The sequence below is a fragment of the Streptomyces sp. NPDC029956 genome, from assembly GCF_055574655.1.
Genome location: NZ_JBVHZJ010000040.1, coordinates 1 through 56,621, shown reverse-complemented (window position 1 = coordinate 56,621; position 56,621 = coordinate 1). Strand labels below are relative to the sequence as shown.

At 72.0% G+C, this 56,621-nt stretch carries 44 protein-coding genes, 4 pseudogenes and 1 riboswitch; of the genes and pseudogenes, 20 read left to right on the top strand and 28 right to left on the bottom strand.

Features of this window, described 5'->3' with window-relative positions; translation table 11 throughout:
- Positions 1–33 precede the first annotated feature (33 nt).
- The 5 genes from ACZ4XX_RS27600 to ACZ4XX_RS27580 all read left to right on the top strand — a co-directional run bounded on the left by ACZ4XX_RS27600 (position 34) and on the right by ACZ4XX_RS27580 (position 6,035).
- Complete coding sequence (locus tag ACZ4XX_RS27600) at positions 34–324, top strand: hypothetical protein (RefSeq protein WP_468510566.1); 291 nt, start codon at positions 34–36, stop codon at positions 322–324.
- Between the two features lie 246 nt (positions 325–570).
- The gene (locus tag ACZ4XX_RS27595) at positions 571–1,641 is read left to right on the top strand and encodes a phosphatase PAP2 family protein (RefSeq protein ID WP_468510565.1); all 1,071 of its coding nucleotides are present in this window, start codon (positions 571–573) and stop codon (positions 1,639–1,641) included.
- A 43-nt stretch (positions 1,642–1,684) separates the two neighbouring features.
- A complete protein-coding gene (locus tag ACZ4XX_RS27590; protein ID WP_468510564.1) occupies positions 1,685–3,904 on the top strand; it encodes an NADP-dependent isocitrate dehydrogenase in 2,220 nt (739 codons plus the stop codon).
- Positions 3,905–4,033: 129 nt separating this feature from the next.
- Positions 4,034–4,324 carry a hypothetical protein gene (locus ACZ4XX_RS27585; protein WP_468510563.1) on the top strand — a complete coding sequence of 97 codons (291 nt, stop codon included), beginning with the start codon at positions 4,034–4,036 and terminating at the stop codon, positions 4,322–4,324.
- Between the two features lie 97 nt (positions 4,325–4,421).
- Positions 4,422–6,035: a sigma-70 family RNA polymerase sigma factor gene (locus tag ACZ4XX_RS27580; protein WP_468510562.1), complete on the top strand. Its 1,614-nt coding sequence runs from the start codon at positions 4,422–4,424 to the stop codon at positions 6,033–6,035.
- 16 nt (positions 6,036–6,051) lie between these two features.
- Here the strand turns inward: ACZ4XX_RS27580 and ACZ4XX_RS27575 are convergent, their stop codons facing one another.
- The 4 genes from ACZ4XX_RS27575 to ACZ4XX_RS27560 all read right to left on the bottom strand — a co-directional run bounded on the left by ACZ4XX_RS27575 (position 6,052) and on the right by ACZ4XX_RS27560 (position 10,372).
- Positions 6,052–7,179: a CAP domain-containing protein gene (locus ACZ4XX_RS27575; protein WP_468510561.1), complete on the bottom strand. Its 1,128-nt coding sequence runs from the start codon at positions 7,177–7,179 to the stop codon at positions 6,052–6,054.
- Between the two features lie 149 nt (positions 7,180–7,328).
- Positions 7,329–8,201: a universal stress protein gene (locus tag ACZ4XX_RS27570; RefSeq protein WP_468510560.1), complete on the bottom strand. Its 873-nt coding sequence runs from the start codon at positions 8,199–8,201 to the stop codon at positions 7,329–7,331.
- Between the two features lie 180 nt (positions 8,202–8,381).
- A complete protein-coding gene (locus tag ACZ4XX_RS27565) occupies positions 8,382–9,758 on the bottom strand; it encodes an acyl-CoA dehydrogenase family protein (protein ID WP_468510559.1) in 1,377 nt (458 codons plus the stop codon).
- 158 nt (positions 9,759–9,916) lie between these two features.
- Positions 9,917–10,372: an RrF2 family transcriptional regulator gene (locus tag ACZ4XX_RS27560; RefSeq protein WP_468510558.1), complete on the bottom strand. Its 456-nt coding sequence runs from the start codon at positions 10,370–10,372 to the stop codon at positions 9,917–9,919.
- Positions 10,373–10,808: 436 nt separating this feature from the next.
- Between ACZ4XX_RS27560 and ACZ4XX_RS27555 the strand changes: the two genes are divergently transcribed.
- Positions 10,809–11,669 (top strand): glutathione S-transferase C-terminal domain-containing protein, encoded by an 861-nt coding sequence (locus ACZ4XX_RS27555; protein ID WP_468510557.1) that lies wholly within the window; start codon positions 10,809–10,811, stop codon positions 11,667–11,669.
- Positions 11,670–11,919: 250 nt separating this feature from the next.
- Here the strand turns inward: ACZ4XX_RS27555 and ACZ4XX_RS27550 are convergent, their stop codons facing one another.
- Complete coding sequence (locus ACZ4XX_RS27550; protein ID WP_468510556.1) at positions 11,920–12,957, bottom strand: NAD-dependent epimerase/dehydratase family protein; 1,038 nt, start codon at positions 12,955–12,957, stop codon at positions 11,920–11,922.
- 141 nt (positions 12,958–13,098) lie between these two features.
- On the opposite strand from ACZ4XX_RS27550, the gene ACZ4XX_RS27545 reads away from it, so the two are divergent.
- A complete protein-coding gene (locus ACZ4XX_RS27545) occupies positions 13,099–13,341 on the top strand; it encodes a DUF5133 domain-containing protein (RefSeq protein ID WP_468510555.1) in 243 nt (80 codons plus the stop codon).
- 141 nt (positions 13,342–13,482) lie between these two features.
- Complete coding sequence (locus tag ACZ4XX_RS27540; protein WP_468510554.1) at positions 13,483–15,861, top strand: ATP-binding cassette domain-containing protein; 2,379 nt, start codon at positions 13,483–13,485, stop codon at positions 15,859–15,861.
- A gap of 177 nt (positions 15,862–16,038) precedes the next feature.
- On the opposite strand, the gene ACZ4XX_RS27535 is transcribed toward ACZ4XX_RS27540, so the two are convergent.
- The gene (locus ACZ4XX_RS27535; RefSeq protein ID WP_468510553.1) at positions 16,039–17,427 is read right to left on the bottom strand and encodes a D-alanyl-D-alanine carboxypeptidase family protein; all 1,389 of its coding nucleotides are present in this window, start codon (positions 17,425–17,427) and stop codon (positions 16,039–16,041) included.
- A gap of 333 nt (positions 17,428–17,760) precedes the next feature.
- Between ACZ4XX_RS27535 and ACZ4XX_RS27530 the strand changes: the two genes are divergently transcribed.
- Positions 17,761–19,689 (top strand): NAD-binding protein, encoded by a 1,929-nt coding sequence (locus ACZ4XX_RS27530; RefSeq protein WP_468510582.1) that lies wholly within the window; start codon positions 17,761–17,763, stop codon positions 19,687–19,689.
- A gap of 202 nt (positions 19,690–19,891) precedes the next feature.
- Complete coding sequence (locus ACZ4XX_RS27525; protein WP_468510581.1) at positions 19,892–21,097, top strand: cytochrome P450 family protein; 1,206 nt, start codon at positions 19,892–19,894, stop codon at positions 21,095–21,097.
- Positions 21,098–21,211: 114 nt separating this feature from the next.
- On the opposite strand, the gene ACZ4XX_RS27520 is transcribed toward ACZ4XX_RS27525, so the two are convergent.
- From ACZ4XX_RS27520 to ACZ4XX_RS27500, 5 genes are all read right to left on the bottom strand, one after another.
- On the bottom strand, positions 21,212–21,463 hold the full coding sequence (locus ACZ4XX_RS27520; RefSeq protein ID WP_468510552.1) for a hypothetical protein: 252 nt from the start codon (positions 21,461–21,463) through the stop codon (positions 21,212–21,214).
- Positions 21,464–21,525: 62 nt separating this feature from the next.
- On the bottom strand, positions 21,526–22,002 hold the full coding sequence (locus ACZ4XX_RS27515; RefSeq protein WP_468510551.1) for an NUDIX hydrolase: 477 nt from the start codon (positions 22,000–22,002) through the stop codon (positions 21,526–21,528).
- Positions 22,003–22,126: 124 nt separating this feature from the next.
- Positions 22,127–23,374 (bottom strand): FAD-dependent oxidoreductase, encoded by a 1,248-nt coding sequence (locus tag ACZ4XX_RS27510; protein WP_468510550.1) that lies wholly within the window; start codon positions 23,372–23,374, stop codon positions 22,127–22,129.
- An 84-nt stretch (positions 23,375–23,458) separates the two neighbouring features.
- On the bottom strand, positions 23,459–24,886 hold the full coding sequence (locus tag ACZ4XX_RS27505; RefSeq protein ID WP_468510549.1) for an FAD-dependent oxidoreductase: 1,428 nt from the start codon (positions 24,884–24,886) through the stop codon (positions 23,459–23,461).
- A complete protein-coding gene (locus ACZ4XX_RS27500) occupies positions 24,883–26,406 on the bottom strand; it encodes an FGGY family carbohydrate kinase (RefSeq protein WP_468510548.1) in 1,524 nt (507 codons plus the stop codon). Before ACZ4XX_RS27500 ends, ACZ4XX_RS27505 begins: the two co-directional genes overlap by 4 nt.
- Positions 26,407–26,708: 302 nt before the next feature.
- Here ACZ4XX_RS27500 and ACZ4XX_RS27495 point away from each other — a divergent pair, with 302 nt between their 5' ends.
- Together ACZ4XX_RS27495 and ACZ4XX_RS27490 are read left to right on the top strand one after the other, a co-directional pair.
- The gene (locus tag ACZ4XX_RS27495) at positions 26,709–27,683 is read left to right on the top strand and encodes a hypothetical protein (protein ID WP_468510547.1); all 975 of its coding nucleotides are present in this window, start codon (positions 26,709–26,711) and stop codon (positions 27,681–27,683) included.
- Between the two features lie 93 nt (positions 27,684–27,776).
- Positions 27,777–29,312, top strand: coding sequence for an amino acid permease (locus ACZ4XX_RS27490; RefSeq protein ID WP_468510546.1), 1,536 nt, complete (start codon positions 27,777–27,779; stop codon positions 29,310–29,312).
- A gap of 692 nt (positions 29,313–30,004) precedes the next feature.
- Here ACZ4XX_RS27490 and ACZ4XX_RS27485 read toward each other — a convergent pair.
- Positions 30,005–30,166 (bottom strand): annotated as a pseudogene (locus ACZ4XX_RS27485) (GntR family transcriptional regulator); the annotation flags it as partial.
- A 184-nt stretch (positions 30,167–30,350) separates the two neighbouring features.
- On the opposite strand from ACZ4XX_RS27485, the gene ACZ4XX_RS27480 reads away from it, so the two are divergent.
- Positions 30,351–31,691 carry a DUF2252 domain-containing protein gene (locus ACZ4XX_RS27480; protein ID WP_468510545.1) on the top strand — a complete coding sequence of 447 codons (1,341 nt, stop codon included), beginning with the start codon at positions 30,351–30,353 and terminating at the stop codon, positions 31,689–31,691.
- An 88-nt stretch (positions 31,692–31,779) separates the two neighbouring features.
- Here ACZ4XX_RS27480 and ACZ4XX_RS27475 read toward each other — a convergent pair whose 3' ends face one another.
- Positions 31,780–33,168: an FAD-dependent oxidoreductase gene (locus ACZ4XX_RS27475; RefSeq protein ID WP_468510544.1), complete on the bottom strand. Its 1,389-nt coding sequence runs from the start codon at positions 33,166–33,168 to the stop codon at positions 31,780–31,782.
- A gap of 172 nt (positions 33,169–33,340) precedes the next feature.
- On the opposite strand from ACZ4XX_RS27475, the gene ACZ4XX_RS27470 reads away from it, so the two are divergent.
- Positions 33,341–33,598, top strand: coding sequence for a hypothetical protein (locus tag ACZ4XX_RS27470; RefSeq protein ID WP_468510543.1), 258 nt, complete (start codon positions 33,341–33,343; stop codon positions 33,596–33,598).
- A 175-nt stretch (positions 33,599–33,773) separates the two neighbouring features.
- Here the strand turns inward: ACZ4XX_RS27470 and ACZ4XX_RS27465 are convergent, their stop codons facing one another.
- The 10 genes from ACZ4XX_RS27465 to dhaK form a co-directional block, all read right to left on the bottom strand.
- Positions 33,774–34,310, bottom strand: coding sequence for a PadR family transcriptional regulator (locus ACZ4XX_RS27465; RefSeq protein WP_468510542.1), 537 nt, complete (start codon positions 34,308–34,310; stop codon positions 33,774–33,776).
- A gap of 32 nt (positions 34,311–34,342) precedes the next feature.
- Complete coding sequence (locus ACZ4XX_RS27460) at positions 34,343–36,358, bottom strand: FAD-dependent oxidoreductase (protein WP_468510541.1); 2,016 nt, start codon at positions 36,356–36,358, stop codon at positions 34,343–34,345.
- Between the two features lie 227 nt (positions 36,359–36,585).
- Complete coding sequence (locus tag ACZ4XX_RS27455) at positions 36,586–37,446, bottom strand: energy-coupling factor ABC transporter ATP-binding protein (protein WP_468510540.1); 861 nt, start codon at positions 37,444–37,446, stop codon at positions 36,586–36,588.
- The gene (cbiQ, locus tag ACZ4XX_RS27450; RefSeq protein WP_468510539.1) at positions 37,443–38,192 is read right to left on the bottom strand and encodes a cobalt ECF transporter T component CbiQ; all 750 of its coding nucleotides are present in this window, start codon (positions 38,190–38,192) and stop codon (positions 37,443–37,445) included. The genes ACZ4XX_RS27455 and cbiQ overlap by 4 nt, the downstream gene beginning before the upstream one ends.
- Before the next feature lie 6 nt (positions 38,193–38,198).
- Positions 38,199–38,657, bottom strand: a complete 459-nt coding sequence (locus ACZ4XX_RS27445) for an energy-coupling factor ABC transporter substrate-binding protein (RefSeq protein WP_468510538.1) — start codon at positions 38,655–38,657, stop codon at positions 38,199–38,201.
- Complete coding sequence (locus ACZ4XX_RS27440) at positions 38,654–39,352, bottom strand: energy-coupling factor ABC transporter permease (RefSeq protein ID WP_468510537.1); 699 nt, start codon at positions 39,350–39,352, stop codon at positions 38,654–38,656. The genes ACZ4XX_RS27445 and ACZ4XX_RS27440 overlap by 4 nt, the downstream gene beginning before the upstream one ends.
- A gap of 29 nt (positions 39,353–39,381) precedes the next feature.
- A riboswitch (cobalamin riboswitch) is annotated at positions 39,382–39,615 on the bottom strand.
- Between the two features lie 23 nt (positions 39,616–39,638).
- Positions 39,639–39,914 (bottom strand): hypothetical protein, encoded by a 276-nt coding sequence (locus ACZ4XX_RS27435; protein ID WP_468510536.1) that lies wholly within the window; start codon positions 39,912–39,914, stop codon positions 39,639–39,641.
- Between the two features lie 198 nt (positions 39,915–40,112).
- Positions 40,113–40,529 (bottom strand): PTS-dependent dihydroxyacetone kinase phosphotransferase subunit DhaM, encoded by a 417-nt coding sequence (locus tag ACZ4XX_RS27430; RefSeq protein WP_468510535.1) that lies wholly within the window; start codon positions 40,527–40,529, stop codon positions 40,113–40,115.
- A complete protein-coding gene (dhaL, locus tag ACZ4XX_RS27425; protein WP_468510534.1) occupies positions 40,526–41,179 on the bottom strand; it encodes a dihydroxyacetone kinase subunit DhaL in 654 nt (217 codons plus the stop codon). The genes ACZ4XX_RS27430 and dhaL overlap by 4 nt, the downstream gene beginning before the upstream one ends.
- Positions 41,180–41,203: 24 nt before the next feature.
- The gene (dhaK, locus tag ACZ4XX_RS27420; protein WP_468510533.1) at positions 41,204–42,196 is read right to left on the bottom strand and encodes a dihydroxyacetone kinase subunit DhaK; all 993 of its coding nucleotides are present in this window, start codon (positions 42,194–42,196) and stop codon (positions 41,204–41,206) included.
- A gap of 947 nt (positions 42,197–43,143) precedes the next feature.
- Between dhaK and ACZ4XX_RS27415 the strand changes: the two genes are divergently transcribed.
- Both ACZ4XX_RS27415 and ACZ4XX_RS27410 read left to right on the top strand, forming a co-directional pair.
- Positions 43,144–43,479, top strand: coding sequence for a hypothetical protein (locus ACZ4XX_RS27415; RefSeq protein ID WP_468510532.1), 336 nt, complete (start codon positions 43,144–43,146; stop codon positions 43,477–43,479).
- A gap of 63 nt (positions 43,480–43,542) precedes the next feature.
- Positions 43,543–44,370, top strand: coding sequence for a hypothetical protein (locus tag ACZ4XX_RS27410; RefSeq protein ID WP_468510531.1), 828 nt, complete (start codon positions 43,543–43,545; stop codon positions 44,368–44,370).
- 7 nt (positions 44,371–44,377) lie between these two features.
- Here ACZ4XX_RS27410 and ACZ4XX_RS27405 read toward each other — a convergent pair.
- From ACZ4XX_RS27405 to ACZ4XX_RS27390, 4 genes and pseudogenes are all read right to left on the bottom strand, one after another.
- Positions 44,378–44,851: pseudogene (locus ACZ4XX_RS27405) on the bottom strand (transposase family protein); the annotation flags it as partial.
- Positions 44,852–45,322: 471 nt separating this feature from the next.
- Complete coding sequence (locus ACZ4XX_RS27400) at positions 45,323–47,968, bottom strand: pPIWI_RE module domain-containing protein (protein WP_468510530.1); 2,646 nt, start codon at positions 47,966–47,968, stop codon at positions 45,323–45,325.
- Complete coding sequence (locus ACZ4XX_RS27395) at positions 47,968–51,243, bottom strand: pPIWI_RE_Z domain-containing protein (protein WP_468510529.1); 3,276 nt, start codon at positions 51,241–51,243, stop codon at positions 47,968–47,970. Before ACZ4XX_RS27395 ends, ACZ4XX_RS27400 begins: the two co-directional genes overlap by 1 nt.
- 29 nt (positions 51,244–51,272) lie before the next feature.
- Positions 51,273–52,409, bottom strand: coding sequence for a restriction endonuclease-related protein (locus tag ACZ4XX_RS27390; RefSeq protein ID WP_468510528.1), 1,137 nt, complete (start codon positions 52,407–52,409; stop codon positions 51,273–51,275).
- Positions 52,410–53,009: 600 nt separating this feature from the next.
- Between ACZ4XX_RS27390 and ACZ4XX_RS27385 the strand changes: the two are divergent.
- A pseudogene (locus ACZ4XX_RS27385) lies at positions 53,010–53,488 on the top strand (transposase family protein); the annotation flags it as partial.
- Between the two features lie 199 nt (positions 53,489–53,687).
- Here ACZ4XX_RS27385 and ACZ4XX_RS27380 read toward each other — a convergent pair.
- Positions 53,688–54,230, bottom strand: a complete 543-nt coding sequence (locus tag ACZ4XX_RS27380; RefSeq protein ID WP_468510527.1) for a hypothetical protein — start codon at positions 54,228–54,230, stop codon at positions 53,688–53,690.
- 1,030 nt (positions 54,231–55,260) lie between these two features.
- Between ACZ4XX_RS27380 and ACZ4XX_RS27375 the strand changes: the two are divergent.
- The 3 genes and pseudogenes from ACZ4XX_RS27375 to ACZ4XX_RS27365 all read left to right on the top strand — a co-directional run.
- Positions 55,261–55,439: pseudogene (locus ACZ4XX_RS27375) on the top strand (IS5/IS1182 family transposase); the annotation flags it as partial.
- Positions 55,440–55,952: 513 nt separating this feature from the next.
- Positions 55,953–56,111, top strand: a complete 159-nt coding sequence (locus ACZ4XX_RS27370) for a transposase (RefSeq protein ID WP_468510580.1) — start codon at positions 55,953–55,955, stop codon at positions 56,109–56,111.
- A complete protein-coding gene (locus ACZ4XX_RS27365; protein ID WP_468510526.1) occupies positions 56,054–56,515 on the top strand; it encodes an IS5 family transposase in 462 nt (153 codons plus the stop codon). The genes ACZ4XX_RS27370 and ACZ4XX_RS27365 overlap by 58 nt, the downstream gene beginning before the upstream one ends.
- The last annotated feature ends 106 nt before the right edge of the window (positions 56,516–56,621 follow it).

Sequence of the window (56,621 nt, the reverse complement as noted above, 5' to 3'; positions counted from 1 at the left end):
CGGGTGTCCAACGGGGGTCGAGGGGGGTGGACCATGTCGTGGTTCCTGGTCGTGCCGGGCGTGCTCGCGATGCTGCTCGTCGCCGGAGGCGTGGCGGCGATCCGGACCGGCTGGATCCTGCCGTTCCAACGGCGCCGCGTCCACCGGCCCCAGCTCTTCGGCTGGGCGCAGCTGGTGATGGCGGTGGGCTTCGGTACCCAGGTGGCCGGGCAGCTCCTCGACGAGGGCGACGCCCCGTACGTCCTCGGAGTCGTCGCGATGCTCGCCCTGCTCGGCGGACTCGTCCTCGCGACCGTCGCCCAGCGCCCGAGCCCGGACCGCTGAATCGAGCGGTCCCCGGGCCGCGGCCGCTGTGCCGCCCGGCGCCCGAGCCCCGATCGCCGAGCCGGCAGCCCCCGGCCCGGACCACTGAGCCGACCAGCCCCGGGCCCCGGTCGCCGGGCTGAGCGCCCCCGGGTCGGCCGACCGGTCGCGCCGCCGTCCGGGCCCGCCCCGGCGAGCCGTCCCCGACGCGTTTCGTTCGGCCGCGTCCAGCGGGCGGGGCCGCCGTGCGTGGGTTCGAATCGGGGCATGGCTTCCTACGACAGGCCCCGCGCGGGCGGCTCCCCGAGGCCGCTGGAGACCGGTGACAGCTGGTGGTACGCCGCCGTGGCAGGCGAGGCCGCCGGATCGTTCAGCACCCGAGTCCGCACCCGGACCCGGCGTGGCTGCCTCGCAGCCGTACTCCTGCTCACCGTCGTCTACGCGGGCCTCGTGCTCACCGCGACCGGCCGTCGCTGGGGCGACGGGGCCATGACCGGCCGGCGCGCCGACGACGCCGCCGTCACCCTGCTCCGCGATCACCCCTCGCTCGCCGGGCTCACCACCTTCTCCCTGGTCCTCGGCTGCGTCCTGCTGCTCGCCGCCGGCCTGATACGCAAGCGGTACGCCCTCACCGGCCTCGCCGCCGGAGCGGTCGTCACCGCCCTCGCCCTCACCGGACTCCTCCAGCGGTACGCACCGCGCCCCCGGCTCGCCGACGCCGGCGGCCTCATGTCCAGCGGGTTCCCCAGCGCCCAGACCACGCTCGCCCTCGGCATCGCCTTCGGTCTGGCCCTCGTCGTCCCCTACCGGCTGCGCAGCATCGTCGTGGGCGCCGCCACGCTCTGGGCCGTCGGCGTCGGCGCGTACACCATCGCCGCGGGCCAGCACCGGCCCGGTGACGTGATCGCGGCCGCCCTGCTCGTCCTCGCCGTCTTCTGCGGCCTCCTCGCCCTCCTCGCCCGCAAGGGCAAGGTGCGCCCCGGCGCCCGGCGGGGGCCCGCCCTCCCCGGCCTCCCGGTGACCGTGCCGCTCGTCCTGCTCGCCGTCGGCGGGCTCGGCGTGGGCCTCTGGCTCCTCGGGGACGCCCTCGCCCTGCCGAGCACCGCTCCCTACGACCCGGCCGAGCTCCGGCTCGCCCACCGCTGCGGCCAGGCCCTCGCCGCGGGCGTGGTCGCCGCCGCCGGCCTGGTCCTGCTCGGGCTGCTCCGCCGCGTCGACGTCGAGGGCGCCCCGACCCCGTACCGGCTCGGCGGACCCTTCGTCGAGGCCGCCGGAGTGCCCCGGGACGCCGAGCTCGTGGGGCCCTTTACCGAGGACCTCGATCACGAGATATCTTGATGTCGAGCAATCTCGCATACGCAGACGTGGAGCGGAGCACCCGGTGACTGACTCGACCATCATCTACACCCACACTGACGAGGCGCCTGCCCTGGCGACGTACTCGTTCCTGCCCGTGATCCAGGCGTACGCCTCGCAGGCCGGAGTCACGGTCGAGACGCGGGACATCTCCCTCGCGGGCCGCATCATCGCCGCCTTCCCCGAGTTCCTCGAGGAGGGCCAGCGCATCGCCGACGCCCTCGCCGAGCTCGGCGACCTGGCCAAGACGCCGGGCGCCAACATCATCAAGCTGCCGAACGTCTCGGCGTCCATCCCGCAGCTGAAGGCCGCGGTCGCCGAGCTCCAGGCGCAGGGCTACGCCCTCCCGGACTACCCGGACGACCCGAAGACGGACCAGGACAAGGACGTCCGCGCCCGTTACGACAAGATCAAGGGCTCGGCCGTCAACCCGGTCCTGCGCGAGGGCAACTCCGACCGCCGCGCGCCCGGCTCCGTCAAGAACTACGCCAAGAACCACCCCCACCGCATGGGCGCCTGGACCTCCGAGTCCAAGACCAATGTCGCCACCATGGGTGAGAACGACTTCGCCTCCACGGAGAAGTCCGTCGTCGTCACCGCGGACGACACCCTCCGCTTCGAGTTCACCGCCGCCGACGGCACCACCAGCGAGCTCCGCGAGCCGCTGAAGGTCATCGCCGGCGAGGTCGTCGACGCCGCCGTCATGCGCGCCGCCGCCCTGCGCACCTTCCTCGGCGAGCAGGTCGCCCGCGCCAAGGCCGAGAACGTGCTCTTCTCCGTGCACCTCAAGGCCACGATGATGAAGGTCTCCGACCCGATCGTCTTCGGCCACGTCGTCCGCGCCTTCTTCCCCGCGACCTTCGCCGAGTACGGCGAGGTGCTCGCCGGTGCCGGCCTCTCCCCGAACGACGGCCTCGGCGGCGTCCTGAAGGGTCTGGAGTCCCTCCCGCAGGGCGACGAGATCAAAGCCTCCTTCGAGGCCGAGCTCGCCGCGGGCCCCGCCCTGGCGATGGTCGACTCCGACAAGGGCATCACCAACCTGCACGTGCCGTCCGACGTCATCGTCGACGCCTCGATGCCGGCCATGATCCGCACCTCCGGCCACATGTGGGGCCCGGACGGCCAGGAGGCCGACACCCTCGCGGTCCTCCCGGACCACAGCTACTCCGGCGTGTACCAGGCCGTCATCGAGGACTGCCGCGCCAACGGCGCCTTCGACCCGTCGACGATGGGCTCCGTCCCGAACGTCGGCCTCATGGCGCAGAAGGCCGAGGAGTACGGCTCCCACGACAAGACCTTCGAGATGGCGCAGGCCGGCACCGTCCGCCTCGTCGACTCCCAGGGCAACGTCGTGCTGGAGCAGGAGGTCGCCGTGGGCGACATCTTCCGCGCCTGCCAGACCAAGGACCTGCCCATCCAGGACTGGGTCAAGCTCGCCGTCACCCGCGCCCGCGCCACCGGCGCCCCGGCCGTCTTCTGGCTGGACGAGAACCGCGCCCACGACGCCCAGCTGATCGCCAAGGTCGAGCAGTACCTGCCGGAGCACGACACCGAGGGCCTGGACATCAAGATCCTTTCCCCGGTCGACGCGACGACGTTCTCCCTGGAGCGCATCCGCCGCGGCGAGGACACCATCTCCGTCACCGGCAACGTCCTCCGTGACTACCTGACCGACCTCTTCCCCATCCTGGAGCTGGGCACCAGCGCCAAGATGCTGTCGGTCGTCCCGCTGATGGCGGGCGGCGGCCTCTTCGAGACCGGCGCCGGCGGCTCCGCCCCGAAGCACGTCCAGCAGCTCGTCAAGGAGAACTACCTCCGCTGGGACAGCCTCGGCGAGTTCTTCGCCCTGGCCGCCAGCTTCGAGCACCTCGCGACCTCCACGGGCAACTCCCGGGCCCAGGTCCTCGCCGACACCCTCGACCGCGCCACCGGCACCTTCCTCAACGAGGACAAGTCGCCGACCCGTCGCCTCGGTGGTATCGACAACCGCGGCAGCCACTTCTACCTGGCCCTGTACTGGGCCCAGGAGCTGGCCGCCCAGACCGAGGACGCGGAGCTGGCCAAGGCCTTCGCGCCGCTGGCCGAGACCCTCTCCGCCAACGAGCAGAAGATCGTCGACGAGCTCGTCGCCGTCCAGGGCTCCCCGGCCGAGATCGGTGGCTACTACCAGCCCGACCCGGCCAAGGCCGCGGCCGTGATGCGCCCGTCCGCCACCTTCAACGAGGCCGTCGCCTCCCTCGCCTGATGCGGCAGGGGGGCCCGCGGCCTCCCACGCCCCGTCGGACACGCGCGTGGCACCGCCCCGGACGGAACTCCTCCGACCGGGGCGGTCCCGTCGGTGGCGCATCCGCCGTCCGGGTGTGAACCTGGATGGATGAGCTGGGCATCTTGGACGACCGCCGGTGTCTACACCGGGCGAGGTGGGGTGCTGACCGTCGAGGCCGGAGTCGTCACGGGCGATCTGACCGTGCACACGACCTGGGCCGACAACGAGGCACGCGTGGCCGTGCAGTACAGCGGCGCGTCCGACTGGTTCACCATGTCGGGCAGTCCCGTTCCGTGCGCGTCGGAGGAGGAGAGCCGCGATCTGCACGACGCCGTCGTGGCAGCCGTCCGGGAGGGGAACGGGGCCACGGTCCCGACCCTGCCCGTACCACCACGGTGATGGACGTCGGCGCCGATCACCGATAAGTGTTATCCCTCCCTCGCCCACGGGTCTCCGAACCACGGGGGACTCGCACCAGGGATGAGGGAGCAGATCCATGCACAGCGACGAGCGCCGCACCACCGCGCTGGTGGAGGCCGCCAGGGCCGGTGACGCGCGCGCCAGGGACGCGCTGGTCCGCGCCTACCTGCCCCTCGTCCACAACATCGTCGGCCGGGCCCTCGACGGCCATGCCGACACCGACGACATCGTCCAGGAGACGATGGTCCGCGCCCTCGACGGACTGACGGGTCTCCGCGACCCGGCCCGATTCCGGTCCTGGCTCGTCGCCATCGCCATGAACGGGATCCGCCGCCGCTGGCGCGAACGCCAGCAGGCACCCGTGCCCGGCCTCGACCGGGCCGCCGAACTCGCCGACCCGGCCGCCGGCGACTTCACCGAGGTCACCATCCTCCGGCTCGGCCTGTCCGGTCAGCGCCGCGACGTGGCCCGCGCGACCCGCTGGCTCGACGAGGACGACCGTGAGCTGCTCGCCCTGTGGTGGCTGGAGGCCGCGGGCGAGCTGACCCGCGCCGAGCTCGCCGAGGGCCTCGGCGGGATATCCCCGCAGCACGCCGCCGTCCGCGTCCAGCGGATGAAGGAACGACTGGAGACCGGCCGCGGCGTCGTGCGCGCCCTCGACGCCGTCCCGATCTGCCCCGACCTCGCGGAGACCGTCACGGCCTGGGACGGCCGGCCCTCCCCGCTCTGGCGCAAACGCGTCGCCCGCCACGTACGGACCTGCTCCGCCTGTACGGCGAGGGTCACCGGCCGCAGCGGCCTCGCCCCCGTCGAAGGACTGCTCGTCGGTCTCGGACTCGTACCGCCGCTGGTGATCGGTCTCACCGGCGGCCCCACCGCCGATTCCGTGGCCTTCGACACGGTGGCGTCCGACACGGCCCTCCCCGACCCGGGCACCCCCGACACGGCCCTCCCCGACCCGGGCATTCCGGCCCCGGCCGCCCCCGACAGCGCGGTGCCGCACATGCCCGGGCCCGACGGGACCGCTCCGGACACGGCCGTGTCCGACACCGTCTCCCGGTGGACACCCCTGCGCCGGGTCGGCGCCGCCGGCGCCGCGGCCGTCGCCGTCCTCGGCGCGGTCGCCCTCCTCGTACCGCAGGAGCCGCACGCGCGCATGGAGCCCGGCAGCCCGGTCGCCGCGTCCCCGGCGAGTCCCGCCCCGACGACGCCCCCGGCGTCGCCCACCCCCACCCGCACCGCCACACCCCCACCGACGACCACGCCGCCGACCCCCCGCCGCACCCCGCGCCCCACACCGGCCCCCTCGCGTGAGGAGCGGGTGACCGGACTCGTCAACCGGCTGCGGGCCGAGGCGGGCTGCGCCCCGCTGCGCATCGACCCCCGGCTCACCGAGGCGGCCCGTGGTTACGCCCGTGACATGGCCGCGCGCGGCTACTTCGGGCACGCCAGCCCCGAAGGCGAGTTCGCGGACGCCCGGATCACCGCCGCCGGCTACACCTGGAGCGCATGGGCCGAGAACCTGGACCAGGGCACGACCGACCCGGCGTCCGTCGTCGACGACTGGACCGACGGGTCGATGCACGAGGAGAACATGCTCGACTGCCGGTACCGGGACACCGGAGTGGCGTCCGCGGCCGGTCCCGACGGCACGATCTGGGTGCAGAAACTCGCCACACCCGCCTCCTGACGGCCGGGCCGGCGGCTCAGCGCCTGGCACCGAAGTTCTGCACCCACCACGGTCCGTTGGCCGTCAGCGTCACCCCGACGCCGATGTCCTTGAACGAGCAGTTGAGGATGTTCGCCCGGTGGCCGGGACTGTCCATCCAGTCCTCCATCGCCCGGGCCGGGGTCTTCGGCCCCCGGTGGATGTTCTCCCCCCAGGTCGACCACGTGTACCCCGCGCCGGTCATCCGGTCGCCCGCGTCACGGCCCTCCGGATCGTCGTGCTCGTAGTAGTCGCGCGCGGACATGTCGTCGGCGTGGCCCTGGGCGGCGGTCCGTAGACGGCTCTCGGAGTGCAGCGGCCCGCAACCGGCCTTCTCCCGCTCGACGTTGGCGAGCGCGATCACGTCCTGGACGAACCGCGCCGCGGCCTTTCCCGCCGGCGCCGCCGCCACGGGGTCCGCGCCCCGCTGCTCCTGCTGCCGCTCCGTAGGCTGCGCCGGTCGCGGATGCTCCGGGACCTGTCCGGGCCGTGGCTCGCGCTGGCGCTGCGACTCCGCCTTCGGAGGTGTCTCCGGTCGCGGAACCGCCGGAGTGGAGCCGGCCGGCGCCGTCCCCGCCGTGCGGGGGGAGGGGGCGGCAGGGGTCGAGGGTACGGACGGGGCCGAACGACCCGGCCCTGCCACCCGTACGGCCGCCACCTCCCGGCCACCCCGCGCCGACCGTACGGTCTCCGGCGTGGCGTCCGCGCCCCCTGCGGTGGCGGTGGCGGTGGGGGAACGCAGGGACACGACCGGTTCGGCGGCCGAGGGGACGGCGGTCGAGCCGCCGGCCCCGAGGGAGGCGACGTACACCCCGGCGGCCACCGTCAGGACGGCGGCCGCGGACCCCGCGACGGTGACGGCGGTCCGGAAGGACGGCCGGCGCGCGGCCCGCCGTCTCGCTCCGCCGGCCTTGCGGTGCCGCCCGCTCGCACGCGCCGCCGGGACGTCCGCCACCGCGCGAGCCTCCTCGGTCACCGGAGCGTCCGCCACGGAGGGATCCGCCGCGAAGTCCCGTACGACGTCGTGCGGAAGAGGGTGCGGGTGCACCTGCGGGGGTGGGGTGTTCTCGGGGTCGCCGGGATGGCCGGAATGGCCGGGGTGACCGGGACGGTCGTGGTGCCGCATGGAGCTCCGCTCTCTCGCCGTGTCGCCGAACGGTCCGGCGCTGGGGAGAGACACCGGGGCGACGGCGGTATCACTTTCCGTCCCCGGCCACCCCGACACTCCTCGTCAACGTGACGCGTCAACCCCGCGCGTCAACCGTCACGACCCTTTCAGCCCTGCGGGACGACCGCCACCGGACAGGGAGCGAGGTGCAGGGCCGCGTGCGCCACGGACCCGATGCGCGGTCCGACGGCCCCCCGCTTGGCCCGCCGACCGACCACGAGGAGCTGCGCGGCCCCCGAGGCGGAGAGCAGCACCTGGCCGGCGCTGCCCAGCTCGACGTGCTCGGTGACCGGCACGTCCGGGTGGCGCTCGCGCCAGGGCGCGAGGGCCTCGCGCAGCGCCTTCTCCTCGTACGGGACCAGCCCGCCGGCCTCGTCGGCGAGCCGCATCGAGGCCGGGCTGTACGCGTAGAGCGCCGGGAGGCTCCACGCGCGCACGGCCCGCAGGGACGCCCCGCGCGCGGCGGCGGTCGCGAAGGCGAAGCCCAGCGCGGCGGCGCTGTCCTCCGGGCTGCCGAGCTGCCCGACGAGCACGTGCCCGGTGGGCGGTTCGGCCGGATCGCCGTCGCGGGACCGGACGGCCACCACGGGCCGGGTGGCGTCGGCGATGATCTGCTGGCCGTACGAGCCGAGCAGGAACCCGGCGACGGCTCCGTGTCCGCGCGAGCCGATGACGAGCATCTCGACCCGCTCCTCGGTGCCGAGGAGCGCGGCGACCGGCGTGTCGCTCAGCACCTCCGCCGTGAGGGTGAGCTTCGGGTAGCGCTGCCCGATCGTGGCCTCCGCCTCGCGCAGGACCGCGTCCGCGACGCGCTCCTGGCCCGCGCGGTCCTGGACCAGGGGGAGGTCGATCGGTTCCCAGCGCCACGCGTGCGCGAGCCGTAGCGGGAGGTCCCGGTGGAGCGCCTCGCGGGCGGCCCAGTCCGCCGCGGCGAGGCTCTCCGGGGATCCGTCCACTCCTGCGACGATCTCACGACTCATCAGGCTGCCTCCGTGGGTCGGGGGTGGGCCCCGCCGGACGGCAGGACCCGCACCTCCAGCTTGGGCCCTTCGGACGTCCGACGTGAGGGCCGGACGTCCCGACATGCCGGTCCCGTCCGTCCCTTCGCTCGCGAGGGGTGCTGGTCCCTCCGCGGGGTCCCTCCGCGGAGGGACCCTCCGTCAGGCCAGCAGGGTCAGCCGCGCGTGGGTGCCGTTGAGGTAGTGGTCCCCGATGTCACGGAGCCGGTGGGCCGCCTGGGTGGGGGCGGTGAGCGCGCGGGCGTTGCGCCAGAAGCGGTCGAAGCCGGGACCTCCGGCGCGGGCGTCGGCGCCCGCCGTGCCCTCGACGAGTTCGAGGATGCGGGTGGTGATGTGCACGGCCGCCCGGCCGGCTACGGTCTCGGCGGCCGCCACCAGGACGGCGATGTCGGCGCGTTCCTCCACGCCCAGCGACCAGGCGGCGAGCAGACCGTGGGTCAGCGCGTCCGTCGCGCGCTCCACCACGGCGGCGGCGGCGTGCGCGGCCGTCGCCAGCTCCCCGTACGCCAGCAGGAGGTACGGGTCGTCCCCGGCGCCGGACGGTACGGAACCGCCGGACGCGCCGCCGGCGCGATCCGCCGGTGCCGTTCCGGCATGACCGGCGCGGCTGATGTCCCTGGCCTCGGCGAGCGCGCCCTCGGCGATGCCGAGCCCGACGTGGACGAGGAGCAGTCGCAGGGCGAGCGGGGCGAGGGTGGAGTAGGGGGCGACGGCGTGCTCGTCGTGGGGGAGCGTGCCCAGGACGTCCTCGGGCGCCACGGGGACCCGGTCGAAGGTGACGGTGCCCGCGCCGGCGAGTCGCTGGCCGACGCGATCCGTGCCGGCGTCGGTGAACACCCCGGGTTCGGCCGGGTCCACCAGGACGACGAAGAGGTCGCCGCTGCCGCCGGGGCGGGCCCCCACGACGAGCCGGTCGGCCACCGTCACCGCGGACGGGAAGGTGCGGGTCCCGTCGAGGATCCAGCCGCTGCCGGAGTCGGCGGGGGTGAGCGTGAGGCCGGCGCCGGTCTCCGGGCGCGGCGCCTCGACACTCCCGGCGAGCAGCCAGCGTCCCTCGGTGGTGCGTACGTCGAGGGGGTGGCCGTCGGCGCGAGGGGTGCCCTGATCCCGCGCGGGGCCGCCGAAGAACCGGCTGCTCCAGGACAGGGCGTAGTGGTGGGCGAGGAGTTCGCCCACGGAGCTGTCGGCGGCGGATATCTCCCGTACGACCGCACACGCCGCCTGCCAGTCGGCGCCCCGCCGGTTGGGTCCCGGGGCCGTCAGGAGGGCGGGGAGTCCCGCCTCCTGGAGCCGGGCGACCTCGTCGAACGGCGCCTTGCCCGCACGGTCCCTGACGAGGGCGTCGACGGCGAGGTCGTCGGCGAGTTCGCGGGTGACGCGGGGCCAGAGCGCGTCGTCTGCGGGCCGGTCGACCGGGCTTGCGCCGGGTCGTTCGGCGGGTCGTGCGACGGGACCGGCGGCCGGTGCGGAGGTGGTGCGTATCGCTGGTCTCTTCGGCGATTTCCTCGGCGTACTCACGTCACCTCACATGGTTCCTGGTATCCCCACTGGAATAGTAGGGATAGTGACAGAGGGGAGGTCGCCGCCCCAAGGGGCGTCCGTAAGCTGGACAAGGTCGTCTCGGAAGATGAGAAGCAGTCACATCGCTGCAGGTCGCGAGGGGTTGGCCCGAGGGCTCAGGGGTTGGTCCAGGCCTCCGGATCGTCCGCGAGCGCGACGATCGACTCCGGCAGCTGGGCCGCCGCGACCTCGGCGAGCGACACCCCGAGCACCTCGCGGACGCCCGCCCGGAGCGCGATCCAGAGAGTCAGCAGCGACTCGGCCGGACCGGTGTACGAGAGGTCCGGCGGCCGCTCCCCGCGGACCGAGACCAAGGGCCCCTCCACGCAGCGGATGACCTCCGCGACCGAGATCGACTCCGCGGGCCTCGCCAGCCAGTAACCGCCGTTGCCGCCGCGCTGACTCTGTACGAGACCGCCCTTGCGCATGTCCCCGAGGATGCCTTCGAGGAACTTGTGCGAGATGCCCTGGCCCTCGGCGATGGCCTCGGCCTTCAGCGGACCCGCGTCCTGGGCGGCGGCGAGCTGGAGGGCGGCACGCACCGCGTAGTCGGCCCTGGCTGAAATGCGCATGCGCGCATTATTCCGCACGCTTGCGGCAGCCGGCCCGTACCGCACCCTTGACGTCGTCCTGGGCCGGTCGGACACTCAGGACGGGGAAACCGAGCGAACAGGTAGGGAACCATGGGACGCAGCGGCCGACGCGACACGCCACTCGCCGCACCCCTCCCGCGCTCCCTGCCCCTCACGTCCCGCCGCCACATCGACCTGCTGCGGGTCTGCAGCGCGGCGAGTCGCGGGCACCGCCGGGTGGTTCACCCCACCCGCTGAGGGTCTGTCCGCCGAAGGGGCGTCGCCCCCGTGGGCGCAGTGCCGCGCCCCTCTCCTCCTCTTCCCGTACCTCTGCTGCCTCCGGGCCCCGCGGGACCGGTGCCGTGGTCGCGCTGCCGCGACCGCGCCGCGCCGCGCGCCGCCCGGACCCAGCACCGAGCACCCTCAAGGGAGAAGCATGTCCGTCGTCCCGTCCTCGCTGCTGCCCGCCTCCGCCGTGCCCGCCTTCCGGGGCCGGATCGGCCGCGACGTCCACAGCGGCCACTACGCCGTGCCGCACCGCTACCGCCTCCACGTCGCCCCGTACGACCCCGGCTGTCTGAGCATCGCCCTGACCCACAGCCTGCTCGGACTCGACGACACGCTCCCGCTCTCCGTGCTGCCCGAGAGCCCCGACACGCCCGACGGCGGGTACGCGGCCCTCCGCCCGCTGTACGAGGCGAGCGCGCACCTCTACGACGGACCGGCCGCGGCGCCCGTCCTCAGTGACGGTTGGACGGGACGGATCGTCAGCACCCACGTCCCCGACATCCTGCGGGACCTCGCCCTCCGCTTCCGCGGCGAGGGCCCCGAGCTGCTGCCGGAGGAGCACCGCGGCGAGATCGAGGCGATCGCCGACCTGTGCGAGCGGAGCATCAACCGGGCGGCCCAGCGCGCCGGTGAGCTCGGACTCGACGGCGAGGCCGCCCACCACGACCCGCTCACGACCCTCTTCGCGGCCCTCGGCTCCCTGGAGCGCCGCCTCGCCCGTCACCCGTACGTGCTGGGCGACGCGCCGACCGCGGCCGACGTGCAGGTCTGGGCCACCCTGGTCCAGCTCGACACCGTCCACCGCTGGCACCTGGACGCCGCCGCGATGGACCGGGTCGCCGGCTACCCGGCGCTCTGGGCCTACGCCCGATGCCTCGCCGAGCGCCCCGAGTTCGCCCGGCGGCTCGACATCGACGGCATCCTGCGCCGCCACCGCACCCACTGCCGGGGCCGCGAGGCCGCGGGCGCGGGCATCCGCCTCGTCGACTGGTCCGGCCCGACCGACTGACGTACGGCGTGCGGGCGGAGGGCCACCGCGGGCACGACGGGGCGGCCCGGGAGCGGGGCTCCCGGCCGCCTCGGCTTCCGACGACTCCGGCTCCGGGGCACCCTGGCACCGGGCCTCCCGGCCTCCCGGTCACCCTGGCTTCCGGCCACCCCGGCTCCGGGCCTCCCGGTCAGCCCGGCTTCCGGCCACCCCGGCTTCCGGCCACCCCGGCTCCGGGCCTCCCGGTCAGCAGATGCGGTGGCCCGCCGGGTCAGCCGATGCGGTGGCCCGCCAGCGGGCCCGTGTCGTCGCCCGCGCCCTCACGCACGCCGCGCAGGAACGCCTCCAGAGCCTCCAAGGAGCTCCGTGACGGCTCCCACCCCAGGTCCTTCCGGGCCCGCTCCGTCGCGAGCAGCGGCATGTGCCGCAGCGCGTCGAACAGGCCGGGGGACGCGGAGGCGAGCCTCAGACGCCAGGCCGCCGACAGCGCGCCCCGCACGGCACCCGCCGGCACCCGTACGGGCTTGGCGTCCAGGAGCTCGCCCAGGACCGCGCCGTCGATCACCGGCTCGGCGGCCAGGTTGAACGCGCCGCGTACGTCCCGCAGCAGCGCCCGCCGGTAGGCGTCGGCCGCGTCCTCGGTGTGCAGGACCTGGAAGCGGAGCCCGTCGAACTCCGGGAGCAGCGGCAGCAGATCGGGCCGCATCAGCTGCCCGGGGAAGAAACGCCCCGCGAAGATCCGCCGCTGCCCGCTCGCCGACTCCTCCTTGAAGAGGAACGACGGACGCATCCGCACCACCCGGATCAGCGGATGGTCCCGCTCGAAGGTGTCCAGGACCCGCTCCAGATAGGCCTTCTCCCGCGTGTACGCCGCCCCCGGCCAGCCGTGCGTCGGCCACGCCTCGGACACCGGGACACCGTCGGCCGGGCCCGGAGAGTACGCCCCCACCGAGGAGGCGTGCACCAGGACGGGCACCCGCGCCGCCGCGGCCGCCTCGAAGACGCGCACCGCGCCCAGGACATTGGTCCGCCATGTCGCCACCGGATCGTGGGTCGGTCCGAACCGCCAGGCCAGGTGCACGACCGCGTCCGCGTCGGCGACGTGCCGCGCGAGCAGCGGCTCGTCGCCCTCCCGGGACAGGTCGACCTCGGCCCATTCCACCCCGGGCAGCTCGAGTCCCGGCCGGCGCCGGGCGAGACCCAGGACCGAGCCGACGCGCGGTTCGCGCGCCAGGAGCCTCACCAGACTGGTGCCCACGTTGCCGGTGGCGCCGGTGACGACCACCCGCGAAATCTCGCTCGGGTTCATGTCTCCGACCCTCCGCCATGGGCGTCGGAACCGCACTCCGGGGGCGGCCCGGACCCGCGGCCGTCACACAGCGTGTCCGTGTCGGTCGCGAGTGTGGCCGACGACCGGGAGTATGGAGCGACTCAGGAGAAGGAGGACACGATGCTGCTGCCCGACAGGAACACGGTCGACCGGCTGCTCCGGCACTACCGCGCCCAGGAGCGGACCGTGCTGGACAGGCCGTGCGACCTGTCGGCGCGCCGGCGCTTCGAGGACACGGCGTACACGCTGTGCGTGCTGATGGGGGAGCGGACCGCCCGCGAGGCCGCCCTCGCGGCCGAGCTCTATGTGGCCGGAACCCGCCCGGCGCAGCGCCCGACGCTGGAGGGCCTCCCCGGGGCCTGATCTCAATCGATCAGGATTTGAGAAGCGTCCGCATCCGGCCGCCGCTAGCGTGGCTGCCATGGACCTTGCGATACGGCAGCCGTCGCCCACGACGCACCGCGCCGGTCCGTTTTTCGGCCCCGCGCGACAGCTGGAGAGACGATGAGCAAGGCCCCCAGGGCGGACAAGCAGCCGCACCCGGCCGACCGGCACGATCTGATCCGCGTGCACGGCGCCCGGGAGAACAACCTCAAGGACGTCAGCATCGAGATCCCGAAGCGCCGGCTCACGGTGTTCACGGGCGTCTCCGGCTCGGGCAAGAGCTCGCTCGTCTTCGACACGATCGCCGCCGAGTCCCAGCGGCTGATCAACGAGACGTACAGCACCTTCGTCCAGGGCTTCATGCCGACCCTCGCGCGGCCCGAGGTCGACGTCCTCGACGGCCTGACGACCGCGATCATCGTCGACCAGCAGCGGATGGGGGCCGACCCCCGCTCCACCGTCGGCACCGCCACCGACGCCAACGCGATGCTCCGCATCCTCTTCAGCCGGCTCGGCAAGCCGCACATCGGACCGCCCAGCGCGTACGCCTTCAACGTCCCCTCGGTCAAGGCCAGCGGCGCCATCACGGTCGAGCGCGGGGAAAAGAAGACCGTCAGGGCGACCTTCAACCGCACCGGCGGCATGTGCCCCCACTGCGAGGGCCGGGGCACGGTGTCGGACATCGACCTGGATCAGCTCTACGACGACTCCAAGTCGCTCGACGAGGGCGCGCTCACCATCCCCGGCTACACGCCCGGCGGCTGGAACTACCGCCTCTACAGCGAATCCGGCCTCGTCGACCCGGCCAAGCCGATCCGCAGGTACACGAAGAAGGAACTCCAGGCCTTCCTCCACCACGAGCCCACCCGCATGAAGATCGCGGGCATCAACATGACGTACGAGGGGCTCATCCCGCGGATCCAGAAGTCCTTCCTGGCCAAGGACAAGGAGGGGATGCAGCCCCACATCCGGGCCTTCGTCGATCGGGCGGTCACCTTCACCACCTGCCCCGAGTGCGACGGCACCCGGCTCGCCGAGGGCGCCAGGGCGTCGAAGATCAAGCGCATCAGCATCGCCGACGCCTGCGCCATGCAGATCAGCGACCTCGCCGCGTGGGTGCGCGGCCTGAAGGAGCCCTCGGTCGCTCCGCTGCTCACCGCGCTCCAGCTGACCCTGGACTCCTTCGTGGAGATCGGCCTCGGCTATCTCTCCCTCGACCGTCCCGCGGGGACGCTGTCCGGCGGCGAGGCGCAGCGGGTCAAGATGATCCGCCACCTGGGCTCGTCGCTCACCGACGTCACGTACGTCTTCGACGAGCCCACCGTCGGCCTGCACCCCCATGACATCCAGCGGATGAACGAACTGCTGCTGCAGCTGCGGGACAAGGGCAACACCGTGCTCGTCGTGGAGCACAAGCCGGAGACCATCGCGATCGCCGACCACGTGGTCGACCTCGGCCCCGGCGCCGGTACGGCGGGCGGCACCGTCTGCTTCGAGGGCACCGTGGAGGGGCTGCGGACCGGCGGCACCACCACCGGCCGGCACTTCGACGACCGGGCCTCCGTCAAGGACTCCGTGCGCGAGCCCAGCGGCACCCTGGAGATCCGCGGCGCGACGACCCACAACCTGCGCGACGTCGACGTCGACGTCCCGCTCGGGGTCCTCGCCGTCGTCACCGGCGTCGCCGGCTCCGGCAAGAGCTCACTGGTGCACGGCTCGATTCCGGCGAGCGACGACATCGTGTCCATCGACCAGAGCCCCATCCGGGGCTCGCGCCGCAGCAACCCGGCGACGTACACCGGACTGCTCGACCCGATCCGCAAGGCCTTCGCCAAGGCCAACGGAGTGAAGCCCGCGCTGTTCAGCGCCAACTCCGAGGGCGCCTGCCCCACCTGCAACGGCGCGGGCGTCATCTACACCGACCTCGGCATCATGGCCGGGGTCTCCTCGACCTGCGAGGACTGCGAGGGCAAGCGGTTCCAGGCCTCGGTGCTCGAATACCTCCTCGGCGGCCGCGACATCAGCGAGGTGCTCGCGATGTCCGTGACCGAGGCCGTGGAGTTCTTCGGCGCGGGCGAGGCGAGCACCCCGGCCGCGCAGCGCATCCTCGCGCGACTCGCGGACGTCGGCCTCGGCTATCTGAGCCTCGGCCAGCCGCTCACCACGTTGTCCGGCGGCGAACGCCAGCGGCTCAAGCTGGCCACGAACATGGGCGAGAAGGGCGCTGTCTACATCCTCGACGAGCCGACCACCGGTCTGCACCTCGCCGATGTGGAGCAGCTGCTCGGCCTGCTCGACCGGCTCGTGGACTCCGGCAAGTCGGTCATCGTCGTCGAGCACCACCAGGCGGTCATGGCTCACGCCGACTGGATCATCGACCTCGGCCCCGGGGCCGGTCACGACGGCGGCACGATCGTCTTCGAGGGCACCCCCGCCGACCTGGTGGCCGCGCGGTCGACGCTCACGGGCGAGCACCTGGCGGCGTACGTGGGAGCCTGACGGCGACGTCCGACACCTGACTTCCGACGTTCGGCTCGGGCCCGGCGGCCAGGTGTGACCGGCCAGGCCCGGCCGACCGGGCCCGACCAGGTGTGACCGACAAGGCCCGGCCGACCGTGCCCGGCCTGGCGCGTGCCCGGCCCGGGTCCGGCCGGCTCGGGCCGGCGTGCCTCTTCGTCAGCCCGCCCGGTGGGCCGTCCTGCGCCGCCGGCCCCACAGCGCGAGCGCCGCCACGCACGCCGAGCCCACCAGGGCCAGCGGAAGGCCGGCCGACGCCTCCGAGGGCTCCTCCCCGCGCGCGGGGTCCTTGGCGGGTGCGGCCGCAGCCGCTGCTGCCGCGGCCTCCGCACCGGCCCGGGGCGCGGGACCGTCCGCCCTCGCGTCGCGCCCCTCACGGGCCACCGCCACCGCGCGGTTGCCCGAACCGGCCGCCGCCTTCGTCCGTACGGGGAGCAGCGAGCCCACCGGCTGGACCAGGTCCGCCGCCTCGAAGCCCCAGTCGAGGAGTTCGCGCGCCTCCTCGTACACGGCGAGTCCGCCGCCGCTCTGCGGGTTCATCACCGTGACGACCAGGGTCCGGTCGCCGCGCCGCGCCGCAGAGATCAGCGTGTTGCCCGCGTTGCTCGTGTAGCCGTTCTTGATCCCGATGAGCCCCGGGTAGCGGCCGACGCCGTCCGCGCCCGTCAGGAGCCGGTTGGTGTTGGCGATGCCGTACGACCAGGTGCCTGCCGGGAAGTCGGCGTATCGCGTCGAGCAGTACCGGGTGAACGCCGGGTCCTGGAGCCCGGCCCTGCCGAACACCGCCAGGTCGTACGCGGAGGACACCTGCCCCGGGGCGTCGTACCCGTCGGGGGACACCACCTGGGTGTCCAGGGCGCCCAGTGACCTGGCCTTCTCCTGCATCTGGCGGGACATCGACTCCCAGCCGCCGTTCATCGCGGCGAGGACGTGCACCGCGTCGTTCCCGGAGCTGAGGAACACGCCGTTCCACAGGTCGGAGACCTTGTACGTGTATCCCTCCTTCACCCCGACCAGGCTGCTGCCGTCCCCGATCCCGGTCAGCTCGGAATCGGCCACGGTGTGCTGCTCGGAGGGGGCGTGGTGGGGGAGCGCCGTGAGGGCGAACAGCGCCTTGAGGGTGCTGGCCGGCGGCAGCTTCCGGTGGGCGTTGCGCGCGGCGAGCACCTCGCCCGACGACGCGTCCGCGATCACCCACGACAGTGCGGAGAGCGAGGGCACGTCGGGCGCACCCGGCAGCGGCTGTACCTGGATGCCCTTCCGGTCGAGCCGGGCGCGGTCGACGTAGGGGCGCGTGGGCGGCGAGGGCTCCCGGAGGGACGTCCGCAGGGACCCCGAAGTGGAGGTGCCGGTCGCGGTCGAGGCGACGGCCGTGGCCGAAGTGACTGCCGCGGTCGACATGACGGTCGCGGTCGAGGTGACGGTCGAGGTCGAGGTGACAGTCGCGGTCGAGGTGACAGGAGATGCCGTGGCCGACGGAGCGGGCAGCGCGAGCAGCACCGCCGCGGTACCGGCGGCAGCATGACGGACAGCTGACGTGACGATCATTCAGTCACCGTAGGAAGGAGGCGCGGAACCCGCAGATCGGAGTGCGCCGACCGGCGTAGCGGGTGTGGCGTACGGCGGCGCGTCGTGAGCCCGCCCGGGTGGTGACGCCCTCCCCGGCCGGCTGTCGGCGGCGCAGGGCATGCTGGTGACGTGCCCTCACACCCGTACCAGAGCAACGGCGTTCCGGCCGAGAGCGCCGCGGCGCCTCCCGCCGAACCGGCCTCCCGGTCCGTTCCGGGCCCCGCCAGGTCCTCGGGGGCCTCCGGCGGCGGTCCCTTCGGCGCGCCCGCCTTCCGCGCCGAGCGGCAGCCGCGTCAGGACGCCGCCGGGCACATGATCGTCTGTGGGGACGACGCCCTCGCCCACCGTCTCGCGGGCGAACTGCACGAGGTGTACGGCGAGCAGGTCACCCTTCTCGTGCCGGTGCGGCCCGACGCGCCGCGCACGCCCGTCGTCCGCACCGGCCGGGCGCTGGCTCTCTTCGGACGCGTCACGGCCGCCGTCATCCGCACCACGGGCACCACCGCTCCCGCGGGCGCCCCCGGCACCTCCGGACCGGCCGCCCCGACGGCCTCCGGCGCGGACGGCGGTGAACCCACCGGCACCCTGCGCGTCGTCGAGTCCGCCGAGGCCGACGACCGGGCCCTGACGGACGCCGGCGTGGAGCGGGCCGCCGCGCTCGCCCTCGTCCACGAGGACGACGAGACCAACATCCGGGCCGCACTCACCGCCCGCCGCCTCAACCCCCGGCTGCGGCTCGTCATCCGGCTCTACAACCGCAAGCTCGGCCAGCACCTGGAGACCCTCCTCGACCAGGCCGCCGCCGTCGCCGAACCGGGCCTCGACCCCGCGCAGCTCGACGCCGCCACGACCGTCCTCTCGGACGTCGACACCGCCGCCCCCGGCCTCGCCGCGGCCGCGGTCGCCGGCACCAGCAAGGTGGTCCAGGCCGGGGGCCTGCTCCTGCACGCCGTGGAGCGGCTGCCCGCCGCCGGGGAGGCCCCCGACCCGGGTCTGTGCACCCTGGCCCTGCTCTCCGCCACGGCCGGCGACCCGGTGGGCTGCGAGGGCTCCGAGCGGAGCGGCGACGCGGGCCCCCGGCTGCTCCCGGACGACCGCACGGTGGCGGCCGCCACCGGCCGCGCCGCCGTCACCCTCGAAGCGGTCACCGCGGCGGGCCCCGCCCTGGCGTCCGCCCGGCTCGTCGCCTCCGCGCTGCCCGTCGCCTCGCTCTTCTCGCGGCGGCTGCGCTGGTCCCTGGCCGGGGCCGCAGCCGCGGTCCTCGCACTCGCCCTCGCCTCCACCTTCACCACCGGCGACCACCCGCTGCACGCCGCCTATCTGACGCTGCTCGACATCTTCGCCATCGGCGACCCCGCCGTGGGGGAGTCGACCAGCCGCCAGGTCCTGCAGATCCTCGCCGGGTTCGTCGGACTGCTCCTGCTGCCGGTGATCGTCGCCGCCCTCATCGAAGGCCTCGGCACCTTCCGTACGGCGACCACCCTGCGCCGGCCGCCGCGCGGACTCTCCGGGCATGTCGTCCTCCTCGGCCTCGGCAAGGTGGGGACCCGCGTCCTCGCCCGGCTGCGCCGGCTGAACATCCCCGTGGTCTGCGTCGAGTCCGATCCGGAGGCCCGCGGCATCGCCGTCGCCAGACGGCTGCGCGTCCCCACCGTCATCGGCGACGTCACGGAGGAGGGTGTCCTGGAGGCCGCCCGCATCGAGCGCGCCCACGCCCTGCTCGCGCTGACCAGCGTCGACATCACCAACCTGGAGGCGGCGCTCTCCGCCCGCGCCGTCAGCCCCGACCTGAGGGTCGTCCTGCGCCTGTACGACGACGACTTCGCCACGGCCGTCTTCCGCACGCTCCGTACGGCCCACCCGGCGGCCCTCACCCGCAGCCGCAGCGTCTCCCACCTGGCCGCACCCGCCTTCGCGGGCGCCATGCTGGGCCGTCAGGTGCTCGGTGCCGTACCGGTCGAACGCCGGGTGCTCCTCTTCGCGGCGGTGGACGTCGCCGCCCACCCGCTCCTGGACGGCCTGACCGTGGCCGAGGCCTTCCATCCGGGCAAGTGGCGCGTCATCGCCATGGACGGCACAGGCACGAGGTCCGGCACGGACCGGGCCTGGCGGCTGGACCCCGACCGCGTCCTGAAACCGGACGACCGGGTCGTCGTGGCGGCGACCCGTCGAGGCCTGGCCGAACTCCTGGGCCGAGGCGGCCACGCTCCGGTCAACCCCGCACCCACAGAGCGCGATTGACCGTAGGCTCGGCCCGCACGACGCACCGCTTCGTCCCGCGCTCGGCCCGTGGACACACGGGTCGGCGCCCCGGCGTGCGCCGACGCCCCCGGCCCGCGCCCCTGAGACCCCGCACCGCCCCGGTCCTGCCCGCAAGGGCCCGCAGACAGGAGCTGCCGAAGTGAACGCACTGCCCGCACCCACCCCCCGCCCGGCCCATCACATGGACCCCTCCGGTGGCTGCCCCCACGCGCACAACGCCCGCCTCCTCGCCGAAGGCGCCGTCACCCCGGTGGTGCTCCCCGGCGATATCGACGGCATGGCCGTCCTCGGCCACGACGTCCTCCGGGACTTCCTCTCCCACCCCGACGTCGCCAAGGGCCCCCAGCACTTCACCGCACTCGCCGAGGGCCGCATACCCGACGGCTGGCCCCTGCGGACCTTCGCCGTCCTGCCCGGCATGATGACCGCGGACGGCGCCGACCACCGCCGCCTCCGTACCCTGGTGAGCAACGCCTTCACCACCCGTCGGGTGGAGGAACTCCGCCCACGCGTCGAGGCGGTCACCGCAGGACTCCTCGACGGGCTCGCCGAGGCGGCCAGGGCCGGGGGCGGCGTCGCCGACCTGCGCCGTCACTACGCGCTTCCGCTGCCGCTCGGCGTCATCTGCGAACTGCTCGGCGTCGACGCCGCCCACCAGGAGCGGCTGCACCACCTCTCCAGCCTGGTGGTCGCGACCGACACCACACCCGCGCAGACCGTCGCGGCCAACCGCGAACTCCTCGAACTGCTCGCCTCCATCGCCGCCGCCAAGGCCGCCGCCCCCGGAGACGACCTCACGAGCGCGCTCATCGCCGCGCGGGACGAGGACGGCGACCGGCTCGGCCAGGCCGAGTTGATCGGCACGCTGCTCCTGCTGATCGTCGCGGGCCACGAGACCACCCTGAACCTGCTCACCAACGCGGTCCGGGCGCTCTGCACCCACCGAGACCAGCTCGACCTGGTCGTCGAGGGCCGCGCGACGTGGTCGGACGTGGTCGAGGAGACCCTCCGCTGGGACAGCCCGGTCAGCCTTTTCCCGTTCCGCTATCCGACCCGCGACCTCACGGTCGACGGCACCCTCATACCGCGGGGCACACCCGTTCTCGCCGGGTACTCGGCGGCGGGCCGGGACACCAAGGCCCACGGCCCGGACGCCGACCGCTTCGACCTGACCCGTACGGCGACGGTGAAGCACCTGTCGCTCGGTCACGGCCCCCACTACTGCCTGGGCGCCCCGCTCGCCCGGATGGAGGCCACGATCGCCCTGGAGGCGCTCTTCACCCGCTTCCCGGAGCTGGACCTGGCCGTCCCCGAATCCGAGCTGCCCCGGCATGCCGGGTTCGTCGGCAACAGCGTGAGGACGCTCCCGGTCCGGCCGGGCGGCTGACGGCGACGGCCCCTGTGCCGTGAGGGGCGGCCCTCCTGCCGCGCGCCCCCGTGCCGCGCGGGGGCGGGGCGGCCCGCCCCCGCAGCTCAACTCCTTCCGGACCTGAGCCCCTCCTCACCCGGCCCGCCCCCAGGCGGTCGCGGCGGAGGCGCGCAGGGACGAGACGAGCCGCAGCAGCCGGGCCTCGTTCCCCACGAGGCCGGCGGCCCGGAGCGCCTCGTCCGCCTCGGCCATCGGATGGGTGAGCATCACCCCCGCGTACGGGGCGAGCTGTGGATCGGTCAGCACGGCCTGGGTGGATTCGAGCAACCGCAGGTACGCCTGGGCGGCCGCGCGCTCGCTGGCGGTGATCGTGGTCGTGGTCATGTCGGGCTCCCTCTCGACAGTTCGGCGCTCACCACCCTCTCGTACGGGTCTGACAATCGCCCTCAGCCCCGCCCGTCGAGCCGCTCCACCAGCCGTTCCAGGAAGACCCGCTGGCCCTCCACGAGGAGCGGCGCGGCCGCCTCCGGGACGAACCAGCCCACCCGGTCGATCTCCGGGAACTCCCCCTGGACGCCGGACCGGGGCGGCCATTCCATGGTGAAGGTGCCCGGCACGATCGCCGCCGGGTCGAGCGCTCCCTCGACGGCCCAGACGGTGACGAGCTTTCCGTTGCGCTGCCGGGACTCGCCGAGGTCCAGCCACTCGCCCTCGGGTGCCGGAAGTCCCAGCTCCTCCAGGAACTCACGGCTCGCCGCCGCCTCCGGGGTCTCGTCCGGTTCGTACTCCCCCTTGGGGATCGACCAGGCCGACTGCTCGCGGGACGCCCAGAAGGGCCCGCCCATATGACCGATGAGTACTTCGACGCCGCCGTCCGTCGTACGGCGGAAGACGAGAAGACCCGCACTGCGTTTGTCAGACATGCCGGCCAGTCTGGCCGAAGAGCCCCCGCCGTCGCAGCCGCGCACGCGGGTCGCCGCAGCCGCACCCGCGCGGCCCGCGCGCCCCGCGTGGACGCCTCGGGCCCGCACGCCCCCGCCGCGCACGTCACTCCTCGGCGGCGACCTCCACCGGTCCGCCCCCGAGGTCCACGCCGTCCGCCCACTGCACCGGCAGCCGCACCGACCGCCAGGGGACGAGCGAGCCGCTCAGCCGCAGCCGCCGCAGCGGGGCGCCGTCCTGGGAGATGGTCAGGACCGGACGTACGAGCGGGCGCTCCGGCCGTACGAACAGAGGCGAGGCCACCGGGCCGAGCAGACCGGGCGTCACCCACCGGAGCGGTCCCCCCGATCCCGTCGGCCCTCCCGCGGGTCCTACCGTCGGCACTCCCACCGGCACGACACGCTCCGGCCAGGGCTCTCCTTCGAGCACATCGAGCACGGCCGACGCCACCGCGCGCCCCTCGGCGGCGGCCACCACCGCCGACTCCACGCCGCGCAGGAGGTTGCCGACCGCGAAGACCCCGGGTGCGGCGGTCCGGAACGCGCCGTCCGTCGCAGGGCCCCGCGTGCCGGGCACGAGCGGCAGCCCGCACGCGCGGGCGAGTTCGTGGTCCGGTATCCAGTCCCCGGTGAAGACCACGGTGTCGCACCGCAGGGTGTGCCGGGTCGCACCGTCCGCCCCGCCCCGGACCGAGACCCCGGTCAGCCGCCCGCGGCCGAGCAGCTCCGACACGACCGCCCCGGAGAGCACGGGGACGTCCCCGAACGCCGCCTTCCTCACGGGGTGTTCGCAGACGACGGCCACCACGTCGACCCCCACGGCGCGCAGCGTCCGCACGGCGCCGCGGGCCACGGGATCACCACCGACGACCACCGCCCGCCACCCGATGTGCTCCGGCCGCGCCCCGAACCGAAGGACCAGCCGCTGGAGCTCACCCGTGGTCAGTACGCCGGCGGGCCGCGACCCGGGGACGAGCCGTGCGCTGCGGGGGCGTTCACGGGCCCCCGTGGCCAGGACGACCGCCCGGGCCCGGACGCGTTCGAGCCCGGCCGGCGTCGTGACGTCGAGCGTGAGGGGCCCGGCCCACCCGGTTGCGGACACCCCGGTACGGACGGTGGCCCCGGCGCGCACGGCGGCGCGCACCGAGCGACGCGCGGAGCCGGGACCGTCCAGGGGGCGGCCCCGCCCGTCCGAGCCGAACCCCGGACGGGCGCAGTGCCGGGGGACCCCGCCGGCGGCCCGGTCCCGCTCCAGGACCTCGACGCGCCCCGCACCCGCCGCGGCGAGCCGGGTGGCGGCGGCGAGCCCGGCGGGTCCGGCGCCCACCACGAGCACGTCGACGGCGCGGTTCACCGGGCCCTTCCTCGTCCACGTACGACAAGGCCCGTACGGCTCACGGGGCCCCTCCTCGTCCACGTACGACAACGCCCGTACCGCTCACCGGGTCCCCTTCCGGTGCTCCGCGTGCTGCTCGAACAACGCCCGTACCTCGGCGCCGCAGTGGTTCCCCTGGCAGCGGCCGCCACGCGCGCGCGTGCGGCGGCGCAGGCCGTCGAGGCCGCCCGGCGGGATCGTCGACGTGAGAGCGGCCCGGATCTCGCCCCGGGTGACCCGCTCGCAGTGACAGACGATCGCACCGAAGTCCGGGTCCTCTGCGATGAGCCGGGCGTCCCGGTACGGGCGGGGGAAGGCCTCGCCGAGGTTCGGCATCCGGAGCCGGGCGAGGGGCCGCTCGGGCCCGAGGCCGAGCCCGCAGTCGGCGAGCAGCCCGCGGACGTGCTCGGCGATGGCGAGGGAGGCGGTGAGTCCGGTGGACCTGATCCCGCCCACCGTCACGTACCGGAGTGCAGGATGTGCGGCGATCCGGTAGTCCTCCTGCCCGGTTGCGGCGCGCAGTCCGGCGTAGACGGCGGTCACCTCCTCGTCGAGCAGAGCGGGGAGGATCCGGCCGCCCTGCTCGCGGAGTCCGGCGAGTCCCTCCGCAGTCGTGCCGGTGGCGGTCTTGTCGTCCAGGTCCTCGGCGGTGGGCCCGAGCATGACGTTGCCGTACACCGTCGGCGCGATCAGCACGCCCTTGCCGAGCGGGCCCGGCACGGGGAGCAGGATGTGCCGCACCAGGTCGCGCGCGAACTTGTCGAAGACGAGCAGCTGCCCGCGGCGCGGGGTGACGGTGAAGTCCTCCCGGCCGACCAGCGCGTCGAAGGCGTCGGCGTGGAGACCGCAGGCGTTGACGAGATGCCGGGTCCGCAGCTCGCCGCGGCGGGTGACGAGCCGGTGGTACGGATCGCCCGGGCGGACCTTCTCCACCCGGCAGTCGAGGTGCAGGTCGACGCCCGAGCGGACGGCCTGGGTGGCGTACGCGAGGGTTGTCGTCCACGGGCAGATCACCGACTCGCCCGGCACTTCGAGTGCGGCGAGCGCACCGGCACCCAGATGTGGTTCGCGTGACTGGAGTGCGGCGGAGGTGAGCAGCCGTGTCGTGCGGTGCCCGTTGAGTGCGGCCTTCTCCGCGAGGCGGGGGAGGGCGGCCCGTTGCTGCTCGTCCCAGGCGACGAGCAGGGCGCCGATCGGCTCCACGGGGATGCCGGTCTCCTGTGCGTACGAGGAGAGGAGGCGGTATCCCTCGCGGACGAGTGTCGCCTCCAGCGTGCCCGGCAGAGCGTCGAAACCGGTGTGCAGGATGGCGGTGTTGGCCTTCGACGTGCCGTCGCCGACGTCGTTCGCGGCCTCCACGAGGGCGACCCGCAGGGGGTGGCGGGCCAGCGTCCGGGCGATCGCGGAGCCGACCACCCCCGCGCCGACGACCACGACGTCGTACGTCGCGTCGGGGCCCGCGGGAAGGGGCCCTGTACGCGTGACACTCATGAGGAGCCGGAGCCGGAGCCGGAGCCGGAGCCGGAGCCGGAGCCGCAGCCGGAATCCTCGCCCGTCGGCGCCCCGCCGACCGGCCCCGCCCGCGCGACGAGTGCCGCCACCTCCCCGCGGAACCGCGCGAGGCGCTCGCCCGCCTCGTCGCCCGAGATCCGGGGTTCGTACACGGCCGAGGGCTTCCACTCCGGTACGGCCTCGCGGAGCGTGAGCCCCGGTTCGTGTCCGAGTCGGGCCACCGCGCCGGCGCCGAGCGCCGTCGCGTCGGGCAACGACGATACTTCGACGGGTAGTTGGAGGAGATCCGCCTGGGTCTGCATGAGCAGCGCGGACCGGGTGAGCCCGCCGTCGGCGCGCAGTGAGGTCAGCGGCGCCCCCCGGTCCGAGGCGACGGCCGAGGCGAGTTCCACGACCTGCGCGGCGATGCCCTCGCAGAGGGCCCGGACCAGATGGCCGGGCGCGGTGTCCAGGCCGAGCCCCGTGAGCGAGCCGCGCACGTCGCCCCGCCACCAGGGCGCGGCGAGCCCCGCGAGCGCGGGAACGAAGGTGACGCCGCCGGTGTCCGGGACCCCTCCGCCGACCGGGTCGATGTCGGCCGCACCGCCGATGACGCCGAGGTCGGTGAGCCAGCGCACGGCGGAGGCGACGGTGTACACCTGCCCGTCCAGGCAGTGGGCGACCCGTCCGCCGAGCCGCCAGGCGACACAGCTGACCAGGCCGGAGGACGCGCGCCGGGGTACGGGGCCGGTCTGTGCGAGGAGGAAGGCGCCGGTGCCGTAGGTGCACTTGGCGGCGGCCGGGTCGTCGGCGCTCTGGGTGAGCAGCGCCGCCTGCTGGTCGACCAGCAGGCCGGTGAGCGGGAGCGTCGGGCCGAAGGCGGTGGTGGTGCCGACACGCGTGTCGCAGTCCACGACCCGGGGGAGGCGTTCGCCGCCCAGGCCGTACAGGTCGAGGGCGGTCTCCGACCAGGCGACGGTGTCGAGGTCGAGGAGTCCGGTGCGGCCGGCGGTCGCCGCGTCGGTGACGAAGGCGCCGGTCAGCCGGTGGACGAGCCAGGTGTCGCTGGTGGTGACGACGCCGGCGCCGGTGGCGTGGCGGCGGATCCAGGCCATCTTGGGAGCGGCGAAGTAGGGGTCGAGGGGAAGTCCGGTGAGCTGCCTCAACCGATCTGCGTACGGGTCGAGTTCGGCGCAGACGGAGGCCGCTCGGCGGTCCTGCCAGACCAGGGCGTCGGTGAGCGGCTCGCCGGTGACGGGGTCCCAGGCGAGGACCGTCTCGCCCTGATTGGCGAGACCCACGGCGACCACCGGCGTCCCGGCCTCGGCGAGTGCCGCGCGGCCCGCGGTGACCACGGAGTCGTACAGCTCACGAGGGTCGACCTCGACCAGTCCGCCCGGCAGATACCGGGGCCGTACGGGAGCCGTACCGCTGCCGACGACTCCGCGCTCGGGGCAGAGGACGAGGGCCTTGGTGCCCGAGGTGCCCTGGTCGACGGCGAGTACCGGGCCGCCCGTCATCGCGGTGCTCCTGTCCCTGGACGTTCGGTGATCATCCGATCACCGAAAAGGGTCAGGGTGCCGTCGCGGCGGCGCTCCGTCAAGCCTCGGCGGGTGATCACGTCAGGTCCATCGCCGAACCTGACGGTAAGTCAAATTCGGTCGTTGGCTTGATAATTACTGTCGAGAAACAAAGTGGAGCGGTCGCATCCAGAGCCCTCTATAGTGATCGCCGATCAACGGCCGGGACGCCCGCCGGGGGACTGACCACCCCCTCCCATCCACCGAGGACCCATGTCATCCACACCACGCCTCACCCCCTGATGGCCGGACACGGCTTCAGACCCGTCTACCACCCCGCGGGCCACGACCACGCCCTGCGCAACGCCGTCCAGGACTTACGCACCGGACGCTGGGTGGCGATGGCCCGGCTCCTCGACGAGACGACGGGCTGGGACGGCTGGACCCGACGCACCCAGGTCCTCGCCGCCGTCGCCGCGGGCACCGACGTCGTCCACATGTGGCGGACCGAGCAGCCCGGGAGCCTCGCCGCCACCGTGATGCACAGCCGGGTGACCGTCGAGCGGGCCGTACGCGCGCACCGCGCCGGCCACGCCCGCACCCGGGAGCTCTGGCAGGAGGCCTGGACCGCGTGCCGGGAGGCCGCCGACCTCGCCCCCGACGACCCGGTGCCCTGGGTCGGCCTGATCGCCCTCGCCGCCCTCGACGGCCGTCAGCGCATGGAGGAGCACCGGCTGTCCCCGCCGGCCCCGATGCTGCCGCCCGGCCCCTGGGGCCTGCTCGCCGAGGCGGAGAAGCGCGACCCGCACAACCGCGAGGCGCACCACCGGATGCTCCAGTTCGTGTACGCCCGGCGCCCGGGACCGCTCTCCGAGGCCGTCAACTACGCCCACTGGGCCGCCTCCTCGGCACCCGTCGGCTCCGCCCTGCACGCCCTACCGCTGTATGTGCGCGTCGAGCGCTACCGGCGCGAGCGCGGCCACGAGCGGGCCCTGGACCTCCACTGGGTCGCCGAGGACGCCGTCCGTGAAGCCCAGCGCGCCCTCGACACCTGGTTCCTCTTCTGCGCCACCGACGAGGCCTCCCTGCTCGACCTCAACCACCTGGCGCACGCCCTCTTCGGAGCCCTCCGCTTCACCGACGCGGCCCGGGTCCTCGACTCGCTCGGCCCGTACTACACGACCCTTCCGTGGGCGTACCGGACCCCGCATCCGGACGACCGCGTGCTCGCCGAAGAGGTCTTCCTGCGGGCCCGCGCCCGCTGTCTCAGCGGCTGAGTGCTCTCACCGGGTCCCCTTCCGCCCCGCACCCCTGCCGCCCCCGCACCCTGTACCCCCCACCCCGCTCACCCCCCGTCCCCGGAGGAACGCATGTCCCGCACCGCCCCCGACCCCACCGACGCGCTGCGCAAGCCACCCCCGGCCCAGGACGAGGAGGCGCGGCTGAGGGAGCTCGGCTACCAGCCCGTCCTCGCCCGCCGCATGGGCGGCTTCGGCAACTTCGCGATCAGCTTCTCGGTCATCTCCGTCCTCTCCGGATGCATGACCCTGTACGGCTTCGGCATGGGCACCGGCGGCCCCGCCGTCATGCTCTGGGGCTGGGTCGGCGTCGGGCTCTTCGTGCTGTGCGTGGGCCTCGCCCTCGCCGAGGTCACCAGCGCCTACCCGACCTCCGGCGCCCTCTACTACATGGCCGACCGGCTCGGCGGACGCCGCTGGGGCTGGTACACCGGCTGGCTGAATCTGCTCGGCCTCCTCGGCGCCATCGCGGGCATCGACTACGGCGCCGCACTCTTCACCGGCGCCTTCCTCAACCTGCAGTGGGGCTTCGAGCCCACCGCGGGCTCCACCTTCCTGATCTTCCTCGCGATCCTGCTGCTCCACGCCGTCCTGAACCTCTTCGGCGTCCGCCTGGTCAGCGTGCTCAACTCGATCAGCGTCTGGTGGCACCTCGCGGGCGTGGCGATCATCGTCGGCGCCCTCGCGTTCATCCCCGACCGGCACCAGTCCGCGGACTTCGTGTTCACCGAGTTCGTCAACGACACCGGGTGGGCCAACCCCTTCTACGTCGCCGCCATCGGTCTGCTCCTCGCCCAGTACACCTTCTCCGGCTACGACGCCTCGGCCCACCTCTCCGAGGAGACCTCCAACGCCTCCGTCGCCGCCTCCAAGGGCATCGTGCGGGCCATCTGGGTCTCCTGGCTCGCCGGATTCGCCCTGCTCGCCGGGCTGAGCTTCGCCATCCAGGACTACTCGGCCACGCAGAACAGCGCCACGGGCGTCCCGCCCGCCCAGATCTTCCTGGACGCGCTCGGCACCGGTGGTGCCACCGCCCTGCTCCTCGTCGTCATCGTCGCCCAGCTCTTCTGCGGCAACGCCGAGGTGGCCGCCGCCAGCCGCATGGTCTTCGCCTTCAGCCGCGACAACGCCCTGCCCGGCTCCGCGATCTGGCGCAAGGTCAGCGGCCGCACCCAGACCCCGGTGCCGGCCGTCTGGCTCGCCGTCGCCGTGGCCGCGGTGCTCGCCCTCCCCTCGCTGTACTCCGCCACCGCCTACGGTGCCGTCACCGCGATCAACGTCATCGGCATCACGCCCGCCTACGCCATCCCGATCTATCTGCGCCTGCGCGCCGGGAAGCGGTTCACGCCCGGCCCGTGGAGCCTGGGACGCTGGAGCAAGCCGATCGGCTGGACCGCCGTCGTCTGGGTGGCGTTCGTGACCGTGCTGTTCTGCCTGCCGCAGAAGTCCCCGGTGACGGTCGACACCATGAACTACGCCGTGATCGCGCTGGCCGTCGTGCTCGTCCTGGCCAGCGTCTGGTGGTACGTCGCCCGGCGCTCGTACGGCACACCGACGGCGTACGGCAACGCCCGCGAGGAGGCGGAGATCTCGGAGGGCATCATCTGACCGGAGTGGCCCAGGAGTCGGACGGCACGGAAACCCGACTCCTGTGACGAGAGAGCCGGTTCCTGTCCCCGTACCGGACAGGAACCGGCCCGCCCTCAGGCGCTGAACTCGTACGTCCAGGCCGCCGACTGGGCCGAGAAGTCGATGTCCGTGATCTCCAGCGCGTGCCCGTGCTGGTCGCTCACCACCCGGTGGACGATCAGCCGGGCCGCGCCGCCGGCCGACGTCATGGCCGGGCCCGGCACGCCGACGGACTCCCGGTGGGTGACCCGCAGCCCCGCCTGGTGCATCCAGTGGTAGAGCAGTCGCAGATCGGGCTGTTGGCGCCAGTCCCGCCCCCGCCGGTAGCGTGCGAGCTGCGGGATCTCGGTGAGTGCGGGCCGCGAGAACCACGACACCGCCCGTTGGAGCGCCGCTCCTTGCGGCCCGAGCACCACGTGCCGGTGGACCAGCGTCGGCTCGCCCGGTGTGAGCAGGAGCCGTGCCGTCAGCGGCGTGGGCGGCGGCTCCCAGGTGAGTGAGGCCCGTACCAGCGCCTCGGCCGCGCGCGGGCCGCCGGGGAAGGTCGGCCGACGGGCCGTGAGGGCCGGGGCGACGGGCTCGCTCCCGGCCTCGGGTCCCGAGGCGGCGAAGGTGCCGCGCCGGTCGGTCACCACGAGCCTTTCGTCCCGCAGGAGTTGGAGCGCGCTGCGTACCGTCTGACGGTTGACGTGGTAGCGCTGGGACAGGGATCGTTCCGAAGGGAGCCTGCTGCCGGGGGAGATGCGGCGGTGGGCGAGGTCCTCGCGCAACGCGGCGGCGACCCGGAGATAGAGCGGCGCGTCTGCCGCCGCCTCGGATTCGGGCTCGGCCATGATCAAACCCTCTCTTCGCTCAGCGTGACCGCATGGGTCGTGCGGGTGACCAATTCCTATCATTGGTCTAAACCATTTTGCCAGGGCTGCCCGGCAGAGTGGCCGAAACGAGCGAGTCACCTTGTAATGAGGTAGCAGGTGGCGGGGACGAGACCGTGACCGCGGACGAGGCGGGTGAGGCCGGATGACGACACCGTCGGAGCGTGCCGAACGGGGCAGGGCGGCCCGCAAGCACGTCCCCCGCTCCTCCCACGGCCGCTGGATACCCAGCTCACAGCGCCCCGACCCCATCGGTGTGCTCGAACGCCAGGCCCAGGACCGGCTGCCCGACCTCGTACCCCTCCGGTACGGCCGGATGGCGGCCTCACCCTTCGCCTTCCTCCGCGGCGGCGCCGCCGTCATGGCCGCCGACCTCGCCGCCCAGCGCCACACCGGACTCACCGTCCAGCTCTGCGGCGATGCCCACCTCCTCAACTTCGGGGTCTACGCCTCACCCGAACGGACGCTCCTGTTCGATGTGAACGACTTCGACGAGACGCTCCCCGGCCCCTTCGAATGGGACGTGAAGCGGCTCGCCGCCAGCATCACCGTCGCGGCCCTCCAGAACGGCAGCACCAGGGCCAAGGCCCGCCGCGCGGCCCTCGTCGCCGTGGAGTCGTACCGGATCGCCATGCGCCGTCTCGCCGACCTCGGAGAACTCACCGTCTGGTACGAGCGGATCACCGCCGACGACCTCGTCCCCCTGGTGCGCCGCGACGAACGCGCCCGATTCGAGAACCGGCTCGCCCGCGCCCGCCGGCGCACCAGCCTCCACGCGCTCGCCAAGCTCACCGAGATCGACGCGACCGGGGTCCGGCACATCGTCGACGACCCGCCGCTGCTCGAACGGACCACGGACATCGACCGGGTCACGCTCGGCAAGATCTACCACGACTACCGCAGCTCGCTCTCCGAGGAACGGCGGGTGCTCCTCGACCGCTACCGCTTCCTCGAAGCCGCCCGCAAGGTCGTCGGGGTCGGCAGCGTCGGCACCCGCTGCTTCGTCCTCCTCCTCGAAGGACGGGACGACGGCGACCCGCTCATCCTCCAGATCAAGGAGGCCGGCCGCTCGGTCCTCGAGCCGTACCTGGAGCCGAGCGTCTACGCCCACCAGGGGCGCCGCGTCGTCTACGGACAGCGCCTCACCCAGGCCGCCAGCGACATCTTCCTCGGCTGGATGACCGGACCCGAACAACGCCACTTCTACTGGCGCCAGCTGCGCGACATGAAGGGCTCCGCCGAGGTGGAGACCATGTCCCCGGTCATGCTGCGGGACTACGCGAGGCTCTGCGGCCGCGCCCTGGCCCGCGCCCACGCCCGCTCCGGCGACCGCATCGCGATCGCGGCGTACCTGGGCGGCTCGGACGTCTTCGACCGCTCCGTCGCCGACTTCGCCCACGCCTACGCGGGCCAGAACGCCGACGACTACGCGGCGCTCGGCGGGGCCATCGCCGCCGGGGTGGTGGTGGCGGCGCCGGGGGCCTGAGGACAACAAGCGTGCCGGAGAGGCCCCCGCCGCGCTCCGGCGACCGGGCCGCGCCCCAGGGCTGCGGCCCGGCCACCTCGGCCACTCCCTACGCGTCGCGGCGCAGGGGCGGCCCCGTCGGCGTCTCGCCGACCGGTCCGAAGAGCACCGCCCGCGCCACCGAGGGGGCGAAAAGGCTCGTCAGCGGGGCGGTCAGGGTGATCGTCGCACGGAACGACGCCCCCACGGCCGGATCACCCGCCGACCGCTCCACCACCCGTCCCATGTACCAGCCGAAGACCCGGTCCAGCGGGCCCGGCCGGGCCGCGTCACCGGTCGCGCCCGGCATCTTCTTGTCGGCGCCCGCCGAGATGTCCCAGGCCTGCCGGGAGGCGTCGAACAGAGCCCGCTGCACCGTACGGGTCGTCGGTGTGCGCTTCGGGTCGGCGAGCGCCCGACGCAGCGCGACCGCGCTCAGCGCGGCGACGGCCATGCCCTGCCCGTAGATCGGGTTGAAGGCGCAGAGAGCGTCGCCGGTGGCGAGGAAGCCGGCCGGGCGGCGGCCCGGACGGTCGTACCGGCGCCGGATGTTGGCGGTCTTCCGGAAGCCGTACACCGGAGACACCGGCTCGGCGCGCGCCAGCCAGTCGCTGATCACCGGATGCGGCAGCCGCTTCGCGTACTCCTCGAACGCGCCCTCCTCGGTGGGCGGTTCGTCACCGCGCAGCCCGGAGAGGGTCACCAGGTGGTGCCCGTCGCCCAGGGGCAGCACCACACCGCTGTACACCTGGGCGGGGTTGGGCACGATGTAGTAGCCCGTCGCGTCCGTGTCCGCCTCGGCCGGGGTGCGGTACACCCGGGTGCCGTACGCCAGCCCCGTGTCCAGGGTCTCCTCGTGCGGGGCCTCCGCGCCGATGCCCGCCAGCCAGTCGGCGGCCTTCGTGGAGCGCCCCGAGGCGTCCACCACCAGATCCGCGGCCAGCGTGCGGGTTTCCCTGTCGGCCCCCGCGCCCCGCTCGCGCAGCCGTACGCCCCTGACCCGCGAGGAGTCGCCGGTCAGGCCCACGGTCTCGGTGCCCTCGATCAGCTCGATGCGCGGATCGGCGAGCACCCGCTGCCGCACCAGCCATTCCAGCTGCGGGCGCGGGCCGGTGTAGTGGTGGGTGGTGGCGGCGGTGCGGCGGAACCACTTGCCGTTCTGCCACTGGATCATGTCGGCGGGAGCGCCCACCGTGGGTGCCCCGAGCGTGGTCAACTCGTCCGTGAATCCCGGGAGCAGTTCGTCGAGCGCCCGCTGCCCACCCGCGATCAGGACGTGCAGATGCCTGCCCTGCGGGACACCCGCCCGCGCCTCCGGCCCCTCGGGCAGCCGGTCGCGCTCGACGACCGTCACCCTCTCCGCGTGCTCGGCCAGCACCCGGGCGGCCAGCAGCCCGGCGAGACTTCCCCCGATGACCACCGCGTGACGTGTCGCGCGGTGCCCCAAGTCGTCGGCCATACCCGCCCTTTCGTGTCGTGGAACTCCAACCTCCCAGTATCCACAACGTCACGGACCGCGTCGCCCCGAGGCCGCTAGGATCAGCCACATGGCAGGCGAACGGGTCTACGGGTCCATGGGGTTCAGGTAGCCCGCCGGGAAGTCCCCGGCGGTGCCGACCCGCGGAGTCCCCATGGCACGCACCGCACATCACATCCCCCGCTCACGGCGCCCGTTTCCGGACGACCGCGGCTGGGGGGACCCGTATCTTTCCCTCGTCCTGTACGACCTCCGCCGCGACGCCGCCTGCCTCACCGAGGCGGCGCGGGAGGGCGCCAGGCCCTGTCCGCGCGTGATCCGCCGAACCGTGGCCCCGTACGACTGGCCCCGCTTCGGGCAGGACCGCACCGTGGCGCGCTGGCCGCCGTGGAGGAACGCCGGGCCCGGATGAGCCTGCGTGCGCGGACGGGTCTCCTGCTTCGGCTCGTGAACGCGCCCGGCGGGATCCTCGACCTGGGGGCCGCCGACATCGTGGACGTACCCCCGGCACGGCACCGGCGCTCCGGTCTCTGGTTCGCCTGGGCGCGGTCGCCCGGGCGGGTCCGCAGAGGACCCCGCCCGGGACGTCACTCCGTCCCGAGCTCCGCCAGCGCCCCCGTCAGCCACTCCACCCAGAAGCGCTCCATCTCGATCCCGCCCCGCAGGACGAGATGGCGCAGCCGGTCGGGTTCGGAGTGGCGGCGTTCGCTCGGGAAGTCTCGGGTCTCGATCGCCAGGTACTCGTCCAACTGCTCCTGGTGCAGCGTGAGATGACGGGTCAGCTCGGCGCGCAGGCCGGAGGCGCCGACCACCGCGGCCGCCCGCATCCGCAGCAGCAGGGCGGCCCGCATGGGTTTCGGGTCCTCCGACCTCGCCACCCAGGTGCCGAGCTCCTCGCGGCCCGCGGGCAGCACCTCGTACTCCTTGCGCTGTCCCCGTACCGGCACCGGGGCGGGCAGGGCACGGATGTGCCCCGCCTGCTCCAGCCTGCCCAGCTCGCGGTAGATCTGCTGGTGCGTGGCCGACCAGAAGTAGCCGATCGACTTGTCGAAGCGGCGCGTCAGTTCGAGGCCGGAGGACGGCTTCTCGAGCAACGCGGTGAGGATCGCGTGCGGGAGGGACATGAACGCATCCTAGGAGTGGCCGGCCACGGTGATCACAGGGTGGCCGCGAGGCGGGTGCCCTGGTCGATGGCCCGCTTGGCGTCCAGCTCGGCGGCCACGTCGGCGCCGCCGATCAGGTGCGCCACCCGGCCCGCGGCGATCAGCTCCTCGTACAGGTCCCGGCGCGGCTCCTGGCCCGCGCAGAGCACGACCGTGTCGACGGGCAGCAGCTGCTGCTCGCCGCCGATCGTGACGTGCAGGCCCTCGTCGTCGATCAGGTCGTACGAGACACCCGCGACCATCGCGACGCCCCGGTGCTTGAGCTCGGTGCGGTGGATCCAGCCGGTGGTCTTGCCGAGGCCGGCGCCGACCTTGGACTCCTTGCGCTGGAGCAGGTGCACCTGGCGCGGCGGCGCGCCGCGCTCGGGGGCGCGCAGCCCGCCCCGGTTCTCGTACGAGGTGTCGACACCCCACTGGCGGAAGTACGTCTCCGGGTCCTGGCTCGCACCCTCCCCGCCGTCCGTCAGGAACTCCGCGACGTCGAAGCCGATGCCGCCCGCGCCGATGATCGCGACCCGCTCGCCGACGGGCGCGCCGTCCCGCAGCACGTCCAGGTAGCTGAGGACGCTCGGGTGGTCGACGCCCGCGATGCCGGGGGTGCGGGGGGAGACGCCGGTGGCGACGACGACCTCGTCGAACTCGTCCAGATCACCGGCCGAGACCGGCGTGCCGAGGCGTACGTCGACCCCGCGCTCGGCGAGCTGGACGCGGAAGTAGCGCAGCGTCTCGTCGAACTCCTCCTTGCCGGGGACCTTCTTGGCGACGTTCAGCTGACCGCCGATCTCGGCGGCCGCGTCGAACAGGGTCACGGAGTGGCCGCGCTCGGCCGCCGACACCGCGCAGGAGAGGCCGGCCGGGCCCGCGCCGACGACCGCGATCCGCTTGGCGCGGCGGGTGGGGGAGAGGACCAGCTCCGTCTCGTGGCACGCGCGCGGGTTGACCAGGCAGGAGGTGATCTTCAGATTGAAGGTGTGGTCCAGGCAGGCCTGGTTGCAGCCGATGCAGGTGTTGATGGTGTCGGCGCGGTCGGCCGTGGCCTTGGCCACGAACTCCGGGTCGGCGAGGAAGGGGCGGGCCAGCGAGACCAGGTCGGCGCGGCCGTCGGCGAGGATCTCCTCGGCGACCTCGGGGGTGTTGATGCGGTTGCTGGTGACGAGCGGTACGGAGACCGCGCCCATCAGCTTCTTCGTCACCCAGGTGTAGGCGCCGCGCGGCACGGAGGTGGCGATGGTGGGGATGCGCGCCTCGTGCCAGCCGATGCCGGTGTTGATGATGGTGGCTCCGGCGGCCTCGATCTCCTTGGCGAGCTGGACGACCTCCTCCAGGGTGGAGCCGCCGGGCACGAGGTCCAGCATGGAGAGGCGGTAGACGAGGATGAAGTCCTCGCCGACGCGCTCGCGGATCCGGCGGACGATCTCCAGCGGGAAGCGGACGCGGTTCTCGTAGGAGCCGCCCCAGCGGTCGGTGCGCTGGTTGGTCGCGGCGGCGATGAACTCGTTGATGAGGTAGCCCTCGGAGCCCATCACCTCGACGCCGTCGTATCCGGCCTCCTTGGCGAGCTCGGCGCAGCGTGCGTAGTCCTCGACAGTCTGCTCGACCTCGGCGTCCGTCAGCTCGTTCGGCACGAAGGGGCTGATGGGTGCCTTGAGGGCGCTGGGCGCGACGAGCGCGGGGTGGTACGCGTACCGGCCGAAGTGCAGGATCTGCATCGCGATCCGGCCGCCTTCGGCGTGCACGGCGTCGGTGATCAGCCGGTGCTCGGCGACCTCGTCCGCGGTGGTGAGCTTGGCGCCGCCGTCCCAGGGGCGGCCGGCGTCGTTGGGTGCGATGCCACCGGTGACGATGAGGCCGACGCCGCCGCGGGCCCGCTCGGCGTAGAAGGCGGCCATGCGCTCGAAGCCGTGCTCGGTCTCCTCGAGGCCGACGTGCATCGACCCCATGATCACCCGGTTGGGCAGGGTGGTGAACCCGAGGTCGAGCGGGCTCAGCAGGTGCGGGTACGGGGTCATGCGGGCGCCTCCTCGCGCAGGATCATCGCCCTCAGTTCTAGGGGACCCCCCTCCGTTATGCAACTAGTTGCAGAAGATTCGGGACGTGATGTCTACTACTCGGTAGCTTTCGGCGCGCGGGAGGCCGCCGTACCGAGCTACTCGATACGGGCGGGCGTCGAGTCGAGCAGCTCGTTACGGGCGGCCGTCGAGTCGAGCATCTGGTTACGGGCGGGCGTCGGGCCGAGCTACTCGGTACGGACTGGCGTGGCCGCCGCGCCCAGCCACGCGTCCAGCTCCTCAGGCGTCCGAGGCTCGGCCGCCCCCGCGGCGAGCAGACCGTGGGTGCGCAGCAGCCGGGCCACCGCCGTACCCCAGGGGCGGCGCAGCCGGGCCTCGTCGAGCAGCGCGCCGTCCGCGAGGAGCTCCGCGACCGGCCCGGTCCGCAGCCCCGACGGTGCGAGCACCGCCGCCTCGTCCGCCCAGCGCAAGGCCAGATCCACGTCGTGCGTGGCCATCAGCACCGTCGTACCGGCCTCCCGCAGTCGCTGGAGCGCGTCGAGCAGCCGCTCCTGCCCGTGCGGATCGAGACCGGCCGTCGGCTCGTCCATGATCAGGACCCGGGGCCGCATCGCCACCGCGCCCGCGATCGCCGCCCGCTTGCGCTGCCCGTACGAGAGCAGATGGGTCGGCCGGTCCGCGAGCGCCGTGATGTCCAGCGCCTCCAGGGCCTCGCGAACCCGTCGCCGTACCTCCTCCTCGGGCAGGCCCAGGTTCATCGGGCCGAACGACACGTCCTGGTCCACGGACGCGGCGAACAGCTGGTCGTCGGGATCCTGCACCACCAGCTGCACGGTCGTCCGCAGCCGGGTCAGCCCCTTCCGGTCGTACGCCACCTCCGTACCGTCCAGACGCAGTGACCCGCTCACACACCGCAGCCCGCCGCTGAGCAGGCGCAACAGCGTCGTCTTGCCGCTGCCGTTGCGCCCGAGCAGCGCGACCGCCCGCCCCTCCGCGACGGCGAAGTCCACGCCGGCCAGGACCGGGGGCCCGTCCTCGTAGGCGAATCCGGCTTTCACCAGTTCCACGACAGGGGTCGGAGACGTCACGGAAGGAGCCTTTCCAGTACGAGGGTGAGGGCGACGAGTCCGGCGAGCAGCACGCCCGTCGCGGCGAGGAACGGGCGGGAGAGCGCGCACGCGGGCACCAGGACGCGCAGCGTCCCGTCGTACCCCCGCCCGGCGAGCCCCGACTGCAGCCGCTGCGCCCGGTCGAAGGCCCGCACGAACGTGGTCGCCCCGAGGCCCGCGAGGGAACGCCAGGTCGCCGCCCGTGTCGTGTGCCCGAGCCGGGCCGCCTGCGCCTGCCGGATCTTGGACATGGCGTCGAGCAGCAGGAAGATGATCCGGTACATCACCAGGGCGACGTCCACCACCGGCGCCGGCACCCCCGCCCGTACCAGCCGGGGCAGGACGTCGGACACCGGCGTCGTGAACGCGAAGAGCAGCACCCCGAGGGATGCCGAAGCGGTCCGCAGCAGCAACTCGCCCGCATGCGTCGGACCGTCCGGCGCGAGGGCGACGAGCCCCCGGTCGCCGCCCACTTCGAACAGCAGCGGGATCGCGCCCGTGACACAGAACCCGAGCGGGATCCGGAACGCCCGCCACAGCGCCCGGCCCGGCACGCCGGCCGGACCGAGCAGCACGGTGAGCGTGGCCGCCGCGACGAGGACCGCGCCGGGCCACGGCGGCAGGCCGACCGCGCACAGGGTGAGACCGAAGCCGAGAAGCGCCTTCTCGGCGGGATGGCGGCGGCGCCAGCGACTGCTGTGCGCCGCCGCGTCGATCGGCAGCATCGGCGACTACGCGCCCGGACCGGTGCCGGCGCTGGAGCCGGTGGTGTCGGAGGGGGAACCGGCGCTGGAACCGGCGCCGCTCTCGTGCTCCGCCGTCCCGGCCCCGGCGGCCCCTGTCACCCCCGCTCCGGCGCCCTGCACCTGGGACGTCTCGGCTGCCTCGGCCCGCGCCGCGCCCTGTCGACGGCCGCGCCGCAGACCGAAGTAGTACGCCAGGACACCGGCACCGAGGGCCGCCTGAAGGGCGAACAGCGCCGACTCGATCTCCCCGGACGGCGGCTCGTAGAGCGGGCTGAACCACGGCTCGTAGTCCGGCTGGAGTTCCGTGATCGCGGTCTCGGCCTCCGCGTCGGCCCCCGCGAAGGGCTCCTCCTTGTGGTCCCCGAGTCCCAGCGCGAGCGGCAGGACCGCGAGCGCGGCGACGACGAGGAGCAGCAGGGCGTTGATCTTCGTGTTCCGGCTCATCGAGCGCTCGCCTCCTCGCGTCGCTCCGACGTGCGTCCGGTGAGGACGCCGAGCCGGATCAGGTCGCCCTTGCTGGACTGGGTCAGCAGGCGCATCACGAGCACGGTGAGCAGGCCCTCGCTGACCGCGAGCGGAATCTGGGTGACGGCGAAGATCCCGCCGAACTTGGCGAGCGCGCCGGGGATGCCGCTGCCCGGGTCGGGGAAGGCGAGCGCCAGCTGGACGCTGGTGACGCAGTACGTGGACAGGTCGGCGACGAACGCGCCGAAGAAGACGGCGACCATCAGCGGCGCACCGAACCGGCGCAGCAGTACATAGGCCCCGAATCCCGCCCAGGGCCCGACGATCGCCATCGAGAAGACGTTCGCGCCGAGCGTGGTGAGCCCGCCGTGGGCGAGCAGGAGCGCCTGGAACAGCAGGGTGATCGTTCCCAGGACCGCCATGATCGGCGGCCGGAACAGGATGGCACCGAGGCCGGTACCGGTGGGATGTGAACAACTCCCCGTCACGGAGGGCAGCTTGAGTGCCGACAGGACGAACGTGAAGGCGCCGGCGGCGCCGAGCAACAGGGTGGACTCAGGATTGGACCGCACTTCGCGGGTCAGCGCGCGGACCCCGTGGACGACGAACGGCGCGGACGCGACGCCCCAGGCGGCCGCGTGCACAGGGGGCAGATACCCCTCGGCTATATGCATGGTTGGGAGACCCTCTCCAGCACCTCGTGGATGGACAACGCACCCTGGCCGGTCTCCTGGCTGACGGTCATTCCGCCCGACTCCGCCTTCCCACACCACGACGGTCTCCCGACGTGGTCCAGTGGCTTCCCCGAGGGTGTTCCCCGCGGGGGTGGAGCCGGACCTCCCGATCACAGTGGCGAGGGCCGCACCGGTACTGCACCGGTTTCCCGTACACCAAGGCCCTGTGACATTAGTGCGTTGACCAGGTACATCACAATGTGGGTGCTCGTAGGGTCCCCGCGGCCTAGCTGTTCCTGGCGTTGCGCACCAGGGCCGCGATCGCACCCGGGGCCACGAGGACCGCTGCCGCGAGCGCCGCGAGCAGCATGGGGTCGGGACCGTCGTAGCCGGCCGACACCTCCGCGTTGGCTCCGAACAGGGCGGCGCCGATCACCAGGAGGGCCGAGACGCCGAGTACGCCCCTCGCCCATCCCCTGCGGGCGGACGGAGTGCGCAGGGGCACGAGTGCGATCAGCAACCACACGAGCGCGAAAACGACCATGACAGGCAGACTGCCCATTGCCCCTCCTCCATCACCTGGGCGGACCAGGTGGACCACAGGTGAACGCCAGCGCCCGGAGAGGCCCGGCAGCACAGCCGTCTCAGGGCCGCGATCTCCAAGAGTAGGTCGCACTCACGTCGCCACAGCGGCCGAGTTCCGGCCAAACGGCGCCTGAAACCCGACCACTTGAGGCTGCTGCACAGGATTCCCGTGCCCTCACTCCTTGCGGTAGGCGTACGCCTCCGACGCGGCGGCCGCCACGGCGTCGAGGTCCCCGCCCGCGCTCGCCGTGACCAGGGCGGCGACCGCGCCCTCGACGAACGGCGCGTCCACGAGCCGGGAACCCTCGGGCAGTTCGTCGCCCTCCGCGAGGAGGACCTTCACCGTGAGCACCGCGCTCCCCAGATCGACGAGGATCGCCACCCCGGCGCCCCCGTCCACGGCCTTCGCCGCCGCGGAGATCAGCTCGGAACTCGTCCCGAGACCACCGTCGGGGGTCCCGCCGGCCGGGACGACCGGGGCGAGGTCACCGCCCCCGGCGAGCCCCTGGGCCAGCTCGGCCACGGCGGTCGCGACGGCGGCGCTGTGCGAGACGAGCACGATGCCGACGAGACCGGAGCCGACCGCGCTCATGAGGCCCCCTCGGTGCTGGGCGTCTCCGTCGTCCCGGCCGTCTCCGTACGGGCGGTCTCGTCGAGGGCGGCGAACAGCAATGCGGAGGACGTGGCCCCGGGATCCTGGTGTCCCACCGACCGCTCGCCCAGGTAGCTGGCCCTGCCCTTGCGCGCCCGCAGGGGTACGGTCGCGAGGGCACCCTCCTCGGCCGCCGCGCGGGCCGCGCCGAACGACTTCCGCAGGCCCTCCACGGCCGGCACGAGCGCGTCGAGCATCGTCTTGTCGCCCACCTGCGCGCCGCCCAGCTGGGACACGGCGGCCACGCCCGAGCCGAACGCCTCCGCCAACTGCTCCCGGGTGACGCGCTCGTCGTCGCCGAGCGTCTTGCCGGTACGACGCAGCAGCGTGCCGTACAGGGGCCCCGAAGCGCCGCCCACGGTGGAGATCAGGTGCCGTCCGGCTGCGGTGAGCACACCGCCCGGTGTGGCGGGCGGGTCCTTGGCCAGGGTCTCGGTCACGGCGGCGAAGCCGCGCTTGAGGTTGGCGCCGTGGTCGGCGTCGCCGATGGCCGAGTCGAGCTCGGTGAGCCGGTCCGCCTCCCGGTCGACGGCTTCGGCCACGGCGGCCAGCCAGCGCACGAGGAAGTCGGCGTCGAAGGTCTGTGTCATGTCGGTCTCCTCTTCTCGTTCGTCTCACCGGCCCCAGCGAAGCGCGGGCGTCTCCACGGGCGCGTCCCAGAGACGCAGGAGCTCCTCGTCCACCTCGCACAGGGTCACCGAGCATCCGGCCATGTCGAGCGAGGTCACGTAGTTCCCGACGAGGGTCCGGGCCACCGGCACACGCCGCTCGCCCAGGACGCGCTGCACCTCGGCGTTGAACCCGTACAGCTCGAGGAGAGGAGTGGCGCCCATCCCGTTGACCAGGGCGATGACAGGCCCGGACGGACGGAGGTCCTCGACGACGGCGTCGACGGCGAAGTCCGCGATCTCGCGGGAGGTCATCATCGGCCGCCGCTCGCGGCCCGGCTCGCCGTGGATGCCGATGCCCAACTCCAGCTCGCCCTCGGGAAGATCGAAGGTGGGGCTGCCCTTGGCGGGGGTGGTGCACGCGCTCAGGGCGACACCGAAGGAACGGCAGCGCTCGTTGACCCGGCGTGCGATCGCCTCCACGCGCTCCAGGGGCGCGCCCTCCTCGGCCGCGGCGCCCGCGATCTTCTCTACGAAGAGCGTGCCGCCGGTCCCGCGCCGGCCGGCCGTGTAGAGGCTGTCCGTGACGGCGACGTCGTCGTCGATGAGGACCTTGGCGACCTGGATGCCCTCGTCCTCGGCGAGCTCCGCCGCCATCTCGAAGTTCAGCACGTCACCGGTGTAGTTCTTGACGACGAACAACACCCCGGCGCCACTGTCGACGGCGGCCGCGGCCCGCACCATCTGGTCGGGCACCGGGGAGGTGAACACCTCGCCGGGACAGGCGGCCGCCAGCATCCCGGGCCCCACGAACCCCCCGTGCAACGGCTCGTGTCCGGAGCCGCCGCCGGACACCAACGCGACCTTCCCGGCCACGGGCGCGTCCCGCCGCACCACGACCCGCCGCTCCACGTCGACGGTGAGCTCGGGATGAGCGGCGGCCATCCCGCGCAACGCGTCGGCGACGACGGTCTCGGGCACGTTGATGAGCATCCTCATGGTTACCTCCTGATGAGACTAACAGGCAAGCTGCTGGGCAGGGTCTTTGCAGGTCAGAGCATGTGGAGCGAAATGTTGATCTTGACGGTCCCTGGCGCCGGGTGGCGGTTCTGGGCGGTACTGATGCTGACTCAATGCTGACTTTCCTGATGGCGCATCAGGTTCCCGTCGCGCGCAACGATCTTTGCGAATGCGCATCATGGTGCAATTATCGACGCGAGGTCGCGGTGGCGCACCGGTGCGTCACCCGTCGGACCCAGGCGACTTCGACCACGGAACCTGCGACGGCGATTCAGCGACATGCATGCCTCATTCGCCCAGCCGTCCTCTATCTTCTCGGCGCCGCGTCCGGCGCGTTTCCCGATGCCCTGAACGCGGCGCGCGGCGATGCGGTGACCCACCACCCTCCTGGTTCTCCTCTTCGCCAAGCGTCAGATCGCCATGGATCCTGATCTGCTGGAGCCGCAGAGCTCTCGCATCGGCGGTGCCATCGCCCACGTCGAGCCGCAGGTCAAGGATGAGTACAGCAAAGAGGCAGCCGACTGGCTCTACGCCCATTCGTGCCGTGCACGTTCGGGACGGTCCTTTGGCTGCGCAGATCGGATGACGAGCACCGTCTGGCACAGGCGCTGCGCGCGGCAGGGTCGAGCCGTGGCCGCGTATTGGACCGCGTGCGGGTTTCACGGGAGCGGGCCATGTCTTCCTTGGTTGTGCCCCATTGAGGCGGTCCTCTCCACGCGGTGCCGGCTCGCCGACAGCGCAGTGACCGGTAGCTGGGCTCACGAGACCGAGGCAGCTGACCTTCTCGGAGACCTGTATCCCGAACGTGGCGAGGCCTCGCGGGCCGCCTCGTACTACTAGCGGGCGGGCAAGCCGAAGAAGATCGTCCACCTTGCCAGGGCGGCAGGCGACCGTCCGCTGCTGGTGAGTTCCCTGCGCGAGGCGCCATGGCGGGTGCGCCATGCCGGCGCTGCGGGCAGCGCTGCGCCGTTCCTCCCTCATCCTCTCTGGCCACCCCGGGTCTTGTTCCGTCCGCGCCGACCGCCGCCGCCGAGCGGGTGCGGGAGCAGGTCGCGGAGACGAACCGGTACCGCCAGGGCGCGAACCTCCCCGTGGTCGCCGGGCTGCTGCCCGCCCTGCTGGGCGACCTCAACACCACGATCCTCGGCTCGGGCCAGGCCAAGCTGCACTCCATCGGTTGCCACCGCCGGGCCATCAGCTACGAGCTCGCCGGCGGCTTCGCGGCGTTCGCAGTGGAATGGAGCCGCCTGCTTTACGCATAGCCATGTGCGGGCGATCACCATCGTGGAATGAGCGCTGCGTCGGTCTGACGAAGAAGGTGGGCGATGACAGACACCGGTGAGCAGTATGAGGCGTCGGCTTCGGCGCTCGGGTACCTCTTCCAGTTCGCCAAGGCTCTGCATATCTGCATCGAGCAATGGATGAGCGGCGACATGGACTGGAGTGTTGCGGTCGAGGCAGCCGACGACATTGAAATTCACCAGGGCCCGGATGCGCGCCTGATTCAGCTCAAACAGCGCGCTGAAGGTGTTCGCATGACCGACCTGGCCGAGGATCTTTGGAAGACCCTCCGCATCTGGGCGGAAGCCGCCAAGGCCGACCGGATCGCGCTCGCCGAGACCAAACTGTTCCTTCTGACGACGGCCGAGATCCCTGAAAACAGCGCAGCGTTCTGCCTTCAACCCCGAGGCAGCCAGTACCGCGATGAAGAGCGTGCGCTGCATCTGCTCCGTGAAGCCCGCAAGGCCTCGAAGGCGACGAAGGGCTCTCTGCCGAAGTGCTTCGAGGCCTTCGACAACCTGGACCGGGGCGACAGGCCACTGCAACGCTCCCTGATGTCCCGCATTGAGATTTTCAGCGGCACCCCGAACATCACTGAGGTCCGTACCGCGCTGCAGGGTCTTGCCGCCTTCGCCGTCGGGCACGATGCGGCGAAGTCCTTCCTTGTCCGGCTGGAGGGCTGGTTCTACAACCGGGTGATCGAGCAGATGCAGACGCCAGGCGGGAGCCCGGTCACCGGCATCGAGTTCGATGAGATGCTCTCCGACCTGCAACGGCAGTTCCGCTACGACAACCTGCCGATCGACTCCGACATCTCTGACATGGCTTCAGACCCCTCCCAGGCAGCCGACCAGCAGTTTGTTCGTCAGTGAGCCTCTTTCATCCTGGATAGCCGCAGGTCAGCAGGGTGTGGACGGCCTGAACGATGGTGCTAATGCGGCGGGTGGAGCATCTGGCTCGGCGGAGCAGTCGCCAGGACTTCAGCTGCGCGAAGGCGCGTTCGCCGGGTGCTCGGAGACGGGCGTGGCCGCGGTTGAACTGCTGGTAGTGCTCGGGCTGTTCGCGGTGGTGGTAGTACGGGGTGCGGAAGGTGGCGCCAGCGCCCTGGTAGGCACGGTCGGCCAGGACGAGGATCTGCCGGGTCAGGCAGGCCTGGACGATGCCGTGGGCCCGGGCCGCGGTCAGATCATGGGTGCGGCCCGGCGTCGCGCGGGAGAACCACAGCGGTGTGCCGTCTGACCGGGCGATGACCTGCACGTTCATGCCGTGCTTCTTGTGCTTCTGCGAGTAGTACGGCTCGTCCGCGCGGATCCGGTCGGTGGGGATCAGGGTGCCGTCAACGATGACGTGGTCGCGCCCTCACCGAGGCTCGGTTGTCGGCGTACACGTGAACGTGGCTCTGGCGGGTATCAGGTGCCACTGACAGAGGGGCCCCGGCGCCTGGCGTACGTTCTGGACAGCACCGTCGTTCATGCCGAGGGAGAACCCCGCACCGCATCGAGCCCGGCAAGATCGCTCACGGCCTGGACGTGAGTACCCGTACTCTCACCAACCAATGACACGGCTGTACGAGCGCCTGGGATTTGAACCCGGCGATCAGTTCCGGCTGGGGAAGTGGTGGGCAACGTCCGACGAGCGCCCGCCGGATTGACCGGCGAGTTGGGGCGTCGCTGGAGCGCTACCGTCATCCCGCTGCCCGGTTACTGCCAGTGGAGGGTGAGAAGCTGCGGCGGCGATCGTGACCGGGGATATGCGGCTTGCGGCGGCCTTGCTCACTCAGGCGCTCGGGAGCTCTCGCGAGCGCCGGCATGAGATCCGTGCTGATTACAGGATGTACTCCTCCATCAATCCGGCGAGGTGGGCGATGGCTGGCCAGGTGGTGGCGATCGTCGTGTGGGCGTGGAGACGTCGTTGGGCCTGGGTGTACATGGCCCAGTCGGCGGGGTTGTCTCCTTCTTGGAGGAACGCGGGCACGATTTCCAGGGAAGTTGGGTTGGAGCAGGTCTTGGTTCGGTTGCCCGGTTCGGCCGGGTCGAGCTTGGTGACGCCGAGCGCGGTCTGGTTCTGGGCCGAGCGGGGGTTGATGCCCCAGAACGCACGTTCTCCGACCTGGACGACGCCGGAGAACCGCCCGTACCTCGTCACGGGAATCAGCTCTTCCGATTCTTCGCCTGCCCTGACCATCTCCTCGGCGACTCCGAAGGCCCGGGGGACCGCGTCGCGGTCGCTTCGTTCCCGGAGCCGGATGATGCGTAGGCCGGGCTGGTCGCCGGGCTTTCGGATCACCGGAGCCACAGCGGGGTCGGTCATGTCGACACCCGGCAGGACTAGCTGGTCGAAGGTGATCCGGCCGTCCTGCAACCATGGCCAGATCTCCCGATCACTCATCCGTGCGCGGCGTACGAGGAGGAGTCGGTCGGCGGTGGAGTCGAGGGCCAAGGCGCCGGTGATGAACTCGGCGAGGGCCGCGCGTGAGGTGCGGGTGGCTACGCGCCCGCGGCCGGCGGTCAGCGCCTCGGGAAGTGCGGTCAGTGGCATGGGGTGCTCGGTCGGGCTGCCGGGTGTGGGCATGAGCTGCGCGGTGGGTTCTTCGTGCGTGTGCTGCCGGATGAGGATGGGCACGATCATCCGTTCGCCTGCGGGGACGAGCCAGACCGTAATCAGTTCGAAGGGGCCGTCGATGCCCTGGGGTACCGCGACCTTGGGCAGGTGGCCGGCCTGGCGGAGAGCGTCGTTGAGGGCGGCGGCGGCGCGTTCGATGTCGGTCGTGGCGAAGTCGGTGTCGGCGAAGCGTTTGGCGAGGGCGGCTTTGCTGGGATTGGGATTGGCCGGGGTGATCGGGCGAAGGCATTGGACGTTTCGGCGGAGAGCCGGGAGGGTCTTCTTGAAGAGCTTCTTCGGATCGCCTTGGCGCGTGCGTGAGAAGTAGGCGGGTCCTTCCATCTCCACGATGCAGGCGATGGGTTCGGCGAGGCGGGGGAACGCTTCGGCGATCCTCGCGGCGCGCTCCGTCTCACTCCTTTCGTACTCGGCGCGTCGCGCGGCCTTGTCAGGGTTGGTGGAGCGGGGCAGGCCAGCGGTCAAGTCCCGGGGGTCGCAGCGGTGGAGCATGGCGTTAATCGGCCCAGTGAAGCCGGCCGAAGTCGCTGTGGATCGGCCGGGGGTCAGGCCGAGCTTTGCGGCGGCAGCGACCTGAAGGCTCTGCCAGGTTCGGTCGGAGGACGCCCATACCTCGATCTCGTAGGTGGGGGCGTCGGGCAGCTCCAGCGGCAGGAGTGCTTTGGCGCGCGTCCGGGCCTTAGGGGTGGGCGCGAGCGGAGCCAGCCCCTTCTCCTCCAGCTGGTGGGCGACCTGGGCGAGGACCTCCATGTGGTCGCGGGGCTGGTATCCGTTGCCGACGGGGTGGTCGTGGACCGAGCGCGTCGGCGGTGTGCCGTCCTTGTCGGGGTAGCGGTAGGTCATGCCGGTGCTGTGGACGAGGTGGGCGGCGAAGGGCTGGGCTGCCGCGTCGCCGGGGGCGGTGCGCAGTTGGTCGAGGCTGGGTGGCTGGTGGTGGGTGAGGTGGGCGAGGATCTCGGCGACGCCCGGCTCCCAGGTCCAGGTGCTGCTCTCCCCGTGCCGGCGGACGGTGACTCTGCTCTGCAGGAGCATGGGCCGCTCTCGGCGGTGGACGAATCCTTCCTTGGTGGAGAGCAGAACGCCGACGGTCGGGTCGCTAAATCCGCGGCGGGGGATGTACTCGACTGGGCGCGTCGCGAGGCGGGTCATGTTCAGGTCGACGTGGAGGTGGACTTCGGGTACGCCGGGCACTGTCTCGAGGTGGAAGGTCAGGACGTCCACGCTGGCTCCGGCCGAGCCGTCTTCGTCGGAGAGGGTCTCGGGTGCGCCGAGGTGCAGCGTACGGCGGCCGTCTGCTCGGGTGGGACCGAGCCGCAGGTCGCGGCGGTGACCCAGAAGTTGGAGCCCGCTGCTGGTGAGGTGCTCGGCGACGAGGCTGGGCAAGAGGTTGAAGACGTGGCTCGGGGGGTTGGCGGTGCCGTTGGCATGAAGGCCGTGGCTGGTGAGGTCGAGGTCCTCGGGGACCCACTCCAGCTGGCCGGCTCCTTCGAGTTGGCTGTACCAGTCGGTGTCGGGCATGTGGGGTGCCACGCGGGCCGAGGCCCATGCCGACAGGGCGATCAGCAGGAGGTCCGGGTCGACCTCGGTCCGGGCCCGGAGCCATGCGGGATCACGAGGGTTCGTCTGTACGGAGGTGATATCGGGGTCGATGAGGGTGAGCAGGTCCCTCAGCGAGCGGGTGGGCAGGTAGTCGGGTCCGCCGCGGGGACGACGGCCGGGCCGGGTGTCCCACGCCTTCTCCAGGAGGGCGAGCATTCCCGGCGGGCAGGTCGTGCGGTAGCCGGTGACGGGCCAGGTGGCTTCCGGTGTGAAGGTAAGGACGGTGGCTTGGGTGCTGCGGTAGGCGGGCATCAGCGGTGACCCCAGTCGATGTTGTCGAGAAGATGGGAAGCCAGGCCCCAACAGGCCTTTGCCAGTTCGTGGTCGAGCCGCTCGGCGACCGTGGCCGCGGGGCCGGGGTCGGTGAGCCAGCCGTGCAGGAGCTGCTGCGCGGCGACGATCACGCTGGTACGGGGGGTTTCCGGAGCGGAGTCGTCGAGGTTCGCGGTGCGGGGGGCGAAGGCCGCGTCGCAGAGGTAGACCAGCACGGGCTCGTTGCCGCGGATGCCACGGCCGAGGGTCTGGTGGAGAGGAACGAGGAAGTTGCCGACGAACGCGGCGTGCTCGGTCGGGTCGGTGAGTCGGGTGAACAGGACGGGCTCGCCTACCCGTCGCTGCCAGCGGCGACGCTCGCTGCCACGGAGCTTGCGGGCGAGGTCGACCGGGTCGGCGTGCTCAAAGGTGACGTCGACAGGATTTCGAAGACGGCGCATCGCCTCGCGGCTGAGGAGCGAGAGTGGGAAGGTCGCGTCGTCGGCGGGCGGGTGGATACGGGCCAGGTAGAACACGGCGCCGAGGGCCGCAATGCGGCGGGCGTTGAGGATGTTGTGGCCGCGTTGGACAGCGCCTTCGGCTGCCACGAGGATGTCGGCACCGGAGGCGGCGAAGGTGGCAAGACGCCGACGGGGGATGCTGTAGCGGGTGGGCGGATCGTCGTCGCGGATGACGTGGAGGGCCGTGTACGGGGTCTTCTGGTTGATGTAATCGGCGACGGTCTGAGCGTCTCGCGTGCTCTGCACGGTGAACAGGACCTGCTGACGGTCTTCGGCCAGGCGTTGGCGGGCCTGTTGGAGCAGCGACTCCCGCGCACCGGGGGCGGGATTGCAGATCCACTCGGCGGACGCACACAGGGCGTGCGCGTGGAGGGTCGGGTTGCCTCCGGTGCCCGAGGTGAAGACCGGGCGGCCGTCGCGGTAGCGCGGCGGGCGGAAGAACATCTTGCTTTCCAGCAGCGCCGCCCTGGCCTTCTCGGGTTCGCGCAGAACCAGGTTCGGGGTGACATCGAGGTGGAAGCGGGGCGAGGCGGGCATCCAGCTGGTGGCGGAGGCCAGAACGACACAGGGCCCCTGGATCCCTTCGGCCTCCAGGAGGTCATGCAGGTGATACAGCAGCCACCGGCCCACACCACGCAGCCACAGGATGCTGAAGGACCCGCTGTCGCCCGCGGGGTTGGGCTGCCACTGGAGTGCCATCAGGTTGCCCGCGGCCTGTTCGGGGACGAAGGGCATCAGGTCGCGGGGCGGCTGGCGGCTCCAGAAGTCGTCGCCGTCGCCGATCTGTGCCGTGCTGATGGCCGGTAGACGCTGGGCGACCTCGAAGAACGACGTGGTGATCCGCGCGGCCCACAAGCCGCCCTGCAACAGTTGCGCGAGCTCCGCCGATGTGCCCCGGGCAGTGGTGCCGTCGAGTACCGGCAGATGGGCCGCGATCCACGCCTCGGCGGCCTCCTGCGCCGACACGAGAGTGTCGTGGGCCGCTGTCATGGCCTCGATCAGCTCGGCCCAGTTCTCTGCGGGCACCTGGAAGGGGGCGGTGACCAGCGGCTCGAAGTGCTCCTCGAAGTACCGGTCGGCGGCTTCCTCCAGTTCCGCCTTGCGGGCGAAGTCGTTGCGCTCGCCGAGGCCGTGGAGGCTTCGGGCCAGGCGCCGCAGGAGGCTATACCCGGTGAACGGTCCCTCGGCGATGAGCGCGCGCAGGTGGTCGGCACCCGGGTCGATCATCAGCCGGTAGAGCTCCGTCAGCGCTTGGTCGTGGCGGCGGAAGTGCTTGTCGCCCGCCGTCACCTCGGGGTCCCGGAGGTCGAGAAACCACGAGTGCTCCAAGCGCTGTCCGATCCGATCTCCCACGCGATGGCTCCAGCCCCTGCCGGGTTGGGAGAGAATCTCGTGCAGCAAGAACCGGTCGTCGAACTGCTGCTGCACGGTGTCGGCCTCGTCCATCAGCAGAACGGCCAAGTGATGCTGGGCCGCTTCGGCGACGCGGACCTCGATCTGGGACTGCGGCATCATCGTGGAAGCCAGGCCGGCCGCAGTGGTCACCCACACCTGGGCATCGGCCACCTTGCGAGCCGCTGCGTGGGCAGGGCATCGCGAAAGGATCGGGCAGTCCCGGCGCCCGCGCTGGCCGTCCACGAAGAGCTTGCCTCTGCACGGCCGCTCCTCCCTCGGGAGCGGAGACCGGTCGCTCCTGCTGGTCAGGCGCAGTTCCTCCAGGTAGCACTGGTCGTCGGCGAACGCCGCTCCGGCGTCGGCACCGGTGGGGAAGGTGGTAGCGCCGTCGTGCAGGAGCGAGCGCCAGTAGCGGTCCTTGTGGACTCCCTCCCTGGTCCGTCCGAAGATGGGGACGGCGTTGATGCCGAGTGCCTGCAGGAAATTGACCTTGGCGTACATGTCGCTACCGGAGGCGAGCACGAGACCCACCTTGCCGCCGCGCTGGGCAACGATGTAAGCGATCATGTCCAGCAGCGTGGACTTTCCGCTGTTCATCAGGCCCACCACGTGCCACAGGCCGTCGATGACCAGCTCCTGTGGCCGCTCCAGGAGGCGCCCTTCCACCTGGTCGGCCAGCAGGGCCTCCATCTGCTCCAACCGCTTGACGAAGTTCCGGTTCTCGATCTCCGGGTGAGCGATCAGGAGCTCGTCCATCTCGGCGGCAGCCCGCTGGAAATCCTCCATAGTGAGAGGAATCGGCTCCCGTGCTCGGGAGGCCGTCGCCGCCAGCTCGCCTGGAGCCGGCGCGGGGACGAACGTCTCGGGGATACGGATCTTTTCCCGGCTGCCGTCAGTTCGCTCGAAAGAGCACGACGAACCGGGCGGCGCCGGCCGATAGCCGCTCCCCGCCTTGTAAGGGGCGACTTCCTGAAGCCTCTGCCGGTAGACGTCGTGGCGTGCCGCAGCGTACGGGGAGCGGCTCCGGGTGAACACGGTCGACAGTTCAGCCTTGTGCCCCGCCATGTCACCTGGCTCGAACCCCCGTACCTGGGTGGGGAGCTTCACGTAGTGATCGAGCTTCTCCCGCATCGTCCCGGTCTTGGCAACCGGACCCATCAGCTCACGCAGGGTCCGGATCTGCGGGTCGAGCGCCGGGTCCAGCCGCATGTATCCAGCGAGCACGGGCCACAGAGCGCCGATGCCCCGCCCTGGCATGTGATCGACCAGGAACGACAGCCCCAGCTCGAGGGCACACAGTTCCCATGGCTTGAGCTGGCCGAGCATCGGCCGCACGCACTCGTCGTCCAGCTCCTTCACCAGCGAGGTGCTCCAGGAGCGGGTGTCCCTCATCGGGCACCTCCCGCCCTGCTCGCGCGGACGGCGGCTTGCCGCAAGAAGGCCTTCTCATCGAGGACCTCGACTCCGGCGGCGCGGCCTTGCAGCTCGCGCTCCAGGTCCGTGAGGTAGCCAGGTGTCTGGAGGCGGTGCATGGGGACGACGATGATGCGCCGACGCGCCGGCACACGGGGATCGCTGCGGAACCCCCGGGCGAGGAGAGTGGGGCTCGCGCAGTCCTTCGCGTCGATCGCCCAGCGTTCCCTTTCCTCGTCGGCGTTCACTGGTTCGAAGGTCAACGCCGCGTCCCAGGCGTCCAGACAGGGCCATGGCTCAGTCCGAACCTGGTCCGCAGGCAGTTCGGCGAGCCGGTCCAGCAGTCGCCCTTCGAGGAGTCCAGGGTCGTGGAAGAACTGGCGGGTCGCCCTGTGCTGGGTCCAGTACCCGCCCAGACAGGCCACCTCGAACCGCTCGGGCCTCCCGCCGCACCCCGGAGTCCCGCAGCCGCTCGCCCCGTCGTCGACCGGGTTGCGACACTCCCGACAGCGACCCAGCCGGACCTTCCCCGGACTCTCGACCGGATGGAGGACGTACGCGGTACGCACGAACTTCGCGAGGTACGAGTCGCTGTCGGCGTCCGCCTTCGGCAGCTCTCGGGCCAACGCCTGGACGTCGCGGTCGCTGAGCACGGGGCGATCGATCAGCAAGCGCCGCAGTCGGCAGTAGATTCGCTGGACAGCCTCCTCGCCATCACCGTTCATCCGTGAGCACGACATCAGCGCCGCGAAGGTCTGGTTTTGAACCAACTCCGCCTCGACGTCGGTGTGACGGACCAGATCGGCTGCCTGCTCGGCGAACTCCGACAGCTCATCCCCGTCCAGCAGGATGGCTTCGAGATCACCCTCGGCGAGGGAGAGCGGAACGGGCCAGGACCCCAGCGGGCGACGGCACCACTCGAACAGCTCGAGGTCGTTGCCCGGCCAGTCCGACCCCAGCGCCTGCGCGTTCCACCACAACCGCCCCCGTGCGTCACGCCAGGCGCGCGGCAACGGACCGGGCACTTCAGCAGCCCTGAAGTGCCCGCCATCCGCCTGCTGCCGATCGAGCCGGATTCTCGCCAAGGCGGCACACAACAACTCCACCGTCATGTAGTCGTCCGCTGCGCTCTGGGGATCCCGGTCCCTGCCGGGCGCGGCATCCCGTGACTCCGCTACCTCATTCGCTGGTGGACAGCCGTCCGGCGACTCCGATCCGACGGACTGAGGGTGCGCACGGTCAGCGGGCCTGGCGGCTTCCTGAGTAATGCTCATAGCTGATCGATATACACCACGTCACTGACAATGCACTATCCGTTACGAGTGGGTGTTCTTTTTTGGAACTGTCATTCGACATTGAGGGGTCGTTGTTCAGCGGTGGAGGGCGTAGCAGCGGAGTACATCGATGTCGGCGGTACGGACGACGGACCAGGCCATAATGAGTGTGTCGGCCTCCGTGGCGGTGATCCCGAGACCCTAGAGGGGTGGGTCGAAGCTCGCCGGCCGTCGATCTCGGTGGCGACCCAGAAGATGCCGCCGGGTGCGAGGAGTCGGCGTATGCGGTTGGCGAAGGAGCGCTTGTCGTCCATCCAGCGGTAGACCAGGCGGCAGGTGATGGGCGTGTACGCGGGGTCGGCTGGTCGCAGCAGAGCTTCGGGAAGCTGGACGAGTACGCGTCGTTCCGCAGTCTGCTCGACCGGCTGCCATCCACGCTCGCCGAGACAGCGGCCCAGAGCATCGACACCCTGGATCCCGGCGGGCTGGAGCAGACCATCACCGATCCCGGTCCGCGACCGGAAGACCGGCGCGTCCTCACGCAACTACCGGTTCTCTGTGAACGTGCAGGTCATCATCGATGCCGACACGAAGCTGGTCATCGCGGCGGCCCGGCCGGTGCCCGGCAACACCGCGGACGCGAAGGTCTGGCGGGACTCCGGCCTGGCCACCGTCTGCGAGGGCGTGACGGTGCTGGCCGACGGTGCCTACATCAACACCGGGCTCGTCGTCCCGCACCGCAAACGCCCCGGACGAGCCCTGCTTCCCCGCGAGGAAGAGGACAAGGCCGAATGCCGGCACGCCTTCGCCCGCATGAAGCACTACAAGACCTCCGCGACTGCCGCCAGCGCGGCAACGGACTCCATCACGCGGTCCAGGCTGTCGTCCGCATGTACAACTTCGCCCTCGCCGCATGATCAGACCAGCCCCAAAACCTGCCCTGACCTGCCCGGATGCGACCTTCTGCACCACGCTTTAGGGGTTGTCCAGGGGGCGAGAATCGGGCTCAGATCTGCTGCTGCGGCCCAACGGCGGATGTGTAGGTCGGGATGGACTGTGCGCTTTTCAGTAGCTTGTCCAGGAAAGGTCGTGAGCTCACCCGCAGCCGGTGTGCGCTCATTCATGCTGTCTTGCATCAGTCCAGCTGTCGACGAGATCCAGAATGATTCCCAGTCTGTGGATGTGGAAGTACTCGCGGCCCCGAACGGGCTTCTCGCCGGCCTCCCGCATGGCGGCTATACAGGCGTTCTCCAGCTTGAGTGCCTCGGGATTGCCTTCGATCAGACGAACGATCTGGTCACGCCCATGACGCTTGTGGTGAGACAGGCGTAGACGCGGGTCGCCGGAAGTGATGCCGAACTTAACGACTTCGTTCACGTCATCCGTGACGATGTAGAAGACGTCCCAGGCCTTACCTGCGCAGATACGGCATATACCGCACCCTGCGCGCACGTTACTCGGGGTGGGCGTTCCCGTATGCCCCTTGGCGCACCGCACCTGATGCGGCGCGTGATTGCCGAGCCATTTCGGCTCAAGGACCGTTCCTCCGAGCTTGGCAACCCTTGCGCGGAAGGCGGCCTCGGCGGTCTTCGGGTCCTTTCCAGCGCAGACACGGGCAGATCCCCTGCCCCTGCTGGATGCCGGACGGCCATGGAGCACTGACGTGACCGTGGGCGCATCGGACTCGATGCGGCGTGGTCGCTCCGAGCCACTGCGGCTCAAGGACGACGCCCCCCAGCTCCGCGACCCGGGCCCTGAACTTCGCTTCGACGATCTGTGGGTCCCTCCCGGTGCAGATTTGGCAGATGGCTGCGCCACGTCGCACCAAGGCCGGCCTGGGGCGGCATTCATGCCCGCTGGGGCAGCGAACCCGGTGCGGCTCGTTTGCGCCGAGGTGCACCGGTTCCAGGAGTGATGCGCCCACCCTGGCAAGAGCGTCCCGGAAAGCGCCTTCGGCCACCTTCTTATTGTTTCTGGCGCACGTGGAGCAGATCCCTTCACCCTGCTGTACGTGAGCCGGTCGCGGTGCGCATTCATGCCCGTTGACACAGCGGGCACGGTGAGGCTCGTGGTTGCCAAGCCAGTCCTCCTCAAGCACGATTCCGCCCACTTCAGCCACCCGTTCCCGGAAGGCTGCCTCAGCCTCCTGGGAACGCGCCCGGTTGGCACAGGTGCGGCAGATGCCCTTGCCGGCCAGGACATTAGTCGGATAGGTCGCGGACTCGTGTCCCGCCCCGCACCTCACCCGGTGAGGTTTCCGGGTACCGAGCCACCCGGGCTCGAGGACCTCGTCACCCAGATCGGCCACGCGCGCTCGGAACAGTGCGTCGGCTCGCATGGAGCTCGCCCTCGACGCGCTCACGGTCCACTCTCCCTGTGCGAAGCCGGAGAGCGGACCGCCCCTGAGGGCACGGTTGTCGCCTGATCGTCGGCAGGGCGGTGCTTGCCTGCCGGAGTGGTTGCGGGCGTCACGCTGCTGCTCACGTGTCCCCATGTACATCTCCCCATGGCAGGGCATCATCGCAGGGGCCACTGACATCCGAGTCTCAGGCCGCACTCTCGCCAGCACCGTTCACGAGCCGGCCAAGAAGCATGCTGGGCGGCGCCGGTGAGCGGGCACATCTCCACCGACGGCCTGTTCGCCGCGTACAGGGAGGTCGGTGACCTTCGCCAACTTCATTGGCGGGCCGGACTCGTCATTCCGCACCGCCGCGAGCGCGGCCAGACCGAGATCCCGGCCTGGAGGAGGAACACAACAAGCCCCACAAGCAGGTACGGGCCCGCGTCGAGCACCTCTTCGCCCGCATGAAGACACTGGAAATCCTCCGTAACTGCCGTCCCAGCGGGCCACACGGCGGCCACCATGCCCGGGACAACTCGAGATCATTTGCGGGACAGCCCTTAGACGGTGTCTCACGTGGTGATCTTGCTTGCCCGCTGCACGGCCATAGACGCTCGGGGTGGGGACGGCCAGCCTGCCAGGCTGGCCAGCTGAGGCGGCCGTCCACGATGACCGGGAGAGACGTGGGCATCTCGTCGGTGACCCAGGCGAACTCCAGGGCTGAGAGCGTGGCTCCCTGGTCCGTCCATACGAGGATCTCGCCGATGTAGGCGCCGGACGGGTCATGGACTTGTGCGTCTACAGGCACGAGCTCTTTCGGCAGTGCTGCATGCTCGCAAGGTTCCCGGACCTGCAGGTCGACGCTCACGGAGTCGGGCCCCCAGACAGCGATCACCTCAGTGTGGTCCAGCTGACTCCGCAGTTGCGACGCGCCGACGAACTCCGCTGACAGGACGTGTTGAAGCACTGCGCGCTCGTCGGCGTTCAACGAGCGCGGGTCGACGGAAGGAGGAGCCATGTGCCCATTCTGAGGTGGCGGACTGCCGTCTTTCCGCTCGCGCCCGCAGGGCGGTGGCACCGCGCCGATCGACCAACGCGCTGTGTTCACGGCCATCGTGTACGTGCTGACCAGCGGGTGCGCATGGCGGTATCTGCCACCCACGTTCGGAGTGTCACCGGCAGCAAACTGCACGTTCTGACCGACGCACAGGGGCTGCCCGTGGTCGTTGGGGTGTCCGCCGCGAACGTCAACGACGTCCAAGCGCTTCGCCCGCTCATCCTCGGAATCCCGGCCGTCCGCTCACGCCGCGGCCCTCGTCGGCGACGTCCCGACAAGGTTCGCGCCGACAAGGCGTACCACTCGGCCGGCAACCTGGCGTGGCTACGCGAACGCAACATCACTCCACGGATCGCCCGGCCGGGCGTGGAGTCCTCCGAACGCCTTGGAAGACACCGCTGGAAGATCGAGAGATCGATCTCCTGGCTCTTCGGATACCGCCGCCTGACCCTCCGCTACGAACGAAAGGGCAGCCACTTCCTCGCCTTCCTCGGACTCGCCGCAGTCATGACCTGCTACAAGAAGCTCTCCAAGATCACCACGTGAGACACCGTCTTAGACGTCGTTTCACTTGGTGAGTCGCCGGTAGTTGATGAGGCTGGTGGCGATGGCGGTGAAGGCGAGGAAGTGTTCTGGCTTGCGTTCGTAGCGG

What these genes read in the sequence shown, in the direction of transcription:
- ACZ4XX_RS27490 (WP_468510546.1), top strand. Translation starts at nt 27,777, where the DNA reads ATGTCCCGCACCGCCCCCGACCCCACCGACGCGCTGCGCAAGCCACCC.
- dhaL (WP_468510534.1), bottom strand. Translation starts at nt 41,179, where the DNA reads ATGACACAGACCTTCGACGCCGACTTCCTCGTGCGCTGGCTGGCCGCC.
- ACZ4XX_RS27475 (WP_468510544.1), bottom strand. Translation starts at nt 33,168, where the DNA reads ATGGCCGACGACTTGGGGCACCGCGCGACACGTCACGCGGTGGTCATC.
- ACZ4XX_RS27505 (WP_468510549.1), bottom strand. Translation starts at nt 24,886, where the DNA reads ATGAGTGTCACGCGTACAGGGCCCCTTCCCGCGGGCCCCGACGCGACG.
- ACZ4XX_RS27390 (WP_468510528.1), bottom strand. Translation starts at nt 52,409, where the DNA reads ATGACGGTGGAGTTGTTGTGTGCCGCCTTGGCGAGAATCCGGCTCGAT.
- cbiQ (WP_468510539.1), bottom strand. Translation starts at nt 38,192, where the DNA reads ATGCTGCCGATCGACGCGGCGGCGCACAGCAGTCGCTGGCGCCGCCGC.
- ACZ4XX_RS27545 (WP_468510555.1), top strand. Translation starts at nt 13,099, where the DNA reads ATGCTGCTGCCCGACAGGAACACGGTCGACCGGCTGCTCCGGCACTAC.
- ACZ4XX_RS27575 (WP_468510561.1), bottom strand. Translation starts at nt 7,179, where the DNA reads ATGCGGCACCACGACCGTCCCGGTCACCCCGGCCATTCCGGCCATCCC.
- ACZ4XX_RS27585 (WP_468510563.1), top strand. Translation starts at nt 4,034, where the DNA reads ATGAGCTGGGCATCTTGGACGACCGCCGGTGTCTACACCGGGCGAGGT.
- ACZ4XX_RS27480 (WP_468510545.1), top strand. Translation starts at nt 30,351, where the DNA reads ATGACGACACCGTCGGAGCGTGCCGAACGGGGCAGGGCGGCCCGCAAG.
- ACZ4XX_RS27470 (WP_468510543.1), top strand. Translation starts at nt 33,341, where the DNA reads ATGGCACGCACCGCACATCACATCCCCCGCTCACGGCGCCCGTTTCCG.
- ACZ4XX_RS27465 (WP_468510542.1), bottom strand. Translation starts at nt 34,310, where the DNA reads ATGTCCCTCCCGCACGCGATCCTCACCGCGTTGCTCGAGAAGCCGTCC.
- ACZ4XX_RS27600 (WP_468510566.1), top strand. Translation starts at nt 34, where the DNA reads ATGTCGTGGTTCCTGGTCGTGCCGGGCGTGCTCGCGATGCTGCTCGTC.
- ACZ4XX_RS27555 (WP_468510557.1), top strand. Translation starts at nt 10,809, where the DNA reads ATGTCCGTCGTCCCGTCCTCGCTGCTGCCCGCCTCCGCCGTGCCCGCC.
- ACZ4XX_RS27560 (WP_468510558.1), bottom strand. Translation starts at nt 10,372, where the DNA reads ATGCGCATTTCAGCCAGGGCCGACTACGCGGTGCGTGCCGCCCTCCAG.
- ACZ4XX_RS27400 (WP_468510530.1), bottom strand. Translation starts at nt 47,968, where the DNA reads ATGCCCGCCTACCGCAGCACCCAAGCCACCGTCCTTACCTTCACACCG.
- ACZ4XX_RS27500 (WP_468510548.1), bottom strand. Translation starts at nt 26,406, where the DNA reads ATGACGGGCGGCCCGGTACTCGCCGTCGACCAGGGCACCTCGGGCACC.
- ACZ4XX_RS27525 (WP_468510581.1), top strand. Translation starts at nt 19,892, where the DNA reads ATGGACCCCTCCGGTGGCTGCCCCCACGCGCACAACGCCCGCCTCCTC.
- ACZ4XX_RS27410 (WP_468510531.1), top strand. Translation starts at nt 43,543, where the DNA reads ATGACAGACACCGGTGAGCAGTATGAGGCGTCGGCTTCGGCGCTCGGG.
- ACZ4XX_RS27435 (WP_468510536.1), bottom strand. Translation starts at nt 39,914, where the DNA reads ATGGGCAGTCTGCCTGTCATGGTCGTTTTCGCGCTCGTGTGGTTGCTG.
- ACZ4XX_RS27460 (WP_468510541.1), bottom strand. Translation starts at nt 36,358, where the DNA reads ATGACCCCGTACCCGCACCTGCTGAGCCCGCTCGACCTCGGGTTCACC.
- ACZ4XX_RS27415 (WP_468510532.1), top strand. Translation starts at nt 43,144, where the DNA reads ATGGCGGGTGCGCCATGCCGGCGCTGCGGGCAGCGCTGCGCCGTTCCT.
- ACZ4XX_RS27445 (WP_468510538.1), bottom strand. Translation starts at nt 38,657, where the DNA reads ATGAGCCGGAACACGAAGATCAACGCCCTGCTGCTCCTCGTCGTCGCC.
- ACZ4XX_RS27540 (WP_468510554.1), top strand. Translation starts at nt 13,483, where the DNA reads ATGAGCAAGGCCCCCAGGGCGGACAAGCAGCCGCACCCGGCCGACCGG.
- ACZ4XX_RS27365 (WP_468510526.1), top strand. Translation starts at nt 56,054, where the DNA reads ATGGCGGTATCTGCCACCCACGTTCGGAGTGTCACCGGCAGCAAACTG.
- ACZ4XX_RS27495 (WP_468510547.1), top strand. Translation starts at nt 26,709, where the DNA reads ATGGCCGGACACGGCTTCAGACCCGTCTACCACCCCGCGGGCCACGAC.
- ACZ4XX_RS27595 (WP_468510565.1), top strand. Translation starts at nt 571, where the DNA reads ATGGCTTCCTACGACAGGCCCCGCGCGGGCGGCTCCCCGAGGCCGCTG.
- ACZ4XX_RS27570 (WP_468510560.1), bottom strand. Translation starts at nt 8,201, where the DNA reads ATGAGTCGTGAGATCGTCGCAGGAGTGGACGGATCCCCGGAGAGCCTC.
- ACZ4XX_RS27515 (WP_468510551.1), bottom strand. Translation starts at nt 22,002, where the DNA reads ATGTCTGACAAACGCAGTGCGGGTCTTCTCGTCTTCCGCCGTACGACG.
- ACZ4XX_RS27550 (WP_468510556.1), bottom strand. Translation starts at nt 12,957, where the DNA reads ATGAACCCGAGCGAGATTTCGCGGGTGGTCGTCACCGGCGCCACCGGC.
- ACZ4XX_RS27520 (WP_468510552.1), bottom strand. Translation starts at nt 21,463, where the DNA reads ATGACCACGACCACGATCACCGCCAGCGAGCGCGCGGCCGCCCAGGCG.
- ACZ4XX_RS27580 (WP_468510562.1), top strand. Translation starts at nt 4,422, where the DNA reads ATGCACAGCGACGAGCGCCGCACCACCGCGCTGGTGGAGGCCGCCAGG.
- ACZ4XX_RS27440 (WP_468510537.1), bottom strand. Translation starts at nt 39,352, where the DNA reads ATGCATATAGCCGAGGGGTATCTGCCCCCTGTGCACGCGGCCGCCTGG.
- dhaK (WP_468510533.1), bottom strand. Translation starts at nt 42,196, where the DNA reads ATGAGGATGCTCATCAACGTGCCCGAGACCGTCGTCGCCGACGCGTTG.
- ACZ4XX_RS27430 (WP_468510535.1), bottom strand. Translation starts at nt 40,529, where the DNA reads ATGAGCGCGGTCGGCTCCGGTCTCGTCGGCATCGTGCTCGTCTCGCAC.
- ACZ4XX_RS27530 (WP_468510582.1), top strand. Translation starts at nt 17,761, where the DNA reads ATGATCGTCTGTGGGGACGACGCCCTCGCCCACCGTCTCGCGGGCGAA.
- ACZ4XX_RS27535 (WP_468510553.1), bottom strand. Translation starts at nt 17,427, where the DNA reads ATGATCGTCACGTCAGCTGTCCGTCATGCTGCCGCCGGTACCGCGGCG.